This window comes from Parabacteroides sp. AF14-59 (genome assembly GCF_003479515.1).
Taxonomy (GTDB): Bacteria; Bacteroidota; Bacteroidia; order Bacteroidales; family Tannerellaceae; genus Parabacteroides; species Parabacteroides faecis.
The window spans coordinates 171,604-215,340 of sequence record NZ_QUHH01000010.1 but is presented as its reverse complement, the minus strand read 5'-3'; the positions used below and the strand labels follow the sequence as shown (position 1 = coordinate 215,340).

At 43.2% G+C, this 43,737-nt stretch carries 27 protein-coding genes; 15 read left to right on the top strand and 12 right to left on the bottom strand.

Annotated features, from left to right (window positions below):
- Window positions 1–443 precede the first annotated feature (443 nt).
- Window positions 444–974, top strand: a complete 531-nt coding sequence (locus tag DWW23_RS12965) for an RNA methyltransferase (RefSeq protein WP_122353705.1) — start codon at window positions 444–446, stop codon at window positions 972–974.
- Here the strand turns inward: DWW23_RS12965 and DWW23_RS12960 are convergent.
- The gene (locus DWW23_RS12960) at window positions 966–1,571 is read right to left on the bottom strand and encodes a DUF4294 domain-containing protein (RefSeq protein WP_122353704.1); all 606 of its coding nucleotides are present in this window, start codon (window positions 1,569–1,571) and stop codon (window positions 966–968) included. The genes DWW23_RS12965 and DWW23_RS12960 overlap by 9 nt on opposite strands.
- Before the next feature lie 220 nt (window positions 1,572–1,791).
- Between DWW23_RS12960 and DWW23_RS12955 the strand changes: the two genes are divergently transcribed.
- Together DWW23_RS12955 and DWW23_RS12950 are read left to right on the top strand one after the other, a co-directional pair.
- On the top strand, window positions 1,792–2,601 hold the full coding sequence (locus tag DWW23_RS12955; RefSeq protein ID WP_122353703.1) for a hypothetical protein: 810 nt from the start codon (window positions 1,792–1,794) through the stop codon (window positions 2,599–2,601).
- A 13-nt stretch (window positions 2,602–2,614) separates the two neighbouring features.
- Window positions 2,615–4,678, top strand: a complete 2,064-nt coding sequence (locus tag DWW23_RS12950; RefSeq protein ID WP_122353702.1) for a helix-hairpin-helix domain-containing protein — start codon at window positions 2,615–2,617, stop codon at window positions 4,676–4,678.
- A gap of 9 nt (window positions 4,679–4,687) precedes the next feature.
- On the opposite strand, the gene DWW23_RS12945 is transcribed toward DWW23_RS12950, so the two are convergent.
- Together DWW23_RS12945 and DWW23_RS12940 are read right to left on the bottom strand one after the other, a co-directional pair.
- The gene (locus tag DWW23_RS12945; RefSeq protein WP_122353701.1) at window positions 4,688–5,581 is read right to left on the bottom strand and encodes an SGNH/GDSL hydrolase family protein; all 894 of its coding nucleotides are present in this window, start codon (window positions 5,579–5,581) and stop codon (window positions 4,688–4,690) included.
- A 5-nt stretch (window positions 5,582–5,586) separates the two neighbouring features.
- On the bottom strand, window positions 5,587–7,026 hold the full coding sequence (locus tag DWW23_RS12940) for an MBOAT family protein (protein WP_122353715.1): 1,440 nt from the start codon (window positions 7,024–7,026) through the stop codon (window positions 5,587–5,589).
- Between the two features lie 444 nt (window positions 7,027–7,470).
- Here DWW23_RS12940 and DWW23_RS12935 point away from each other — a divergent pair, with 444 nt between their 5' ends.
- Window positions 7,471–8,250: a radical SAM protein gene (locus tag DWW23_RS12935; RefSeq protein WP_122353700.1), complete on the top strand. Its 780-nt coding sequence runs from the start codon at window positions 7,471–7,473 to the stop codon at window positions 8,248–8,250.
- A 2-nt stretch (window positions 8,251–8,252) separates the two neighbouring features.
- Here DWW23_RS12935 and DWW23_RS12930 read toward each other — a convergent pair whose 3' ends face one another.
- Both DWW23_RS12930 and DWW23_RS12925 read right to left on the bottom strand, forming a co-directional pair.
- Window positions 8,253–10,736: a T9SS type A sorting domain-containing protein gene (locus DWW23_RS12930; RefSeq protein WP_122353699.1), complete on the bottom strand. Its 2,484-nt coding sequence runs from the start codon at window positions 10,734–10,736 to the stop codon at window positions 8,253–8,255.
- The gene (locus tag DWW23_RS12925) at window positions 10,736–11,839 is read right to left on the bottom strand and encodes an acyltransferase family protein (RefSeq protein WP_122353698.1); all 1,104 of its coding nucleotides are present in this window, start codon (window positions 11,837–11,839) and stop codon (window positions 10,736–10,738) included. Before DWW23_RS12925 ends, DWW23_RS12930 begins: the two co-directional genes overlap by 1 nt.
- Window positions 11,840–12,079: 240 nt before the next feature.
- Here DWW23_RS12925 and DWW23_RS12920 point away from each other — a divergent pair, with 240 nt between their 5' ends.
- Both DWW23_RS12920 and DWW23_RS12915 read left to right on the top strand, forming a co-directional pair.
- Window positions 12,080–13,561 carry a DUF3943 domain-containing protein gene (locus tag DWW23_RS12920; protein WP_122353697.1) on the top strand — a complete coding sequence of 494 codons (1,482 nt, stop codon included), beginning with the start codon at window positions 12,080–12,082 and terminating at the stop codon, window positions 13,559–13,561.
- 70 nt (window positions 13,562–13,631) lie between these two features.
- A complete protein-coding gene (locus DWW23_RS12915) occupies window positions 13,632–14,318 on the top strand; it encodes a hypothetical protein (protein WP_122353696.1) in 687 nt (228 codons plus the stop codon).
- A gap of 9 nt (window positions 14,319–14,327) precedes the next feature.
- Here the strand turns inward: DWW23_RS12915 and DWW23_RS12910 are convergent, their stop codons facing one another.
- Complete coding sequence (locus tag DWW23_RS12910) at window positions 14,328–16,004, bottom strand: SulP family inorganic anion transporter (protein WP_122353695.1); 1,677 nt, start codon at window positions 16,002–16,004, stop codon at window positions 14,328–14,330.
- Window positions 16,005–16,321: 317 nt separating this feature from the next.
- On the opposite strand from DWW23_RS12910, the gene rbr reads away from it, so the two are divergent.
- From rbr to DWW23_RS12870, 8 genes are all read left to right on the top strand, one after another.
- Window positions 16,322–16,900, top strand: coding sequence for a rubrerythrin (rbr, locus tag DWW23_RS12905; protein WP_122353694.1), 579 nt, complete (start codon window positions 16,322–16,324; stop codon window positions 16,898–16,900).
- Window positions 16,901–17,046: 146 nt separating this feature from the next.
- Window positions 17,047–17,940, top strand: coding sequence for an ABC transporter ATP-binding protein (locus DWW23_RS12900; protein WP_122353693.1), 894 nt, complete (start codon window positions 17,047–17,049; stop codon window positions 17,938–17,940).
- Window positions 17,941–17,961: 21 nt separating this feature from the next.
- Window positions 17,962–21,279: a xanthan lyase gene (locus DWW23_RS12895; RefSeq protein WP_122353692.1), complete on the top strand. Its 3,318-nt coding sequence runs from the start codon at window positions 17,962–17,964 to the stop codon at window positions 21,277–21,279.
- A gap of 19 nt (window positions 21,280–21,298) precedes the next feature.
- Window positions 21,299–22,795 (top strand): TolC family protein, encoded by a 1,497-nt coding sequence (locus tag DWW23_RS12890; RefSeq protein WP_122353691.1) that lies wholly within the window; start codon window positions 21,299–21,301, stop codon window positions 22,793–22,795.
- A 6-nt stretch (window positions 22,796–22,801) separates the two neighbouring features.
- Entirely contained in the window at window positions 22,802–23,863 is a 1,062-nt protein-coding gene (locus DWW23_RS12885) for an efflux RND transporter periplasmic adaptor subunit (protein ID WP_122353690.1), read from the top strand.
- 160 nt (window positions 23,864–24,023) lie between these two features.
- Window positions 24,024–27,200, top strand: a complete 3,177-nt coding sequence (locus tag DWW23_RS12880; protein WP_122353689.1) for an efflux RND transporter permease subunit — start codon at window positions 24,024–24,026, stop codon at window positions 27,198–27,200.
- On the top strand, window positions 27,197–32,059 hold the full coding sequence (locus DWW23_RS12875; protein ID WP_122353688.1) for an efflux RND transporter permease subunit: 4,863 nt from the start codon (window positions 27,197–27,199) through the stop codon (window positions 32,057–32,059). The genes DWW23_RS12880 and DWW23_RS12875 overlap by 4 nt, the downstream gene beginning before the upstream one ends.
- Before the next feature lie 107 nt (window positions 32,060–32,166).
- Window positions 32,167–32,880 (top strand): hypothetical protein, encoded by a 714-nt coding sequence (locus tag DWW23_RS12870; RefSeq protein WP_122353687.1) that lies wholly within the window; start codon window positions 32,167–32,169, stop codon window positions 32,878–32,880.
- 177 nt (window positions 32,881–33,057) lie between these two features.
- Here DWW23_RS12870 and DWW23_RS12865 read toward each other — a convergent pair whose 3' ends face one another.
- From DWW23_RS12865 to DWW23_RS12840, 6 genes are all read right to left on the bottom strand, one after another.
- Window positions 33,058–33,312, bottom strand: a complete 255-nt coding sequence (locus DWW23_RS12865) for a DUF6722 family protein (protein ID WP_122353686.1) — start codon at window positions 33,310–33,312, stop codon at window positions 33,058–33,060.
- Between the two features lie 70 nt (window positions 33,313–33,382).
- Window positions 33,383–34,924 carry a sulfatase gene (locus tag DWW23_RS12860; protein ID WP_122353685.1) on the bottom strand — a complete coding sequence of 514 codons (1,542 nt, stop codon included), beginning with the start codon at window positions 34,922–34,924 and terminating at the stop codon, window positions 33,383–33,385.
- Window positions 34,925–34,946: 22 nt separating this feature from the next.
- Window positions 34,947–36,278 (bottom strand): alpha-L-fucosidase, encoded by a 1,332-nt coding sequence (locus DWW23_RS12855; RefSeq protein WP_370449265.1) that lies wholly within the window; start codon window positions 36,276–36,278, stop codon window positions 34,947–34,949.
- A 64-nt stretch (window positions 36,279–36,342) separates the two neighbouring features.
- Complete coding sequence (locus tag DWW23_RS12850; protein ID WP_122353683.1) at window positions 36,343–37,794, bottom strand: sulfatase; 1,452 nt, start codon at window positions 37,792–37,794, stop codon at window positions 36,343–36,345.
- 103 nt (window positions 37,795–37,897) lie between these two features.
- Window positions 37,898–39,880: a RagB/SusD family nutrient uptake outer membrane protein gene (locus DWW23_RS12845; protein WP_122353682.1), complete on the bottom strand. Its 1,983-nt coding sequence runs from the start codon at window positions 39,878–39,880 to the stop codon at window positions 37,898–37,900.
- Between the two features lie 12 nt (window positions 39,881–39,892).
- Complete coding sequence (locus DWW23_RS12840) at window positions 39,893–43,042, bottom strand: SusC/RagA family TonB-linked outer membrane protein (RefSeq protein WP_370449263.1); 3,150 nt, start codon at window positions 43,040–43,042, stop codon at window positions 39,893–39,895.
- Between the two features lie 325 nt (window positions 43,043–43,367).
- Here DWW23_RS12840 and DWW23_RS12835 point away from each other — a divergent pair.
- The coding region (locus tag DWW23_RS12835) for a two-component regulator propeller domain-containing protein (RefSeq protein WP_199664145.1) at window positions 43,368–43,737 on the top strand (370 nt) is incomplete at its 3' end.

The following is a 43,737-nucleotide window of genomic DNA, read 5'->3' as shown; positions in this document are numbered from 1 at the left end:
TATATTCTTATTAATCTTTAATTTAAAAATAAAATATGATGAATATAATATCCTGTTGAAACAGTTAATACATTTCTGTTACAATATTTGCTCGGAGAGTTATTAAAGTATATGAACTGCTTATTAAAAGGATACCAACAGATGAAATGATATATTAATAACTGGATATCTTTATGTTACAGACTTTATCAGTTTTATGTTGATAACTGCCGTTGTGTAAAAGTTTATATCTGTGGATGGTTGTTGAAACGTGTATAACCCTTGTTAATAGCTCGTAATAAATAATAGGTTATTATTGTTGCATAATTGAAACAAGGGGGAGTATAACGAAGAATCTGAATAATGCAAGAACTTTTTTTCATTTTATGTTCACGACTTATCAATACCTTTTCAACGGCATATCCACATTAATTAGCTACTTTTGCAGGCAAAGAAAAGTAGTTATGCGTAAACTGAAAATAACAGAAATGAACCGCCTCACTCCCGAGGCTTTCAAGGAAAGTAAAAAGATACCCTTAATTGTTGTGCTTGACCATGTTAGAAGCCTGAACAATGTCGGTTCAGTTTTTCGTACTTCCGATGCATTCCGGGTGGAAGCTATTTATTTATGTGGTATTACGGCTTGTCCCCCTCATGCAGAGATACACAAGACTGCTTTAGGGGCTGAAGAAACTGTCGACTGGAGATATTTTAAAGATACACAGGAGGCTGTTGATAACCTGAAGCAACAAGGGTATATCGTATGTGCGGTCGAACAGGCTGTAGGTAGTACTATGTTGGATAAATTGCTATTAGACAAGGATAAAAAATATGCAGTTATTATGGGAAACGAAGTCAAAGGTGTTCAACAATCTGTTGTTGATAACTGTGATATGTGTATTGAAATACCCCAATACGGAACAAAACATTCGTTGAATGTGTCGGTAACGACCGGTATTATTATCTGGGATTTTTTTAAACAGTTGTCAGATTAATCCTCTTTCAACCAGGATAACGACCCGTTCCGTCATGGCATCTTTTCCTTTCGGGTCATATTCCGATTTCAGGCTGGCTCCGAACATACCGGCAAACAGGTTCCAGAAGCCTGCCCTGAAACTACCCAGATAAGCTTTCAACAGGTTATAACTGGACTGGTTACATTCCCTGTCAATCAGTTTAATAAGTAGTTTACCCTGCGAGAAGGTCAGCTTTTTCAACTCTGGTTTATACTCTTTGAACAAATCTTTTTCCATTCGTTTCAGATGGGCTTGCCGGGCTTTTTCATCCGGAAGTGTTTCCATATATTCATATGTTTCGATTAACGTTTCATACACCATTTTGGCATATGGTAATGTACGTTTAACGTCCCGGACCAGCTTATTATATTTTTCCTGTTCACGTTTATTTTTGAAGCGCACCTGCGGAAATATGAAGACTTCCTGCAGATTAACGACAGGAACGGTATCTTTCCCGTCGATGTACGCTCTTTGTACACCTTCGGGAAGTGTATTTATTTTCAGCTTCTGTGCCTGGCTCCCAACTGCACAGAATAGAAATAAAATAAGGATTTTATACCATCTCTTCTTTGTCATAGTCTACAAAAGTAGGTGATTTACCAATAGCCTGTGCTGCTTTTACAGAATTTGACTTATTATACGGAAATGATAATTTAGTTGTTAATAAGTTGTCAACTCGATAAGAATCATTATATTTGCTTTGATTCTGATAATAACAAAACCGGTAACTATGAATATTGAATAGCCTTTTTGTATTGGAAGAATATTTTAATTAACAACCAAACATATCTTATCTATGAAACGATTAGTTTTATTATGCTTCCTGTTGGAGATCTCTTCCTGTTTGTATGCTGTTGATAACTTCCGTATACCCGATATCCGCTGTATGGGAATGGGTACTTGCGGTGTAACTAACTCTTTGTTATTCAATCCTGCTGTGGTCGGTCTGGAGAGTTCCGGGTCTGTTGATATCAATTACTTTAATTATTATGGATTGAAAGAATTGGGAATGGTGAATATGGCATTCAGCTATCCGAACAACTTATTTTCTGCAGGTGTTAATATCTCTTCTTTCGGTTACGATCAATATAGAGAAAGTATGTTCCGGATATTCCTGGGGAAATTGCTTACTGAGAAGTGGATTGTAGGTATCAGTATCCAGTACACATTTCTGCAGGCCAAATTATTGAAAGAAAATCCACAATACTTGTCCGCAGATGTTGGTATCCTGTTTATTCCGGTTGAAAAGCTGTTGATTGGTATGTTAATACAGAATTTACCTTCTGTTGAGATTCGAAAAAAGGATATTGATATAGAATCTATTATCTCTTATTCGTTACAAATAGGTTTTCAATGGGAGATTATTAACAATCTGTTGATAGTTGGAAATGCGGAGACGGATAAACAAACTACTTTATCGGGTCGTATCGGCATAGAATACCAATTAATCGATCATTTTTATATACGTGCCGGAATAAAAGTGACTCCACTCCTACCCACTTTGGGAATCGGATATCGGTTATCCGGCTTTGTGGTCGATGTGGCCGCTCATTATCATCCGGTGTTAGGAGTAAGTACCGGCATTGGATTAAAATATTGTTTCTAACCTGATAATAACTATGAAAAGATTGTGGATAACCCTGTTGGTATATCTGTTGATAAACAGTTATAACCTTAATAGTCAGAATATATATTCTGTTGATAAGTGGATGGAATATATGGAAGAACTGGCTTCTGAAACGGAGGATGAGGCCCGGATTGAAAACCTGTATACAGATCTCTCCTACTTGGCGGAACATCCTTTTGAGCTGAATAGTGTCACTGAAAATGAACTGAAACGTTTGCCTTTTCTGTCTGACCAACAAATAACCAGCCTGTTGACATATCGTACAAAATATGGAAAACTGGTCACTCTTTATGAATTAAAGAATATGGAAGGAATGGATTTCGATACTATTTCCCTGTTGCTTCCATTTATTTATATTGGAGATATATCGGTTAATAAACGTCCTTTCTCTGTTAAAAACTTGTTGAAGTATGGTTCTAATGAATTGCAAATCAGATATGATAAATGTTTTCAACAGAAAAAAGGATATTGTTCATATCCGGATAGTATTTTGCAGCAATATCCCAACCGGAAATATCTGGGTGAACCATTTTATCATCATCTACGCTATTCGTATGCGTTTGATGACAGACTGCAGTTGGGGATAGTAGCAGAGAAAGGTGCCGGTGAACCGTTTTGGAACTCTTATCACAAAGGGTATGATTTCTATTCGGTACATCTTTTTTTCAAGGATATAAATAAGTGGTTGAAAAGTCTGGCTATAGGTGACTATAAGATATCTTTCGGACAAGGTCTGGTTATCAGTAATGATTTTACACCCGGGCGTGGTTCGATAGTAGCACAAGCTGAAAGACGAACGAATGGTTTTCGTCGTCACTTTTCAACAAACGAGAATGATTACTTTCGCGGAATGGCGTCGACCGTAGCCTTGAAACAGTTCTATATCAGTTTGTTCTATTCTTACCGGAAATTAGATGCCGGTGTTGATAACAATGAAGTAAGTTCATTTAAAACAGACGGTTTACACCGTTTGGAACGTGATTGGGAAAAGAAACATACTGTTCCTATGCAGACATATGGTGGAAACGTGCGTTATGAAAATTCTAATTTTTCGGTTGGGATAACAGCCCTGTCCTACTCTTTCGGAAAATATCGGATACAACCTGATCCGAAGCCTTATAACTTGTTTTATTTTCGGGGGAACGATAATATCAACATGAGCGTTAACTATATGTTGAAAACTAAAAAAGTAAAGTTTTACGGTGAGACGGCCATATCTTCCAACAAGGCGGTCGCCACACTGAATGCCTTTCAGTTAACGCCTGTTTCTTATTTGTCATTATTGGTATTGCACCGTTATTATGACAGGAGATACCAGGCCTTTTTCGGGAATGCGTTCGGTCAGAACTCTTCCGTACAGAATGAACAAGGAGTTTATGCAGGTATGCAATGGACGCCATTTGCTCATTTCAAGTTATCCATGTATGCTGACGTGTTCCGTTTTCCCTGGTTAAAATATGGTGTGGATGCTCCTTCTTCGGGGCAGGAATATATGGTTCAACTGGATGCTGATCCAGGTAAAAATTTTGCATGGTATTTACGTTATAAGTACAGGAAAAAAGAAAAGAACCGGACATTGGAAAATGAATCGACATTAAATATCCTGCCCTATTCACAACAACGTTTCAGATTACAGTTCTTATATGGTATACGATCGGTATGGATATTGAAAACATCTGCCGACTGTGTTTATTATGGTGAATGGAAAGGGAAACGCAGTCTTGGATGGATGATCTCACAAGGGGCAGGCTGGAAACCGTCTAACCTTCCGTTTCAGTCGGATATTTATATGGCATATTTTCATACGGACGATTATTACAGCCGTATTAATTCGTATGAGAAGAATATTCTGTATGCTTTCAATATGCCTTCTTTTTATGGAAAAGGGATCAGGTTGTCTTTATCTTTTCGATGGAACATACTGGATAAATTATCCCTTTCTGGTAAATTGGGACATACTTATTATGCTGATCGTAATGTGATCGGTACAGATCAGGAGGAGATAGAAGGACATAACAAAACAGATTTATATGTACTTCTGCGGTATAAGTTTTAAAATATGATTTTATAACTCTGTTTTTAAGATATAGTCGATGCTATCTTTCAACATTTTGGTAAACTTTTCAGCTCCTTGTTTTGATAAATGATCGCCATCTTTGAAATCGATATCATCGAATCTGTCATCTTTCAGAAAATTGAGATAGAGGATATTTGGGTAGTTATCTACTTTTTCTTTTGCTGTAGAAAACAGTAAATCGAGTTGTTGTTCATTCAGATGTTCATAATAACTGGGATAGGTCGGTGTAGTGACAAGTATAAGTTTGATCTGTTTACTCTCACAGAACCGGATTATTCTATCCAAAAATATCAGGTTTTCAGCTACACTTTCCCGGTTATTTAATGTATGTCGTTTAGCCGCTTTTATGCCGCTTATTCCTAAATTTTCTTTTGAAGTATCATTTATTTTGAATCCAAACGGAGAATATTGTGAAGTATTTCCTTTTAAGTATTCTCTTATTTTTTCATAAGTAATGCTACTCGTGATTTCTACACTATACTTATATTTATCATATCCCATATAAATACCGTAATATTTTAAACGGGATTTGTCTGTATAGTCCATCCTATCCTGAAGTGTACAATACGAGAAAGAAAGGATGACATACTTTAATTCCGTATATATTTCTTCGTACTTGGTCAGTATGAAATAATCGCGTTCCAGATCTTGTGAAGAATTTGCAAAATTAAAAGCTTTATGAGTGAGAAAAAAAGGATCGATCCCTGACATACAATGTGAATTACCTAATATGAGCGTATTTAAGCTATCCGCATGTTGTAGCATCCATTCGTTTTTATATTTGTAAGTATTAGGAATCTGTCTGATTGCATATTCCAATAAGGCGAATATGATCAGGAGAGGAATAAAGAAAACAATCAATTGTTTTATAAACTTCTTCATAACGTTCAGAATTGAAAGTAAATAAAATCAGCAGGTGTACCTTGTAAAAAGACGATTATAAATATCAGTATATAATAGATACTCCACCGGACCACGGGCGATTTTATCTCCTTGTTTATTTGTAAACCATGCTCTTTATCTCGTTGTATCCATTCTATGGCAAGTAAGAATAAACAGTATATCAAAGCTCTCTTGCCATGAGGAAAAGATATATCCAGTAAGGAAGAAGAAAAAAGACGGGATAGATAGTCGGCTGCTTCATCTATATTGTTTGACCGGAAAATGATCCATCCGATAAGAACAAAGAAACATGTAGTAAGTACTTGTACTGCTTCTTTCAAAGAGGGTAAAAACTTACCTTCTGCTACAATCGTTTGAGTATATTTTCTGTTTCGTTTGAGTAACAGAAGAGGAATAAAGAGACAGGCATGATAAATTCCCCATACAATGAACGTCCAGTTTGCTCCATGCCAAAGTCCGCTGATAATGAATATAATAAAAGTATTTCGAATCACTTTTGCTTTTTTACAGCGGCTCCCTCCCAAAGGAACATAGACATAATCACGAAACCAGGTACTTAATGAAATATGCCAGCGTCTCCAAAATTCAGATATATCTCTTGAAAAATAAGGATAATTGAAATTCTTCATCAAGTCGATCCCAAATAATCGGGAACACCCGATAGCAATATCCGAATAACCTGAAAAATCTCCGTATATCTGGAAAGTAAATAAAATGGCTCCCAGTAAAAGAGTAAAACTGCTCTGATACTGATAACTGCTCCATATCTCATTGACTGCTACTGCACAATTGTCAGCTATTATCATCTTCTTGAAAAAACCCCATAACATCTGCTGGCAACCGTCTATTGCTTTATGATAATTGAACGTCCGCCGTTTATAAAACTGAGGTAACAAGTTGGTCGCTCTTTCTATAGGACCTGCCACCAGTTGTGGAAAGAAACTGACAAAAGCAAAAAAGGCAACCGGATCATGACAGGCTGATATTTTCTTTTGATATACGTCGATGCTGTAACTTAATGCCTGCAGCGTGTAAAAACTTATACCGACAGGAAGAAGTATATCCAATGTGATCCAGTCTGGTTCGAAACCTAACGTATGTAATACTGTTTTCAGATTAGCACTGAAGAAGTTGAAATACTTGAAAGTACCTAAAATACCTATGTTAAGTAAAATGTTGATCGCATTGATTATCTTTTGTTTTTTACGGTTTCCTGTGGCTTGCTCGATAAGAAGCCCACTGATAAAACAAAAAGAACTGGTCAATATGATCAGGGAAAGAAAACGTATGTCCCACCAACCATAGAATATGTAGCTTACAATTATGACAAAAAAGTTTTGCCACTTTATATTTTTATTTGCCAGCCAATATAGTGTGAATACGATCGGCAGGAAAATGATAAACTCTATAGAATTGAATAGCACAATAATATAATATTGCTGTCCCCAATTCCCCGAAGTGACAGTTAATAAGAATGAAAGCATAGGAACTGACCGGGTTCATTGCTGTCTCAATAATTCTTTCATAATTTATAATACATAGTCATATGCACTAATATATACATGACTTGTTTATGAATAAACAAATGTAAAATACTAGTGAGTAAAAATACTATAAACTATGAAATATAAATTGAAAAGAATAAAGCCAGATGCTTTCTGTAATAGATAGAGTATTGCTATATAACGGACACCCATCCAATTGCAAAAATAATAAAATATAGTTTTATAACCTGTATAATCAAAAATAAATTGTGTATGGATAAGACAATGTGTTAAGCTCTTTTGTAGCTTTGTGTCCATAATTCAAGAAATATGACTGCGTTCTTTGTTATATGGAGAACCTGATAGATAAAAACATATATAGTTATGTCAACAATTCTTTTTGATAAAATAGTATTCGGTCCGATACATAGTCGGCGTCTGGGTGTTTCTTTGGGTATGAACCTGCTTCCTGTGGACGGCAAGCTTTGTTCTTTCGACTGTATTTACTGTGAATGCGGTTTGAATGGGGAACGTCGTACGCATACTAAATTACCGGTTCGTGAAGAGGTAAAAGCTGCCTTGGAAGAAAAGTTATCAGCGATACAGGCAGAAGGTATTACTCCTGATGTGATCACTTTTGCCGGTAACGGTGAACCGACCATGCATCCGGAATTCGAAGGTATCATTGAAGATACGATCGCCATCCGTGACCATTTCTTTCCGAATGCCAAGATCGCTGTTTTATCTAATTCGACGATGCTTCATAAAGAAGGTGTGTTCCGGGCATTGAATAAGATCGAAGATAATATACTTAAACTCGATTCTGTACTCGATAGCCGGATACGGCAGTTGAATGTTCCGAATTCTCCCTCCTTTACATTCGATCGATTACTGGAACAATTATGCCGTTTCAAAGGGAATTTGATTATCCAGACCATGTTCCTCCAGGGCGAATTGAACGGTGAACCGGTTGATAACACGACTGAAGTAGAAATAAACGGCTGGCTTGAAGCATTGAAGAAAATAAAACCGAAACAGGTTATGATCTATACCATCGACCGTGAAACTCCTTTGAAAGGTCTCAAAAAAGTTTCCGGAGAAGCATTGGATGTAATAGCAGACCGGGCACGGAAAGCTGGTTTTGATGTGACGGTTTCATATTGATTCTATTGTTTAATACCCCGGATTGTTCGGACAGTTTTATCCGTGATCAGCTTAAAGAAATAAACTCCCTGCGGCATGATTTGGACATCTATCCATTCTGCCGGGTCGTTTACTTTCCGGATCATTTTTCCGTCAGCAGAATAAATCTCTATGCTTTTGATTTGCCTGTAATTCTTTACCTGGATCCGGTCTTTGAATATAGTTGGATAAATGTTGATATCATCCGCTGTCGATATGTTTTCAGAACTTACTGTTACTTCTGATGCCGCTTTAGTAGCTTTACTTTCTTTTAAGTCATAAAGAGCTGAAACACTGTAGGTATGTATACCTGCAGTGACATTCTTGTCTGTAAATCGGAATGTAGAAGCCGGAACAGTTACGAGTTTTTCCTGGTTTTTATAGATAGTATATCCTGTGATAACAGGGAAAGCTGTGATAGATCCTGTTGAGGCAGACCGGAGATCCGCTAATTCGCCATCTTCCGAAGTGACGGTGGCGGATATGATAAAATTATTATCATTTTCTTCATCTTTCAAATATTCCCACTGGTTTCCGTCGAACGATAATAGGTTTCCTTTTCCATGAATAGCCGGTCCTTTGTCTATATAGGCTGGTCCGTTACTTCTGCTGTATTTTCTCGCATATATGGAGATGATCAGTTCCTGACTGGCATCGATCACATATGGAGTTTTTAATTGTATCGTATTCGATCTGTTAGCTGTCGTAGAGCCGACTTCCTGCTGATAGATCCGCTCTCCCTGTTTGATATATATGGCATAGTAAACATTAACAGCAGGAATGAATTTTACATTCGTCAGTTTCTTGTTGTGGATATTTATCAGGTCTTTCGGTTCCCAACGCTGCCCGAAATAGAAAGGGGTCCCTTGATATCCCAGGTGTGTGTATGCATTTTGTGTTCCCCACCCTATTGTTTTCGTATATAGAGGGGCGTTCCATTGTACAAGAACATGGTTGGAAGGTGAAACTTCAGCAGTAACATCTATTGGTGATTTGTAATTGATCAAATTTCCTTCTTCTCCGGTCTGCGCCAGACCAGGAAGTTCAGTAATACCGGTATTCAACGGATCCAGCCAGATGTCCATACGACCGGTATTCGCCTTGCTGTATTGATCCCAATGGTAAGAAAATTTACCGTATAGATTATTGCCGTTTGTCAGGCGGCAGTTTGAATTACCTCCGCTTAATGTTCCGACAATTTGTTTATTCTCGTTGAAAAGAGGTGAACCGGAAGAACCGCCTTCCGTGACGCTATGGCCATTGAGGGTTTTATCGAAAATTACGTTCCAATGTCCGTCGGGGATTCCGGTTGTAAATGTATTATCTATCCAGGTCGTTGTCCTTACCGGGCGATCGCCGAAAGTGGATATTTTCATATAATCGCCTGAAGGATGATGGATATTCACTCCTGATGAGGGAGCAACATCACTCCTGTTCCACCCGTTGAAATAAACATTATAACTTTCAGGTATCTTGTTATTCAGCAATAATAATAACCCGTCGGAACCATCCTCTATCGGGATACTTGCGATGTGGCTACAGCCTACCATTGTTTTGTGATCGGTAGCGGGAGAAGAAGTCTCACATCCGGTCTGTTCAAAATGAAAATAAAACATCCATTGGTTGAAATCTTCTTCCGAAGCTATTTTATCGTTATCATAATTTTTCATGCAGTGATAAGCGGACAAGATATAAGGTTTCATATCTTTGGCTGTATTATTTATCAGAGAACCGGAACAAAGGAGCCCGGCGCCACCTACCTTTTCAACCATTTGACAAACTCCGTTCTTTTCATTCTGCCATTCCTCCCCTTCCTCACAGTTGATATTTACCATACAGGAACTGGAAGTTCCCGGACCTGTGCTTCGTAAATTCCCGGATACAGTCAGATGATTATATCCATATCCTATCTGGTTGATAATTATTCCGGCTTTTTCACCGGAAACAGGCGGTTCATATTCGATCGTAAGATCATCCCCTGCCACAAATTCCGTTGCAAAAGCTTTTCCTCCCAGATTGGTCTGTGAAGTATAAGCTCCCAGCAATTGAGTTTTGTCGGCATTATAAATAAATAATTTTCCTCCTTCAGGGATATAAAATGCATTGTAATAGAGCATTAATGCAATTGCTCCTTTTGCCTGCAGATGTAGTTGCCATATTTCTTTCCCGTTGGGTAAGGTAAGCCATTGTCCGTCAGTATCCATATTCAAATCCGTATCTATTAAAGTGGAAACAGTCAGAGGGGCTCCCTGGCTTACCCGCCATTCATCGACAGCGATCAAATCTTCTACACTGAAGTTGACAGGTATCCGAACAACCGGCTGTTCACTTTTCAACATGTTTTGATAGTTGAAACTAAGCGGTTTTCCTCCTTCACTTATCTGCGATTTTACTTCACTTGCATACAGCAGGAATAGCGAAATGATACTTGTATAGAAACAATGCCGGAATAGCTTGATACGATTCATTATAATTTTATATAGATATGTTTCTTATATAACCAATATCCCGGTATCCAGTTCAGTATGACAAAGAGAATTGCCCATACCAGCGAACCTCCGAAATTACTGAATAAGGGTGCTAGTATATCTGAATAAACATAAGATGTTATTCCGCATTTATCGAGTATGACAGCGAAAATAGCTCCCTGCACGTAAAGATATAACGGGTTGATACCGAAAGACTCGAAAAATAACGACCATTTCTTTTTACCATTGATATCGATGATCCAGATAAGAAGAGCAAGGAATAATGAACCGAATCCGCAGGTCGTTAAAACGAATGTGCTGCTCCATAATTTTTTATTGATCGGACAACCGTAACTGAACAGGAATCCCAGGAAAAGAATGATTGTTCCGAATATAAACAGATTGCGGATGACCAGTTCGTTATTTTTTTTACTGTCCAGAATGATCTTGCCGACATAAAAGCCCAGCAGAACATGTCCGATACTTCCCAGACAACTTAACAATCCTTCAGGATCGAAAGCGATACGTGTCCCGTCTGCCAGATAATCATGGTACATATGTGTATTACCGAACAGGAAACGATCTACTATGGCTATAATATTATCTTCCGATAATGTCGTGCTCCCTGTAAAAGCAAGAAGCATCCAGTAGACGATCAGAATACCGGCGGCCGTTTGTAAAATGTATTTGTGGTTGATGGCGAGTCCGATCAGCGAACCGGCACCATAAGCCAGTGCGAGGCGTTGCATTACTCCCAGAATACGAAGGTTCTCAAAATGAGAAAATCCGTTATAACAGATATGTGAGAATATATTCAGTCCGAGTCCGACCAGAAAGATAAGCACGGTTCGTTTCAGTACTTTTGTAACGCTTTCTTTGGATAATTTGAAGTTATATTTTCGTAAGGAAAAGAACATGGATACTCCCATAATGAACATAAAGAACGGAAATACCAGATCGGTTGGTGTTAAACCGTTCCATGATGCGTGGCGGAGTGGTGCATACACATAATCCCAGGTTCCCGGATTGTTCACCATGATCATTCCTGCGATAGTAATGCCTCTCATTACATCCAGTGAGAGTAACCTTCCTGATTGTGCCATAACTTAGATTTTTTGGTTGTAAGATACAAATGTAAGTAAAAATCAACAGGGTTATATAATTTGTAAAAGAAAACATGAACATCTGGTAGAATGTACCTGGATTTAGTATGTGAAGTAATTCATGGAATCATTCTGAGCTGTTTTAAGTTTGGACACTTTATCATTCGTCTGTATTCCGACATATTTGGTAACTTTTAAAAATAAGAAAATCAGAACTGTTTATTCCATTATCTTTGGAACATGAAAAAGTTCGTGATAGGATTGTTTACATGTTTATTATCAGTTAGTTCTGTATATCCCCAACTTGCAATAAGGCGTCAGCTGGCAATACCTAAAGCTCCTGATTCGCTTGATCTTTCTTATTATTCTCCAAAGAAAGGATTTCAAACTGGAGCGACTGTTTTCGGCATTAATATGGGAGTCTGGATCTTTGACAGGTATATCCAGAAAGGAGATTTTGCTTATATTAACGGACAGACGATTAAAGAGAATTTTAAACACGGTTTTATCTGGGATAATGACCGGATGGGAACGAATATGTTCTTGCATCCTTATCACGGCAGTTTGTATTATAACGCAGGACGTTCGAACGGATATAATTACTGGCAATCGGGGTTGTATGCGTTTGCCGGGAGCTTTATGTGGGAGATGTTTATGGAATGTGAATATCCTTCTACCAATGATATAATAGCGACACCGATCGGAGGAATGGCGTTGGGAGAAGTGTTTTACAGGGCATCGGACCTGATCCTGAATGATAGAAGAACGGGAGCAGCCCGCTTGGGACTGGAATTCGCTTCGTTCATAGTTTCCCCTATGCGTGGTCTTACTCGTATTATTAACGGAGATGCCTGGAAACGGAGACCTACGTCGGGTAAACAGTTCGGAGTGCCGGACGTGAGCGTCGATATCTCGATGGGGATACGGGCTCTGGAACTGAAGGACGATATTTTCGATAAAGGGGTCGGATTCGCTTCTGAGATCAATATCGAGTACGGCGACCGTTTCGATGCAGAAAACAGAAAACCTTACGATTACTTCTCTGTAAAAGCAAACCTGAATGTGCAAGCTTCACAACCGGTATTGGGGCAATTGAATATTATCGGCCGTCTGATGGGAAAAGAATTGATAGATAATAAAAAACATTATCTGAGCCTGGGACTTTACCAACATTTCGATTATTATGATTCGGATACTATTTCCGATATATCTTCTAAAACTCCTTATAAGTTCTGTACACCGGCATCGTTCGGAGGTGGTTTGGTATATAAGAATAAACGGTTAAAACGCTGGGATATAGATGCGTATGGTCATTTGAACGGAATACTTTTAGGCGGGGCATTAAGTGATTATTATCGGGTAGACGAACGGATTTATAATCTGGCAAGCGGATACAGTACGAAAGTCGGTTTCAATTTTATATATAAGAAGGATAAATTCTCAGCATCTACCACGTATGAGGTTTACCATATGTTTACCTGGAAGGGGTATCCGAAAGATATTGATTGGGATAATTTTAATCCGAAAACCCTGGATGCACAGGGAGACCGTTCGAAAGCGATCCTGCATGCAGTCGGTTTGCGGTTGGATGTTAAGTTGTGGAAAGGTTTGTATCTGACCGGATCGTTTATGAATTATTCCCGCCATACGGATTACAAATATTTTGAAGAAGTTTTTTCTCATACTTCGGAAGGACGTCTGATGTTGACTTATAAATTATAACGATTTGCACTTAACAGAGTAGGGGGATTTTTTGTTTTTTCTGTCTAATCAGTAGTAAAGCGAAAAGAACATGAAACGATTGCTGTTGTGGATAATGATGCTATTTCCGGTTTTGGCTGATGCAAGTGAGGATGGATTCAAATTCAAAAGATGGGAGTTTGCCCTCTCCGGAGGATTAAATAATAATTATGCCTGGGAGGTGGAGCCGTCTTTTACCTATTTTATTTGTAAATATGTAGGTGTAACGGGAGGAGTTAATTTTACAGGTCAGTTCTATGATGAATATTATTCCGGACCAGCTCCCGGCGGCCCGGATTTGAAATGGTTTATCAGTTCGGATGATTCGAATGCGAAACGGATACTTTTCCGTCCGGCTATCCGGTTACGTACTCCTAATATAAATAAGTGGGGAGACCGTGATTTGCGTGTGACATTTAATGTGGAGCCGGGTATGTATATGGCGGTTCCTGTCAATGAGCACCTTCAGATCGGCTATAGGGAAGAAGACTATCTCGTTACGGGAATATTTAAGGAGAATGTTACGAATACAAATGGAGAATGGTTATACTGGAATGTAAAGAGCTTTATGCAGATAGAAGTTGAAAGCTGGGTATTTTCAGCCGGATATACCATCTCCAATTATGATGTATACGGTGGCAGACGAAATATGGTTATCGAACGGAAGCCGTTGAACGATATGCTCTGGAAGAAGAAAATGACACATGCCTTCTTTCTTTCTGTCGGTATTCAGTTTTAAAAGAAGCGGTTATCTGACCGCTTCTTTTGCTTTCTTTACTGCTTCATTGATATTCGAGCAAATATTTTCGGCACCTATTTTTTGTTCGAACCCTGATTTTTTCAACACCTTCCGCACGTGTTCATTTACACCGGATAAGATCATATGAATATGTTCTGCCTGGGATAACCGGAACAGGCTTTCCAGGTTATGAAGTCCTGTGGAATCCATGAACGGGACTTTACGCATGCGGATGATACGCACCTTCGGTTTGTCGCCAACAGTTTTCATTACACCATCGAATTTATTGGCTATACCGAAGAAGAACGGTCCGTCTATTTCATACACTTCCACTCCTTTCGGCAATGTCAATACTTCTTCATTATGGCGGATTTCGCCTTCACTGGAGAGATCTATTTCATCTCTGGTGACTGAGACATGCGTTGTTTCTGCCACACGGCGCATAAACAGGAACATCGCTATCAGCAAACCGATCTCGATAGCGATTGTCAGGTCGAAGATAACGGTCAGCAGGAAGGTTACCAACAGGACGGAAACATCGCTTTTCGGATTCTTCATCAGCGAACGGAATGTACGCCATTCACTCATATTATAGGATACGATGATCAACACACCTGCCAGGCAAGCCATTGGGATATGCTTGGTAAGCGGTCCGAGGAATAACAGGATCAATAACAATACTATTGCATGGATGATACCGGCAACAGGAGTACGGCCACCGTTATTTATATTCGTCATGGTACGCGCAATAGCTCCTGTTACGGGAATACCGCCGAAGATAGGAACAACAATATTGGCTGCTCCCTGTGCGATCAGTTCTGTGTTTGAATTATGTTTATCGCCTGTAACACCATCGGCAACGGTCGCTGAAAGAAGTGATTCTATAGCTCCCAGCATGGCGATCGTGAAAGCCGAAGGAAGCAACAGATTGATTGTTTCCATATTGAAAGAAATAGCTTCCGGCTGTGGGAGGGAAGCGTTGATGGTAAAATGATCGCCAATTGTTTCTATACCGATAATACCTAAATGGTTACGCATGATATAAACAACTGCAGTCATTACGATGATAGCGATCAGTGAACCCGGAATCTTTTTGGAGAACCGGGGGGAGATGACGATAATGAATATACTGACGATCCCGATAACGAACGACCAGATGTTGATCGTATGGATATGTTCGAAATAAGCGATCCATTTGGAGATGAAATCGGCAGGTACTTTTTCCATTGTCAGTCCGAACAAGTCTTTCATCTGTGTGGTAAAGATTGTCAGTGCAATACCGCTGGTAAACCCTACAACGATCGGATAAGGGATGAATTTTATGACTGTCCCGAGCTTCAATACTCCCATGATCACCAGTATGATACCTGCAATGACGGTCGCAATGGCAAGTCCTTCGATACCGAAATTCTGTATGATACCATATACGATTACAATGAACGCTCCGGTCGGACCGCCGATCTGGACATTGCTGCCTCCCAGGAAAGAAACAATAAAACCGCCTATGATGGCAGTGATCAGTCCTTTCTCCGGACTCACTCCTGAGGCGATACCGAATGCAATGGCTAGCGGAAGGGCTACAATACCCACAATGATCCCTGCCATCAGGTCTGCCATGAATTTTTCTTTGGAATAGTTCTTCAGCGCCGAAAATAGTTTGGGCTGAAAATCAAATTTGCTCTCCATTTCTCTGCCTAATATGTTAAATTTTGATGCAAAGATACAACAATATTTATCGTAAAGCATAAAAGGTAGGATAATTTGCAATGTCGACATTACAAAATTAGAAATAATCGAACTACTTTTCCATCAAGAGAAAAGTAACATTCAATTCCGCCAACGGGTATACTTTATCTTTCCTGTTATAAATGCTATTTATGAATCGATAGATATATTTTAAGTAAAAGAATGAATTAATGTTTTAAACATTTTCATACTTTTGGGAGTTATTTGAATAGGGCGATTAGGCAAACTCATTTTATACTACATATATAATTAGCATTATGGAAAAAAGTATTAAAGGTACACGTACCGAACAAAATCTGCTTAAATCATTTGCCGGAGAATCTCAGGCAAGAAGTCGTTACACATTTTTTGCAAGCGTAGCTAAAAAAGAAGGTTACGAACAAATTGCAGGTGTATTCATGGAAACAGCTGAACAGGAAAAAGAACATGCAAAGCGTTTCTTCAAATTCCTGGAAGGCGGTATGGTGGAAATTACTGCTTCTTATCCTGCCGGTATGATTGGTACGACAATGGAAAATCTGGCTGCTGCAGCCGATGGCGAAAACGAAGAATGGGCTGATTTATATCCTGCTTTTGCCGATATTGCGGAAGAAGAAGGATTTAAACAGATTGCCGTTGCCTTCAGAATGATTGCAAAGGTGGAAGCCGAACACGAAAAACGTTATCGTAAATTGTTGGCAAACCTGACTGAAGGTAAGGTATTCGAAAAAGATGAAGCTATCTTCTGGCAGTGTCGTAACTGCGGTTTCGTGATCGAAGCAAAGAAAGCTCCGATGAAATGTCCGGCATGCGAACACCCGCAGGCATTCTTCGAACCAATGAAGCAGAACTATTAAAATCTTCTATTAAAATCGAGAATTTAGGCGTCCCTATCCAAAATATGTTGGATAGGGACGTTTTTTGTTTGTATTCATGTGAATAAAATATATCTTTACCAGCCTATTATAACTTAATTCTAATTTTCTCCTGAATAGTTGACCAAATGAGTATATCGATAAAGAACCTTAATAAGGTGTATCCGAATGGAAACCACGCCTTAAAAGATGTGAATCTGGAGATACCGACAGGTATGTTTGGCTTGCTGGGGCCGAATGGTGCCGGAAAATCTACGTTGATGCGTATCCTGGTCGCTTTAATGGAACCGACCTCCGGGCAGGTCGATATCTGCGGATACGATTTACTGAAACAACGTAAGGAGATCAGGAGTATATTGGGTTATCTTCCGCAGGATTTCCGTTTCTTCGCTAAATATAAGACACATGAGTTTCTGGATTATGCTGCCCGTCTGTCGGGTATGACCAATAACAGGCAGCGCAAGCAAGCGGTGGATGCCATGCTTGAAAATGTGGGTCTCTTCGATGTACGTGAACGGTATGCGAACAAACTGTCGGGAGGTATGAAACGTCGTTTGGGAATTGCCCAGGCACTGATCCATCATCCGAAAGTGATCATTGTGGATGAGCCGACAACGGGGCTTGACCCTGAAGAACGTATCCGTTTCCGTAATCTGCTGTCGGAGGTGAGTGAGAATGATGTGACGATCATCCTTTCTACTCATATCGTAGGAGATATATCCAGCACCTGTAACTGCATGGCGCTGATGAATAAAGGAGAAGTCTCTTTTTACGGTTCCCCCCAGGATATGATGAAACAGGCGGAAGGAAAAGTATGGCGTATTAAAGTGACAAGTGATGAACTGCATGAAGTGGATAAGAAATATCCTGTTATTTCTACCATTCCTTCCGGCTCCGGATGGGAAGTGCAGGTAGTGGCTGATGAGATCGAAGGATATGAAGTAGAATCGTATCCTCCCAATCTGGAACATGCTTATGTGTATTATATGGAGAATAAGTTAAATCTCTGGACCAATGATTAACAACCCCTTAATTGACCCTTTATGTCGTTTATCAACAATATACAATCGGTAGCAAAATACGAAAGCAAAATATTGATCCGGAGTTGGTTCTTTAAAGTGTTTATGGTACTGGCGATACTGATACTCGGATTCTTTGACTTCGGCATGCTCGTAGCAGACGATGGCGGAGGCATGTGGATGCTGAAAGCGCTTCCTTCCAATTTGCCTTATGTCAATCTGTTACTGCTTAATACCGGCCAGGCGGTGATCTGTATCTTTCTTGCTTCGGAATTTTTGAAGAGGGATAAGAAACTGGATACCTCCGAGGTTTTTTATGTCCGTCCGTTGAGTAATGCCGAATATGTGATCGGGAAGATATGGGGAAACCTGCGGGTATTCCTGATACTGAACCTGATCGTGATGGGGATGGCATTGATTTTCAATCTGATCACTTCGGGAATGGCGGTAGATTGGGGAGCGTATCTTCTGTATTTCTTCCTGATAAGCATCCCGACACTGGTTTTCATTATCGGTCTGTCTATTTTCCTGATGCTGGTGTTGAAGAACCAGGCGCTTACCTTTATTATCTTACTGGGATATATCGGGCTGACATTGTTCTATATCAGTGATAAGTTCTATTATCTGTTCGATTATATGGCCTATAGCCTGCCGTTGGTGAAGTCGGGTATCGTCGGTTTTACGAATTGGGAAACGGTATTGAATCACCGGGCTATCTATTTCTTTGCCGGACTGGCTTTTATATTCTTTACGATCTTTCTGTTCCGGCGGTTGCCTAATTCATCACGCAGCAATTATCCGTGGTTATTCCTTTCGTTCTGTATGTTGCTGATAAGTGGTGCGGCAGGGTATAAACATGTTCATTCCATTCTGGGACAAGGGGAGATGCGGACGTTGTATACGGAAGTCAATAATAAATATGTACATACTCCCAAAATGATCATCGAGCAGTATGATATTTCGCTGGAGCAGCAACCGGAAACATTCGTTTCGGAAGTAACGATGAAGGGGTTGGCATTGGAACCGGCTGAGGTATTTACTTTCTGCCTGAATCCGGGGTTACAGGTACAGGAGATAAAGAGGGGAGGGAACAGCCTTGATTTTAAAAGGGATAATCAGATCCTATTGGTTGATTTCGGTCAGGAGATCGTCCCGGGCGATACGGTTACTTTCTCCGTTAAATATGGAGGGAAGATCGATAGTAAATTCTGTTATCTGGATATTCCGGCAGAAGTTTTACAGAAAGAATACAGGAATTTCCTGTTCAATATAGATAAGCAATATGTATTTCAAACGGACGATTACCTGTTGTTCACTCCGGAAACCTACTGGTATCCACGTCCGGGAACATCTTACAGCAATATGAGTCCGGACTGGCAGCAGACCTATTTCAGTAAATTCGGTTTGCAGGTGAAGCCACTTCCGGGATTGACTCCGCTTTCACAGGGGGAAGGGGTAAAGGAGGAAGACGGATCTTATTCGTTTACACCCGAATATCCGGTACAGGCTATTTCTCTGATCGTGGGAAAATATAAACAACAAAGTCTGGAGTCGGACAGTACAGTATATAGTATATGGCATATCGAAGGGAATGATTACTATACGGCTACATTCGATTCTATCCTCGATACGATACCGAGTTTCGTCCGTAATATGCGGGAGAACCTGGAACGTACCTATCGGTTGAGTTATCCGTTCAACCGTTTTTCTGTGATTGAAGTGCCGGTACAATTCTCTACCTATACCCGTGCCTGGTCGCAAGCCCAGGAAGCTGTCCAACCCGAGATGGTCCTTTTCCCGGAAAAAGGGTGTGTCTTCGGACAACTCGATGTAGATAGAGCCTGGCGTAACCAAATAAAATGGTCGAAAAGGGGCGGGCGTGAGATCACTGAAGAAGAGGCGAAGATACGTGCGCTGAATAATTTCTTCTGGATTTTCCAGCGACCGGAAGGGAACTATAATTTCTCTTCTGCCGGACGGGGTAATTACAATATTTCTTCACAGGCAAATCCCTATTTCCTGTTTCCCCAGTTATATAATTACCGGTATAACATCTTTTCTCCCGATTGGCCGGTTGCTAATGCGGCTATCGAACTTTACCTGCAGAAGAAATCGGATAACTACGGCTGGGAACGTGATATAAACGGTATCAGTAATAATGAAAAAGCAAGCCTGTTGATGGAAAAACAGGGATTTAAGGAACTTCTGGCTAATGTAGAGTACCGCAATTTACTTGAAAATATCGTCAGCTTGAAGGTCTACCGCCTGTTTGCCGATCCGGAGATCAGTATCGGGGTGAACGCATTCAGGGATTCTGTGTATGCATTGCTGGAAAAGAATACATTCCGGAATATCCAGTTTGAGAGTCTGCTGGATACATTAGGAAATATCAGCCATACGGATATCCGTTCGGGACTGTCGGAATGGTCGTATCCTACGCCTCTGCCTTATTATACACTGGGACGGCCGGAAGTAACGCGGATCACGAATCGGGGACAGGAGGTCTTTGTCCTCAGGATGCAGGTCAGCAATAATTCTGATCATGACGGAATTGTTCATATAGATATACAGGGAGTGGGCAGGCGTGACCAGAACAACATCGATCCGCGCACCAGCCGGAAGATTCCTTTAGCGGCCCATCAGACAAAAGAGTTGGTGTCCGTATGGGAAGAGGCACCGCGTGATGTCACTGTCAATACTTTGATATCCGGCAATCTGCCGAGTGTGATCAATCAACCTGTAGGGAATATCAAACAGGAAAGAAGGCAGAATATAGATACCGAGGGTGATTTCATCGTTTCAACTTCTTCGCAGGATATTGAAGGGGAGATCATTGTCGATAATGAAGATACGACTTTGTTTGTCCTGTCTGAACCGGATGTAGTGGGTATGCTGCCTAAATGGTTGGATAAAGTAGAGGATACCTCGTTCAAGTATTCCGGTGTCTCCGACTGGCGGCCACCCTTGCAATGGACAGCTACGACGAATGCCAATTATTACGGAAAATACATCCGTTCCGCTTACGTGATAAAAAGCGGTAACGGCAGCCAGACGGCTACCTGGAAGATTCCGGTACCTGCCGAAGGACAGTATGATGTTTATTATTATGTCAGCAAGAACAATGAAATGCGGTATAACGACCGTGCCCAGGGAGAGTACCGTTTCAAGGTAAAACAGGGAGAAGAGACGGAGGACGCTTATATCGACCTCCGGAAAGCGAATGAGGGATGGGAACAGTTGGGTGTCTATTATTTTGTAGCCGATACTGCATTTATCGTCCTGACAAACGAATGTAAATTAAGAAGTGTAACGGCGGATGCCGTCAAACTGGTAAAACGTTAATCATTAAAAGTCTACTTATATGCAAAGAGAGTTATTACGGATGAAAAAGATGCTTCTTACGGTTCTGGTCCTCTTGGGAGTGCCGCTGGCATCTCACGGGCAGTTGTCGCTGACTATCGAGAAAGCGTTGGATATTGCGGAAGAGAACAGTCCGAACCTGCGCCGTTCGCATATGAACCTGGAGCGGTATCAGGAGACGCTGGTTGCACAGCGGGCTTCCCTCAAATCCAAGTTTTCCCTGAACCTGAATCCGGTGGGGTATGAGAAGAACCGCCGTTTTGACAATCGTTTGTCACAATGGTATACCAATGAGTCATTTACATCCAGCGGAACTTTCCGGGTCGATCAGCCTATCTTATGGACGGATGGAGAGATCTCTTTGATCAATACGTTCGGCTGGCAGGATAACAACTCCAATATCGACGGTGATAAGAATAGTAATAAAGCGTTCAATAATAACCTCTATCTGCAATTATCCCAACCTATCTTCACTTATAACAAGCGAAAAATGGAATTAAAACAGATAGAATATGATTATGAGAATGCCCATATCAGTTATGCCCTGCAACGTCTGAATACGGAAAAAGATATCACGAATCAGTTCTATAATGTGTATATGGCTCAGAGCCAGCTGGCCATTACCCGCGAAGAGTTGGTAAACGCCCAGCAAAGCTATGATATCATCAAGAACAAGGTGGAGGCCGACCTGGCAGCCAAAGATGAGTTATTTCAGGCAGAGCTGAACCTGGCAACGGCTCGTTCTTCAGTGGAAGAACAACAGGTATCTCTTGAGAATACGAAGGATAAGTTGAAACAATCGTTAGGAATGAACCTGGATGAAGACCTGATGGTATTTGCCGAGATAGAAGTCAAGCCGATCGATGTCAATCTGCAACAGGCAATTTCTCACGGTCTGGAATCACGTCTGGAACTTCGCCAGCGGGAAATAGAGAGCGACGAACTCGGTTTTGATATGATCAAGACGAAGGCGTTGAATGAATTTAAAGGAGATATATCTGTCTCTTTTGGTCTGATCGGCGATAATAAACGTTTTGATAAGATTTATGAGAATCCGACACAGAATCCGCGGGTAGCTATCAGCTTTACGGTACCGATCTTTGACTGGGGGGAAAAGAAAGCCCGTATCCGTGCGCAGAAAGTAGCCCAGAATATCAATAAACTCGATTTCCATGAAGATAAGGTCGATATCGAACTGAATATCCGCCAGGTATGGCGTAACCTGGAGAATCTCCGGACACAGATCAAGATCGCTGAACAAAACGTGATGAATGCGCAGCGTACGTACGATCTGAACCTGACCCGTTACCGTGAGGGCGATCTGACCGGTATGGAAATGAGCCAGTTCCAGACACAGTTGTCGAATAAGAAGATTTCTTATACACAGGCGCTTATTAACTATAAGATCGAATTGTTGAATCTTAAAATACTCTCTTTGTACGATTTTGAAATGAATACTCCGATCGTTCCGATGAAAGACTTAATCTCAGAAAAATAATCAGTTATGAAAAAATATAATCATACCCTTGTATCTCTTTTATTACTTGCCGTAATAACAACCGGTTGTAACAACCAGCCGCAAAATGCTCCCAGCGATATCGCTACGCCGGTATCCGTAAAGGAGTTGAAAAAAGGTTCTATCAGCAAACTGATCAATACGACCGGTACGGCACAGCCAACCTATGGTGTCGATCTCAATTCCGAGATGAGCGGTTTGTATAAATTGCAGGTGAATCCCAAGACGGGAAAACCGTTCAAGTTGGGTGACCTGGTTTCAAAAGGACAGTTAATCATCCGTTTGGAAGATAAAGAATATGAAAATGGCATTGCCATAGACGCCAAAGAGCTGAGTTTGGAAATAGCCGAGCAGGAACAAACGAAACAAAAGGCTCTTTATGAAAAAGGCGGCGTGACACTGAGCGAAATGCGTAATACCGAAGTGAAGGTGACGAATGCCCGTTATGACCTGGAGAATGCGAAACTCAACCTGGAGAAGATGAATGTGAAAGCGCCTTTCGACGGAGTAATCGTCAATCTGCCTCATTATACGACAGACGTAAGGGTAGAGCAGGGAAAACCGATGGTCGGATTGATGGATTATGCCCGGATGTATATGGATATCAATCTGCCGGAGAGTGCTATCAGTTATGTGAAAGCCGATCAGCCGGTGTTTATTACGCATTATACATTGCCGGAAGATACGTTGAAAGCCGTGATCAGTGAACTGTCGCCGGCTATCAGCACGGAAACCCGTACCTTTAAAGGGAAGATACTGATCCAGAACGGTGGCCTGAAACTGCGTCCGGGTATGTTTGTTAAGGCGGATATCGTGGTAGACCGTGCCGATAGTGCCATTATCATACCGAAAGATGTCGTACAATCCAACCGCCGTCGTAAATATGTATTCATTGTAGACAAGAATACGGCCATCCTGCGGAATATCAAAACAGGATTGGAGGATGAAGATAATATCGAAGTACTGGAAGGCCTTCGTGAAAATGACAATCTCGTTGTCAAAGGCTTCGAGACATTGAAGGAGAATAGCAAAGTGAAGGTACAAAAATAGAAAAATGTGAAACATTTTTCAGTTGACAGATGACAGTTGACAAGTGACAGTTGGGCTTCGCGTTCGGTAAATAAATCGGCTGAAAGCCGACATAACTGTCAACTGTCACTTGTCAACTGTCAACTTTTGAAATGGCTCACTTTTGATAAATAATGAATATATGAAGAACATTGTCAAATTTGCAGTAAGCAATCCGGTCACAATCTGTATGGTCGTACTGGCAATTCTGTTGCTGGGAAAGATATCGTACGATCAGTTGAGTGTGGACCTGCTACCCGACCTGAATAATCCCCGGCTGTTCATCGAGCTGAAAGCCGGCGAACGTCCGCCGGAAGAGATAGAGAAGCAGTTCGTCAAAAATATGGAGTCGATGGCGATCCGGCAAAGCGATGTGACACAGGTTTCGTCGGTAGTCAAGGCTGGTTCGGCCCGTATCACTGTGGAATATACCTGGACGAAAGACATGGATGAGGCTTTTCTTGATTTGCAGAAAGCGATGAATCCGTTTTCCCAGAATAAAGATATTACCGAGCTGAAGATCACGCAACACGATCCTAACCAGTCGCCGGTTATCCTGATCGGTATGTCCCATCAGACTATAACAGATATGGCGGAGCTACGAAAAGTAGCAGAGAGTTATATCCGGAACGAATTGATCCGGTTGGAAGGCGTTGCTGAAGTAACTTTGTCCGGCCAGGAGGAAAATACCCTGATCATACAGACCGACCCGTATAAACTGGATGCTTTCGGATTGAAGATAGAAGATATTGCCTCCCGTATCGAGGCGAACAACCAAAGTATATCCGGCGGCCGTGTCAGCGAGCTGGGATTGCAGTATCTGGTAAAAAGCTCCAGTATGTTCGGCTCGGAGGCTGATTTTGAAAATCTGATCGTCGGCTATAAGCCGGTGACGAAGCAGGAGACGGCAGCGAATGCCTCCCAGAATACAGGGACGGATGCGGCGGCAGACAAGGCTCCGCTTTTCCTTCGGGAAGTCGCTACCGTTCAATTTGAGAATGCGCGACCCGATAATATCGTCCGCATCAACGGACAGCGGAGTATCGGGCTTTCCATCTATAAGGAAATGCGTTATAATACGGTCAAGGTGGTGGATGGCGTATCCCGTCAGCTGGCTGTTATCGAACAGGCGTTGCCCGGGTATCATTTTAAGGTGATAACCAATCAGGGAACGTTTATCAAGAATGCGATCGGAGAGGTGAAGGAGAGTGCAGTCCTGGGTATTATCCTGGCTGTCATCATCCTGTTTGTTTTCCTTCGCCGGTTCGGGACTACATTGATTGTCAGCATGGCTATTCCGATCTCGATCGTGGCGACTTTCAATCTGATGTTCTTCAACGGACTTACGCTGAATATAATGACGCTCGGAGGATTGGCGCTGGGAGCCGGGATGTTGGTGGATAATGCCATTGTGGTTATCGAAAGCATCTTCCGGAACCAGGAGAGAGGCGTACCTGTGAGGGAAGCGACCATAACCGGAACTTCCGAGGTAGCGGGGGCGGTGATCGCTTCGACGCTGACTACGATTGTGGTGTTCCTGCCGATCGTCTATCTGCATGGGGCTTCGGGCGAGTTATTCAAGGACCAGGCATGGACGGTGACGTTCTCGCTGGTATCATCGTTGTTTGTGGCTATATTGGTGATTCCGATGTTGTATGATCGGTTGGTGAAACATTCTCATTCTTCCGGTGAAAATGACACACCCCCTACCCCCTCTCAAGAGGGGAAAAGGATACCTTCGGACACTAAGAGGAAATTAGGAGGAACAGGTCTTCAGATGACAGGTTACAGCCGTATTTTACGAAGTTTGATCAGTCATCGCTGGATAGTTATTGGAGCAGCTGTTGGCTTGATGGTCGTAACGGTTTTCCTGTTGCCGTTTATTGGGACGGAGTTTATGCCGCGGACGGAAAGCAAGGCGTTTACTGTCCTGGTGAAAATGCCGGAAGGGACGCGGCTGGAACGTACTGCCTCGGCTGTCGATAATCTGGAACAGCTGCTTTATACCATTACGGGAGATAGCCTGTCGACCGTTTACAGCCATATCGGTGAAGGGAGCGGCTCGGAAAATGCCATTTTTGAAGGGGAGAACACGGCTATGATGAAAATAATCCTTTCTCCCGCCTGCCCGGTATCGCCGGAAGCGGTTATCGAACAGTTTGTACGTACGGCGGAGAATCCTGACGGATTGGAGTTGACTATCAAGCAGGAAGAAAACTCACTGAGCTCGTTGCTGGGCAGCGAAGGCGCCCCTATCGTAGTCGAGGTGAAAGGAGAGGAACTGGACGAGATAGCCGCTATTACGGAAGAAGTGAAGAACCGGATGCAGGACGTTTCCGGCCTTTATAATATCATGTCGTCTATCGAAGACGGTGCCCCGGAGATCACCATCTCCATCGACCGGACAATGGCAGGTATCAATAACCTGAGCGTATCGACCGTGATCGAGCAGTTGAAACAGCAGCTGGGCGGGAAAGAGGCCGGAAAGATGGAATACCGCGGGGAGATGCGCGATATCATTATTAAAGTACCTGATATCCCGTTGCGTGCCCTGGGTGACCTGGTCATCAAGAACGGTGAACAGGAATTCCGTCTGCGCGAGATAGCGACCCTGGAAGAATCGCAGGCCCCGAAAGAGATCTACCGGCGTAACCAGAACCGTATCAGTAAAGTGATGGCCAATATGGATACGGGTAAATCGCTCGATAAGCTGGCGGAGGAGATCCGTCAGTCGGTCAGAGATATCGAATTGCCTAACAATTATTCAATCACCGTAACGGGAGAAGAGGAAAAGCGGCAGGAGTCGATGAATAGCCTGCTGTTCGCCCTTGCCTTGTCGGTCATCCTCGTTTATATGGTACTGGCATCACAGTTCGAATCGCTTTTGCATCCGTTCACGATCCTGCTGACCATTCCCTTGGCGGTAGTCGGCGCTATCCTGTTGTTTTTCCTGACGGGGACGACGATCAATATGATGGGTGTGATCGGTATCGTCATGCTGGTCGGTATTGCCGTGAACAACTCGATCATCCTGGTAGACCGCATCAACCAGCTGAAGATGGATCGCGACCTGACTGATGCGATTGTCGAAGCAGGCCAGCAACGTATCCGGCCGATCATCATGACGACGCTGACCACTATCCTGGCATTGCTCCCGATGACCTTCAGTTTCGGTGAAGGGGCTTCGCTCCGTTCACCTATGGCAATAGCCGTGATCGGCGGGTTAGTCACATCTACATTGATGAGTTTGATGGTCATTCCGTGTGTATATTATATTTTGGAGAAGGTGAAAACGGGTTTAACGAATAGAAAAGCATGAACTTTTTACTACATAGAAGAATAACTATCTGTATGTTGTTTATAGCACTGACCATGCTCGGTTACGTGTCGTATAAACAACTGCCGGTGGAGTTATTGCCCAACGCGGAACTGCCGACCCTGTTTGTCCAGGTATCCTCACAGCAGGATATGGACCCTTCGTATGTGGAGTCGGAGGTGATCATCCCGCTGGAAGGAGCGATCAGTTCGATCGGCGGTGTAAATAAGATAGAATCATCCATCGACAGCCGCCAGTCTTCCATACAGGTCGATTTTAAGAATACGGTGAACTTCAAGATCACTTCCCTCAAATTGCAGGAGAAGGTGAACGAGTTGGCTGCTACCTTCCCCGAAGGCTTTACGGTGCAGTTGCAGAAGGTGGATATCAGCCAGTTGGCGAACAACTTTATGGTTCTGCAGGTACGCGGTTCGGGAGGTGTCGACCGGGTGAGGAATATCGTGGATAAAGAGATCCGCACCGATCTGGAGAATGTCGACGGGGTGGCATCCGTAAATGTCTATGGCGGACGGGAGAAAGCGATCGAGATCCGGCTGAACCGGGAAGCCTGCAAAGCCCTGAACCTTACACCGTCTTCTATCAGTGGCCTGCTGACACAAAATACGCAGGATAAAGCCTTTGTCGGTTTTGCGAATGAGCCGGATAGCAAGTACTTTATCCATGTCAACGCACTTTATACGAAAGTATCCGATCTGGAGAATATCGTGGTCGCTCCCGGTCCGGTACTGTTGAAAGATGTCGCTACGGTCTTCTTCGACCTGAAAGAGGAGACTTCCTATAGCCGTGTGAACGGGAAAGATGCCGTCTCTGTCGCCCTGATGAACGATTCGCAGGCGAATCTGATCGACTTGTCTCACCGTGCCCTCGAGGCGATCGACCGGCTGAACGAGAAGCTGGCTTATCTGGACGTGGAGGTTGTGGTGCAGGAGAATACGGCGGAAACGATGGAGAACAATATCAACCAGATTATTAATCTGGCCCTGGTGGGCGGATTGCTGGCCATACTGATCCTGTGGTTGTTCCTGAAGAACCTGCGGCTGGTATTCTTTATCGCTCTTTCCATACCTATTTCGGTCTATACGGCATTCAATTTCTTTTATGCGTTCGGTATAACGATCAACAGCCTGACGCTGGTCGGTATGGCGCTTGCGATCGGGATGCTGCTGGACAACAGTGTCGTCGTGCTGGAGAATATCTATCGCCTGTCGGCAGCCGGTTGTACGCCCGAACGTTCTGTAACGCAAGGAACGAAAGAGGTATGGCGTTCTATTGTGGCGGCAACGTTGACGACGGTCACTGTCTTCCTGCCGTTCGTCTTTTCCGATAATTTTATGATCAAGCTGATCGGACATCATATCGGTGTATCGATCATCTCTACCCTGACGATATCCCTGTTTGTAGCCCTGCTTTTCATTCCGATGGCGACATATGTGCTGCTTCGCCGCCGTCCAAAGGCACCAACGGCACAATTAGGGGACGCAGACGATGCAGAGAACGCAGACGTACGCAGATTTTCTTTTAAAAATTTCTTTCTGCGTAAATCTGCGTCTTCTGCGTTATCTGCGTCCGGTAATACCGACAATGTCTTTTACCAAAAGGTCTCTATCACCCAGCGTCCTGTCCAGATTTATCTGGTTGCCCTGAAAACCTGTATGCGTAATCCGGGTGTGACGATTTTCGGTGCGATCATTCTTTTGTTTGTCACCCTCATCCTTTCCATCACACTGAATGTGCAGGGGATGAAGGAAGTGAATACCGACCGTATCAATGTCTATGTAACCATGCAGACAGGCAGTACGCTGGATAATGCGGATAAACTGGTACGGGTGATTGAAGAGCGGCTCGATAGCTTTCCCGGGAGGAAAGAACTGATCAGCCGTATCAATGAGAAGAATGCAGTTCTTACCCTTACCTTTACCGACGATTTCGTGGAGAAGGCAGGCAGTAAGATGGCTGAATATAAAGCGTCTGTCCAGGGTCTTTTGTCTAATATACAGGGAGCCGAGATCTCTGTAGACGAAGCTACGGGCGGTGGAGGCGGTGGCGGATCGGCTATGGCCGGTTTGGGGAACTTTATGCGTCTGCTGGGGATCGGGGATAACCGGGAGCGGATCGTGATAAAGGGAGCCGATTTCGATGTAATGCAATTGGTGGCGGAAGATCTCCGCTATTATCTGGATGAACAGGAGTTTATCCGCCATTCGCGTGTCTCTTATAACCAGCGCCAGCCGGAAATACATCTGGATTTCGATCCGATCCTGCTGACTTCCTATGAAATTACCCGTGCTAATATTTCATCCGGGTTGGCTGCGCTCAATCCCGAATATTCTTCCGGTACTTCCTTCAAGATAGGAGAGGATACCTATGATATTATTATCCGTAACGATGTCCCCGAAGAGGAGCAGGAACTGGAGGAAGAAGAGGAAGAAAATGCCGAAAATACCCAGAAGGAAAAGACGGTCGACGACCTGCGCCGTGTACAGATACAGAATGCCAACGGAGGTCTGCATAACCTGCAGGATCTGGCATCTATCAATTACGGACGGGGACGCTCCCGTATCATGCGTGTCAATCAGGACAAGCAGATCGAGGTTTTCTATAACTTCTCCAAAGATGTGGAATCGTCGAAAGATCTGCTGGAAGGATACCGTTCGGATATCGATCAGCTGGTTGCGGGTTATAACCTGCCTGCAGGGGTTGCCGTAGAGGTCTTCCATGAGGAGGATGAGTTTGCCGATTTCAAGTTCCTGATATTGGCTGCTTTTATCCTGATCTTTATGATACTGGCTTCTGTCTTCGAATCGCTCGTGACACCTTTTGTATTGCTTTTCTCTATCCCGTTGGCTGCCATAGGCTCCTTGCTGGCTCTGTTGCTGACCAATAACAGCCTGTTGAATGCGAATACATTGACAGGATTCCTTATTTTGCTGGGAGTGGTGGTAAATAACGGTATCATCCTGATCGATTATTCCAATATTCTCCGTAAGCAAGGTTACAGGCGGAACAGGGCGTTGATGACGGCAGGCCTGTCGCGTATCCGTCCGATCCTGATTACTTCGATCACGACGATCGTAGCTATGTTTCCGCTGGCGATGGGAGATTCGGAATATGCCGGTGCGATCGGTGCCCCGTTCGCCATTACGGTCATCGGTGGTTTGACTTTTTCCGCTTTGCTGACATTGATCCTGATCCCTACTGTTTGTATGGGGCTGGAAAATACATTGGAGTGGTATCGTAGTTTATCCCGTAAGATATGGGCACTCCATTTGGTTTTATTCGTGTTGGGTGTAACCTGTATCTGGCTGTATGGCAACGGCATGTTGTGGCAATCCATTTACCTGGTCATTCTGATCTTCGGTATTCCGGGTGTTACCTATTTTGCACAGACCAGCTTGCGGCGGGCTAAATCGAAAGTGATCGATCCGGGAGAAGAGATACATATCTCTGTCCGTAACCTGGTGAAGATCTATGACTGGCCCGGACGTATCAGCCGCCAATGGAACAGCGGATTGCTTATTCGCCGGCATCTGGGATTGAGTAATGAATATCGTTCCCTGAAAGATTTTGTGAATGTGATATGGCAATTCGGTATCTTGCTCTTCGGAATCTATTTTACCTGGTTCTTCATTCATAGTAAGTTATGGATCTTCCTGTTATCATTTGCCATCTATGCAACCCTGCTTTACCTGTGGCGGAAGGTACGGCAATATTTGTTCTTCCGTTTCGGAGATAAAAAGTGGGTGAAATATATAAACCGTGCTATCTTCTGGAGTATCCCTCCCGTCATTCTGTTTATCCTGTTCCGGAAGATGGATAATACGGGGCTGATTTCCGTTGTCGGACTTTTGTGGGCGTTCTGTATTGCAGTTTATATCTCTTCCCAGTATCTGTATGAGCGGGAGATCAATATCGAACGTATAAAAGGACGGCTTGCCGGTTTGCGCCGTTCCTGGTTCCGTATGGTGAAAAGTATTCCGTTGATAGGAAAACAACGAAAGCCGTTCAAGGCGTTGCGGGGTGTCTCTTTCGAGATCCGTACGGGTATGTTCGGTTTGTTAGGACCTAACGGGGCCGGTAAATCCACGCTGATGCGTATTGTCTGCGGTATTTTGGAGCAGAGTTACGGCAGTATATGGATCAACGGACTGGATACCCGTGTCTACCGGGAGGAATTGCAGAGCCTGATCGGTTTCCTGCCGCAGGAATTCGGTACGTACGAGAATATGTCGTCCTGGGAATTCCTCGATTACCAGGCTATCCTGAAAGGATTGACCGATAACGAGCAGCGGAATGAACGTCTGGAATATGTGTTGAAAGCCGTCCATATGTATGAACGGAAAGATGATAAGATCGGTTCTTTCTCCGGCGGTATGAAGCAACGTATCGGGATTGCTCTGATCCTGCTCCATCTGCCCCGTATCCTGGTGGTGGATGAACCTACTGCCGGGCTCGATCCGCGTGAACGTATCCGTTTCCGTAATTTGCTGGTAGAATTGAGTAAGGATCGCATTGTGATCTTCTCGACGCATATCATTGAAGACATATCCAGCTCCTGCAGCCAGGTGGTTGTTATCAATAAAGGTGAACTGAAATATTTCGGTGATCCGACGGATATGGTGGATATGGCAGTCGGTAAAGTCTGGCAGTTCCATATCGACCGGGATTCTTTCGAGCAGGTACTGGATAAAGCGATGGTGGTCCATCATATACAGAATGGCGATACGATACAGGTCCGTTATCTCTCTGTCGATTCTCCTTATGAAGGAGCGGTGCAGGTGGAACCGAACCTGGAAGATGCTTATCTCTGCCTGTTGAAAAATATGGAAGGGGGAAGCCGATAGCAGGATACCTGTGCTGAGCAGTGTAAGATGCTGGTGAAGAACAGTATGGAATGCAAGTGCTAAGCGGTATAAGATAATAGTGATAGATATGTAATAAAAAGATAGTTATGACAATAAAGCAATTGATACCTTTACTGCCCAAAGTAGTAAAATATAATCTGAAGATCATCTTTGCCGGCAAATTCATCTGGTTTTTGCTGGCTGCATTCGTGTTCTTTGCCTATTTTATGTTTCAGTCTGCCTGGAATCGTGCGGAGATCAATGAAGGTCTGATCTATAGCCTGTTGATGTTTCCTTGTGTCTTGTTGGTTTTCTATCCTGCCGTATTCGGTATTCAGAACGATGAAGACAGCCGGATACTGGAGATACTTTTTGGTATTCCCGATTATAAATATAAGGTCTGGGGTGTACGTTTGCTGATGATCTATGTCGCTATTTTCTTTATCCTGGTTGCTTTTTCCTATTTGGCTACCTTGCTGTTGTATCCGGTCAATCCGTTTGAGATGTCTATCCAGTTGATGTTCCCGCTTGTTTTCTTCGGTAACCTGGCTTTTATGTTCTCCACGATAACGCATAGCGGGAACGGTACAGCCGTACTAACGATCATCCTGGCTATTCTCCTGATGATTACCAGTAAAATGAATTTCATAGAACGCTCTTTCTGGAATATCCTGCTGAATCCTTTTAAAGTGCCCGATAACTTCCTCCCGGTGATCTGGGAAGGATTGATTGTAAAGAATCGTATTTTCCTTTTGATAGGAGGGATCGTCTGGATGATGATAGGACTACTGAATTTGCAGAAGAGGGAGAAGTTTATATAATAGAACAAGCACGGATTACACGTTTCTATTAATTAGATGAGTGTAATCCGTGCCTGAGTTATTGTTTTCAACTATTCTTATCTAACCAACGGCGACCTGCCGGAGATATGGCGAAAAGAAAAGCTCCAAGACCAGCAACACCTAAAAGGATATATAATAATAAAGCTGGTTCCATATTTATTTCTTTTTAAAGGTTAATACTATAAATCCAAAAATACCGAAAAACACCGCAATACTAACAGCGATTGTTATAATTAGAAATTTATCAGTATTAATCTGTATAGCCGTTGTAATAACTGCTCCGCCGACTATTAGCTTCGATACGTCCAATAAATACATTCCATACTCTTTGCGAAGATTTATTTCTTCTCTCCGCATCTGCTCCTGTATGACAGGAACGGCTACAATCCTTGTCTTTTGCTTATTCTTCATAGTTAAATAATTTTGTTACAGGCAAAGATAGGATATATTGTTGAAAGAGAGTAGTGATCTCCGTTAATATTTATATCTCATCCGGCCATGGGCAAGGCTTTCCTGTCGCTTTGAACGATGGGCGCTGTGCTTCCATTTTTCGTAACTGTTTCCCCAGGTCTTTGGATAGATTCTTTACCAGTTTGGGATGAGTGGCGGACAGGTCGTTCTTTTCTCCTATATCGTCGGGAATGTTGAACAATTCCTTCTTTCCAGTCTCATAATAATAGATCAGTTTCCAATCCCCTTGGCGGATCGTGCAGGTCGCTCCGATACCCGGACCGGTGTTTCCCCAAAGATTCGGGAAGTTCCAGTAGAGGCTGCGTCCCCTGGAAGGATCGCCGGTGTTGGTCAGTAACGGCATGAAGCTGACACCGTCGACAGGCTGGATCGTTTTGTATTTCTTTATGCCTGCCATTTCGAGGATGGTAGGGAAGAAATCTTCGATGATGAGGTATTTATCTGTCTTGGTTTGCGGCTGTACTTTTCCCGGCCAGCTGACGATCATCGGTTCGCGGACACCGCCTTCATAGGCAGAACCTTTACCGCTATTCAGCGGGGAGTTCTGGGTATGAGGGACACCGTCACGCCATTCCGGTTCGGCGGCAAGTCCGCCGTTATCCGACATGAAAAGGATAATGGTATTATCTGCCAGGTTATTCTTCTCCAGGTAATCCATGATATCTCCCAGGCTCTTGTCCATACCCTCGATCAGGGCGGCATAAGCGGCCTCTTTCTCTCCCAGTCCCTTATCGACATACTTCTGGTAGAAACGCATATCCTTGTCGATCGGGACGTGGATGGCGTAATGCGACATATACAGGAAGAACGGCTGGTCGTATTGTTGTGCCTTATCCAAGGCTTTCATGGCTTTCTGGGTTAAGGCTTCCGTGATGAAAATATCTTTTCCCCAATACTCATCCAATCCGGGAACGGCGAACCAGGGACTCGGTTTTCCGTCTGTCCGGTTACCGAAATTGGCTTCTCCCAGATAGCTTGCCAGTCCGCCACCGGCATGTCCTGCAATATTCACTTCAAAGCCAAAATGATACGGGTTCTCTCCCGGTGTATCGAGAGCTCCCCAATGTGCCTTCCCGCAGTGGATGGTATGATAGCCGTTATCTTTCAGTATTTGGGCCATAGAAGTGACCTGGTAGGTATGTTCGATGCCGGGAACTTCGCAGATACCGTTCACATTCCAATCCGGCAGTTCCAGGACATCGCTTTTACGGTCGGTGGAGGCATTCTTCGGATAGGTCCAGTTCGTTACCCGGTGACGTCCGGCGTTCATACCGGTGTAGAGGCTGCAACGGCTCGGCGAACTGATACTGGAAGCATACGCCTGGGTGAACATCATTCCCTGACGGGCGAGACGTTCCATATTGGGCGTTTCATATACTTCGTTGTAATGGGTTTTTTCCTTCCAAAAGGGGAGGGAAGTATCCTGCCAGCCCATATCATCTACTAAAAAGAGAATAATATTCGGCCGGTCCTGCGGGGTTGCCGCTTCGGCTTGTCTTGTCGTTCCCAGTAGGGGAATTGCTATGAGTGATACTAATATTCTTTTGTTCATGTTTGTATATTTTATCTCTTATTTATTCAACGTTATAGACACTGAAGTTGCGTATATCCGGTTGTGCTACCGATTGAGAGACCATCAGGCGCAGAGCCGATGCTTCGACTGCCGGGAATTGTTCGATACGTTTATGTCCGACCGACTCGCCCTCGCAGACGGTTTGCCATTTACCGTTTACTTTGGCTTCCACTTTATACCGGCGGATACGTTCGCCATTAGCGATATTCTCCTGGATAATGCAATGGTTGACAGCCTGCGGTTTGTCCAGTTTCAGTGTCAGGCTTTTCTTTTGTCCCGATGCAGAGGCAATGGGAGAGGAGAAGCGGCGGTTGATTTCGTCACCCCATTCTTTCAGCCGTTGCACATCGCCGGCAGGGATCAGTCCGGTCGTATCGGGAGTCAGTCCGACGATCAATGTGGCATTCCTTCCGACTGACTTATAATACATATTCATCAGGCTGTCTACCGGATAGACGGTATTCTCGTCGTCCGGCTCCCAGAACCATTCATGCCGCCCGTTCATGCCACGCAGCGGAGTGTCTGCCATAGCCGGGACCCAGTATTTACCATCCTGGTCACCATGTTTCAGCAGATCGTTATGGTTACGGCTTCCTTCCGTGTTGTTACTGTGTGAGTAAGGGTAGGGGAAAGAGGACCAGCAGGGATAACCGACCGTACCTGACTCGGAACCGCCCCAACGGAAGTCCGCCCGGTCTACATTATGATAGAAAAGGCATTCAGGCTGGTACTTGGTGACGATGGGTAATACATCCGGCCCGTCGCCTTTCGGATCGTCTGCGCCACCGTCAAACCAGATCATAAACAAATCGCCGTAGCGGCTGCAGAGTTCTTCCACCATGCGCTCGCAGAAATGTTTATACCATTGTTGACGGTGGGTGGCAAACTCTCCTTCCCCCTGTACCTTGAAATTATGAACGCCAAAAAGTGAATTCCATCGGATGCCGACATAGATGCCGGGCATTATATCGTATTTTCTACATGAATTGACGAAGTCTCGGATGATATCTCCTTTGCCGTCGCGCCATTTCAACGCTTTCAGGCAATACGGATTGACATCGCTCTGGTAAATGGCAAAGCCTGTCTCGTGTGTTGCCGTTAGTACGGCGAACTTGGCTCCCGCTGCTTTGGCGGCCTGTACCCATTGATCGGTATTCAGCTGGGTCGGGTTGAAGATATTATAATCCTCTATCGGCTGGACACGGTTATTACCCTGACCGTATTTAATGCCGTCGAAGACATGGAGGTCATAATGGAAGACGACGCCCATTTCCGATTCGTGCCACTTCAACTGATGAGGTGCCGGGCGAGGTATCTCCGTTTGTTGTCCCATTGCCGGGAGAAAACTTGCTATCAATAAGATTACCAGATAAAAACGTGTATTCATGTGTTTATGTTTATAAGCTATTTGTAAAAGGATCGTTTGTCTTCTTCAACCAGTCTTTTAACCGGCTGGCAAACTGTTTAATCAGTTCCGGCTGATCGGATGCAATATTGTTTAGTTGGTACGGGTCTTGCTCGCGGTCGAACAGTATCCATTCGTCAGTCTGGCCGTTTGTAGCGTGTACTGCAAATGTATATTTTTTTGTCCGGAAACCTCTGTAACCAGTCGTCAAATTTTCAGAGGAGACTTGATAATAAGGCTGTATTACCTCCTGAACGTTGTCGGGAGAAAGGATAGAAGCAGACAGATCGAACGTCTCCACTTCGGCAGGTATCTCTTCCTGGAAGCCCATTAATGACAATAGTGAAGGATAGAGATCGGCAAAACCGATCATCAGTGTCGAGTCTTGGCGCGGTGCGATCTTCTCCGGCCAGGTGAGTATCATCGGGACGCGCATGGCTTCCTCGTAGTAAATATTCTTTCCGATATGATCGTGCATCCCCATACTGTCACCATGATCGGAGGTGAATACTACGATGGTATTCTCGAAAAGCCCCCGCTCTTTCAGTGCACGGATAATGCGGCCGACCTGGTCGTCAACGCCGGTCATGCAAGCATAATAATCCAGTACGCTCTTCCGGTAGAAATCCCCGTATTCCGTTCCTTTCGGTGCGATGATGGGAGAGTTGCATAGTGATTCGACATCTACATTCCGGTATACCTCTTTGTATTTATCGGGAACCAGGTCATACCCGGTGTGAGGCGGGTTCATGGATACGACCAGGGCGAAGGGTTTATCCCCGTCGCGGAGTTTATTATCTTGATTGGCGATATAGTCGATGGCCCGGTCGGCCTCATATTCCGGCCCCCATTGGTCTACGAAATAGAATTCCTCGCGGCTGGCATCCGTATCCCAGTACATAGGCTTTAGATGATAATCGTACGTCCCGTAGGCGATCCAGTGACTGAAACCGTGACGACGGTCTTTAGGGCACCATTCGTTCCAGGCTATTTTCCCTTTGTTGTTATTCGTATCGATATAAGGTTGGTAAGGAGCATCCAGATGCCATTTGCCGATATACCCCAATTCATATCCCTGATCTTTCAGGACGTCCGACCAGCAGCGTGCCGAGGTAGGCAGTTCGACTCCATAAGGGGCTGTTGCCGAATTACAATTTCCGGTAACTTTACTATGTACAGGATACATTCCCGTCATCAGCATGCCACGTGCCGGGGAAGATACCGGATAACTGCTGATTGCATTGGTAAAGTTAACACCTTCTGATGCCAATTGATCCAGATGAGGTGTTTTTACAGCCTCTTTACCCAGGCATCCTAAAGCATCTCCGCGCCATTGATCAGCCATAATAAAGATCAGGTTTGGAGAAGACTGTTTCTCTTGTGCTTGTATTCCCATTGCTAATATAGGAAATAGCAATAATGTGTGAGTGATAGTTTTTTTCATGGTGCAGTAAAGTTACATAATTATAGTGGAATACAATATCATTTTGAAAGAACAAGACCTCCCGGAGAAAATATGGAGGTCTTGTTTTATCATGAATAGATCATTAATCGCCTTCAGGAAGACTGCTGGTTTCTATCTTCCATCCCGGATTCTGATAAATTGTAGAGGAAGCATAATCAGTGGAACCCTCTGTTTCTGTTGTCAGTCGGAAATGGTCGAAGGCAATCGGGTTCAGATATTTGTTCTGGTTCCAATTGTAACCATTGTAAGCAATATTATTCGTATTGATACGGTAAGGACGAAGATACTGGCTTTCTGATTTTGCAGATACGTTTGCATTTGTATTTCCTGATTCTATCAGATTAACGACCGAAAGAGTAACATCTGCTGCCGGAGTGGGAGTTGGCGTTGTATAACGTGCATAATTTTCACTCCATAAATCGAAACCTTCTACGTGATATCCCTGCATCATATCCAATGCACGCCAACGTTTCAGGTCATTCAGACGAAGTCCTTCGGCAGCAAACTCGATGCGGCGTTCACGACGGATGTTGTAGAGAGTCGTTGATACTAATTCAGAGCCGGAATAACGGGCAAAATCCAATTCTTTATTTAAATCCGTTGCATTTATTGTTTTCTGATAGTCGGTATCCATATTGGCACGTGCACGAAGAGCTTTCCAATATTTTCCACTGTTGGCATCTAACGAGTTGCTCAATTCATAATCGGCTTCCATATAATTCAGATATGCTTCAGCAGCCCGGAATACTACACAAGCTGTGGTAGAAGGCAGCGTCGGACCTTGTGCAGCATCTGTTGTCAGACCTTTTTTTACCGAATAACCGGTAGGGCATTTGTTCTCATTCTGACCCAGCACGATAGGTGCACGATAATAATAACCATATCCGTTCACAAGATATTCAATATTGCTTCCTCCTTCTGATAATAATTCACCGGGTAAAATGGTATTGTATCCTAAACGTGGGTCACGATCGGCTGCTACGGATTCATAGGTCTTATCACCTTGATAACCGGAGTTATTCGCATAGATCGGTAATCCGTTTTCCATCAGGTAAGATTGCATCATACTGCGTGTCCATCCGGTATTTCCACCTCCGTTACGTTGTATATAACCCACTACAAAATGGTTGACAGCAGGAGTAAGACTTGCATCATAGGCTCTCCATAATAATACCTCAGAAGTGCTACTTAACGATTGGCTGTTGAATAGAGACGAATAATCGCTGGATAACGAATATTTATCGGCAACTATTTGAGCAGCTTCTTTGGCTTCCGTCAGGAAGAATCTTATTTCAGAATCGATGTCGATTGAAAAATCTTTCAGATAATCTTTGTTCGCTCCCGGCCATCCCGGACCACCCGGCACGCGTGCTGTCCCTTTGTGGTATTTTTCCCATGTACCTTCAAATAAGGCTACACGGCTTTTCAAAAGGGCGGCACAATCTTTAGTCAGCCGGTTGGTCATGGGCGGAGTTTCTTTCATGTAATAATAGGCCGAGTCCAGGTCTTGCAGGATGAAACGTGCCACTTCATTGCGCGGACGTCTTTTGCTTGCTTCCCTGACAGTCTCATAATCTTCTGTAATCCAGTTTTTCAATATGGGAAAGTCGCCGAGTGCAACTAGTTTGGTATAGTAGATATATGCACGGAAGAAATACATTTCTCCCAAATAATGTTTATTGTTGGCTTCTGTTCCGTTTAATTCCCCATTCTCGAGCCGGGGGCGTACTTTGTCGATGAAATAGTTGACATTACGGATCTTTCCAAAATCCCAGGCACCTCCGCTTTGTGCTACGCGGGTTTCTCCCTTCACAAATGAACTATTGGGATTGCTTGCGGCCTGGTTGTCACTATTGTTGTCGGTGACGAATACCCCCATATTATATTGTCCGGGTGTATGGGAGGGAAGCTGATCGTACAGATTAGCCGAATAAGCAGCCAAATCACTTTCAGTCAATAAATATTTGTCGGTGGGCACAGCGTCCAACGGTTCTTTGTCAAGAAAATCGTTACAGGAGCATAAAGCACCAGCCAATGTTATGATGTATAATAGATTTTTTTTCATTGTTTTTGTATTTTAAAGAGTGATATTTAAACCGAATGAAATAGTTTTAGATAGCGGGTATGTCTTACCATTGCTGAATCCGTTGGCAGCAGTTGCTTCGGGATCGAACATATCGGCTATGCCACTGATAGTGAAAAGATTTTCTGCACTAACATAAATACGGAGCTTTTGGATATTCGCTTTATTCATCCAAGCTCGGGGGAATGTATATCCTATTTGCAGGTTCTTCATACGCATATAAGCTCCGTTTTGTAAATAGCGTGTCTGAGTTTTTTTGTTTTTGTTTCCTTTATCACCCAGATAAGCTTTGGGGTAGTAGGAATCGAGATTTGCTCCGAATACGGAAGTTGTGTTCTCCGGACGGAAATAGTCAAGGTGTTCACTAAAGCCAACCGATTGCCACTCTCCGCCATCAGCTCCCCAAAACATAGGACCGCCTAACCAAATGTCACGTTTCATAACTCCCTGGAAAAACATCTGTACATCGAAACCTTTCCAATCTGCTCCCAGGCTCAGGCCGAAACGGAAGCGAGGCGTATTGTTACCGATTACTTTTAAGTCGCCATGATCTATAGCTGTACTGTTTCCACTGTCGACTACTTTGTCACCGTTCAGGTCGCGATACATAATGTCGCCGGCTCCCCAGGCTGAACCGATTTTACTCTGGTCATTGTTGGCCAGCCATTCGGTCATTTGTTCATCGGATTTAGCGATACCTTCCGTCTCGTATCCCCAGATTTCTCCGATTGTCATTCCGTCGTAGTAAAGCGTATTACCGTCTGCATCCCAAAGAGCTTTAGAAGCATTGGGGTATGAAATAACTTTAGCGCGATAGTCTGAAAGATTAAATCCGGCATTGTAATTCACTTTTCCTATCTGGTCTCTCCAGTTCAGTTGTATTTCCCATCCTTTATTTTTCAGTTCGGCATTGTTCGTGTTCGGAAGAGAGGTTCCTAATATGGCACCCACTTCGGCTGCCGGTCCGACCATGTCTTTGGTTCTGCGGATAAAATACTCGGCAGTTGCATTCAGGCGGTTGTCCAGCATGCCGAGGTCGATACCTATATTAGTATTGTAGATTTTTTCCCAGGTAAGTGTGCTGCTGACCATTCCCGGAACTCCTGCCGTTGTCGGTTTGCCGCCATTCATTAACCAGTTGCCGCCATTAGCCGTTACGCTTTGTGTCAGATAGAACGGATAGTATGAGTCAGTATTCTGATTTCCTAACATACCCCATGAAACACGCGGTTTCAACGTATTGATGATGTTACTTATCGGTTCGAAGAACGATTCGCGTGCTACATTCCATCCTAAAGAGAAAGAAGGGAACACGTTCCAGCGCTGGTCTCTGAGGAAACGGGAAGAACCATCGTAACGAACGTTCATTTCTACCATATACCGGTCCTTATATGAATAGTTGATACGTCCGAAGAATCCGGCAGTCGACCAGTCATTATATTTGGAACTGTTGATTTTATCCTCCCCGGTAGACGCACTGATTTCCGGAACAAGGCTACTGATCACATCGGGACGTTGGGCGCTTAATTCGCGATAGACATATTCTTCGGTATTCATACCAATCAATGCCTTAAAGTAATGGTCTTTCAGCTGTAAAGTATAATCGGTATAAACGCTTGTCGTATAGAAATTACTGTTCAGGTAAGCAGAGCGTGCGAACGAAGCTCCCGGAGAATAACTTCCGCTAAAAGCTAATGCCTGCGGATTCCCGTTTACATCGTGTTCATAGATCGGATTCAAGTTCGTTTGCTTGTTCTGATTGATAATTCTCATGCCGGCTTCTGCGTAAATATTCCATCCTTTAAGCGGGTGGACTACGAGCTGTCCCTGCATATAAATATTATCGTTATGGGTCTTGGAACGTCCGCCGTCTACCAACTGGTTGAGTTTTCCGTTTCTCATATAATAACCGTTCGGGTCTTTAAAAGGCATCATGGGCCACATACGGGCAATATCGTGGTAAAGAAGTCCGCCTTCTTCCAGATAAATAGGGTTGTCGAGGTCAAAACGTACGAACTTTGTGTTAATATTGAAATCTACATATTTGTTTATTTGTGTATTAACCTTAGCAGTTGCATTGTAACGTTTATAATTATCTTCTCCGTAACGCAAGTTACCATTTTGGTTCAGATAACTTCCGGATGCGTAGTATTGTATCTTTTCCGTACCACCGCTCAGACTGATATTATGTTCGTTCGACCATGCCCACTGGAAGTGTTTTTTCCACCAGTTTACATTATCATTAGCTTTTTCATGAAAATGCCAGTTGTTACCGTTGGCAATAGTCGTTGCCGCTAATTCTCCGGCCATGTATTTTTGTATGCGACCGATGGTCTCTTCGTCAAAAATGACACTACCTCCCTGATTGATAGAAGCTTCATTGAAGAAATTTGCGAAACGGTATGAATCGAGTTGATTAGGGAGATTGGTCGGACCGGAATAACGGACGTTATTGTTGTAGTTTATTTGCATTTTCCCGGCTTTACCTTTTTTGGTTGTTATCATAATTACGCCGAACGCTGCCCGCGAACCGTAGATAGAGGAAGAGGAGGCATCTTTCAATACAGAGATGTTTTCAACATCTTCCGGATTCAGGTTGTTCATGTTTCCTTCCATGCCGTCGATCAGGATAAGTGGCTCGCCTTTGGAACCTTTTCCGATCGTTCCTGTACCACGAATATTAACGTTCATGTTCTGACCCAATTGTCCTCCCAGGTCGGCGGTGGATAAGTTTAATCCGGGAACTGCCCCTTGTAAAGACTGTGAAACGGAAGTTACCGGCCTGGATGCTAATACCTTCTTATCGACAGTCGCTACAGCTCCGGTCAGATTAACTTTCTTTTGGGTACCGAACCCTACTACTACTACTTCGTCCAGTGCCTGAGTGTCTTCATTCAATTCTATTTTTAGACTGGATTGTCCGGTAAGTTTGATCTCTTGTGTAGTGTATCCTATGTAGGAGATCACCAGGATATCATCTTTCGAAGCATTGATAGAGAATTTTCCGTCCAAATCGGTAATAGTCCCGTTTGTTGTACCTTTTATTTGAATGGAAGCTCCGATAACGGGTTCATTCAGGTTCTTGTCAATGACAGTACCGCTAATGTTTTGCTGTTGTGCGTATATATGAAATATACTAACCATTAGCAGCACAATTAAAAAAGTGACTCTTTTCTTCATCCTTTTTAGTTTTAAGGTTGTTAATACTAATTTTATTAAATCTTTGTAAGCAAAAGTATCAGGTCTGCCTGGAAGGGATAACATGTGTTTTCTTCATTAACGATGGGCGTTTTCTTTATTTTTTCTGTTGAAAAACAGGATACTGGGTGTTTTATTCATGGATAGTCGGTAGATTATTCATGCATTATATTTATGTTGTTTTTCTTTGTCTTGTTTAGAGGTAATATCCTCTTTTTTTTGTTTCTTTGTATATGTTTGAAATATCTAAATGAGGAGCTTTGTTAATTAGATGATGAGGAAATTTATTGTCGCTATACTATTCTCTATTTTTTATAGTTTTTCCGGTTATGCCTTTTTTGAAAAGGATATCAGGGTGCTCACCATGCAAAACGGACTGGCCGATAATACAGTCTTGTGTATTCATAAAGATATGGATGGTTTTATGTGGTTTGGCACAGATAATGGTTTGAGCCGTTATGATGGAAAAAATATAAAGAATTTCGGTTCGGATGGGCTTTATATGAAAGTTTCCAGTATCCATGAAACCGGAAATAATCTGCTTTGGTTGAATGTGAGCGGGCAACTCTTCTGTTTCGATCGCCGTATGGAGCATTTTGTTTCTATTAATGAAAACGGGAAATTTACCGGAGTTCAAGATG

What these genes read in the sequence shown, in the direction of transcription:
- DWW23_RS12965 (WP_122353705.1), top strand. Translation starts at nt 444, where the DNA reads ATGCGTAAACTGAAAATAACAGAAATGAACCGCCTCACTCCCGAGGCT.
- DWW23_RS12960 (WP_122353704.1), bottom strand. Translation starts at nt 1,571, where the DNA reads ATGACAAAGAAGAGATGGTATAAAATCCTTATTTTATTTCTATTCTGT.
- DWW23_RS12955 (WP_122353703.1), top strand. Translation starts at nt 1,792, where the DNA reads ATGAAACGATTAGTTTTATTATGCTTCCTGTTGGAGATCTCTTCCTGT.
- DWW23_RS12950 (WP_122353702.1), top strand. Translation starts at nt 2,615, where the DNA reads ATGAAAAGATTGTGGATAACCCTGTTGGTATATCTGTTGATAAACAGT.
- DWW23_RS12945 (WP_122353701.1), bottom strand. Translation starts at nt 5,581, where the DNA reads ATGAAGAAGTTTATAAAACAATTGATTGTTTTCTTTATTCCTCTCCTG.
- DWW23_RS12935 (WP_122353700.1), top strand. Translation starts at nt 7,471, where the DNA reads ATGTCAACAATTCTTTTTGATAAAATAGTATTCGGTCCGATACATAGT.
- DWW23_RS12930 (WP_122353699.1), bottom strand. Translation starts at nt 10,736, where the DNA reads ATGAATCGTATCAAGCTATTCCGGCATTGTTTCTATACAAGTATCATT.
- DWW23_RS12925 (WP_122353698.1), bottom strand. Translation starts at nt 11,839, where the DNA reads ATGGCACAATCAGGAAGGTTACTCTCACTGGATGTAATGAGAGGCATT.
- DWW23_RS12920 (WP_122353697.1), top strand. Translation starts at nt 12,080, where the DNA reads ATGAAAAAGTTCGTGATAGGATTGTTTACATGTTTATTATCAGTTAGT.
- DWW23_RS12915 (WP_122353696.1), top strand. Translation starts at nt 13,632, where the DNA reads ATGAAACGATTGCTGTTGTGGATAATGATGCTATTTCCGGTTTTGGCT.
- DWW23_RS12910 (WP_122353695.1), bottom strand. Translation starts at nt 16,004, where the DNA reads ATGGAGAGCAAATTTGATTTTCAGCCCAAACTATTTTCGGCGCTGAAG.
- rbr (WP_122353694.1), top strand. Translation starts at nt 16,322, where the DNA reads ATGGAAAAAAGTATTAAAGGTACACGTACCGAACAAAATCTGCTTAAA.
- DWW23_RS12900 (WP_122353693.1), top strand. Translation starts at nt 17,047, where the DNA reads ATGAGTATATCGATAAAGAACCTTAATAAGGTGTATCCGAATGGAAAC.
- DWW23_RS12895 (WP_122353692.1), top strand. Translation starts at nt 17,962, where the DNA reads ATGTCGTTTATCAACAATATACAATCGGTAGCAAAATACGAAAGCAAA.
- DWW23_RS12890 (WP_122353691.1), top strand. Translation starts at nt 21,299, where the DNA reads ATGCAAAGAGAGTTATTACGGATGAAAAAGATGCTTCTTACGGTTCTG.
- DWW23_RS12885 (WP_122353690.1), top strand. Translation starts at nt 22,802, where the DNA reads ATGAAAAAATATAATCATACCCTTGTATCTCTTTTATTACTTGCCGTA.
- DWW23_RS12880 (WP_122353689.1), top strand. Translation starts at nt 24,024, where the DNA reads ATGAAGAACATTGTCAAATTTGCAGTAAGCAATCCGGTCACAATCTGT.
- DWW23_RS12875 (WP_122353688.1), top strand. Translation starts at nt 27,197, where the DNA reads ATGAACTTTTTACTACATAGAAGAATAACTATCTGTATGTTGTTTATA.
- DWW23_RS12870 (WP_122353687.1), top strand. Translation starts at nt 32,167, where the DNA reads ATGACAATAAAGCAATTGATACCTTTACTGCCCAAAGTAGTAAAATAT.
- DWW23_RS12865 (WP_122353686.1), bottom strand. Translation starts at nt 33,312, where the DNA reads ATGAAGAATAAGCAAAAGACAAGGATTGTAGCCGTTCCTGTCATACAG.
- DWW23_RS12860 (WP_122353685.1), bottom strand. Translation starts at nt 34,924, where the DNA reads ATGAACAAAAGAATATTAGTATCACTCATAGCAATTCCCCTACTGGGA.
- DWW23_RS12855 (WP_370449265.1), bottom strand. Translation starts at nt 36,278, where the DNA reads ATGGGACAACAAACGGAGATACCTCGCCCGGCACCTCATCAGTTGAAG.
- DWW23_RS12850 (WP_122353683.1), bottom strand. Translation starts at nt 37,794, where the DNA reads ATGAAAAAAACTATCACTCACACATTATTGCTATTTCCTATATTAGCA.
- DWW23_RS12845 (WP_122353682.1), bottom strand. Translation starts at nt 39,880, where the DNA reads ATGAAAAAAAATCTATTATACATCATAACATTGGCTGGTGCTTTATGC.
- DWW23_RS12840 (WP_370449263.1), bottom strand. Translation starts at nt 43,042, where the DNA reads ATGGTTAGTATATTTCATATATACGCACAACAGCAAAACATTAGCGGT.